This is a genomic window from Ihuprevotella massiliensis (assembly GCA_900095835.1).
Classification (GTDB): domain Bacteria; phylum Bacteroidota; class Bacteroidia; order Bacteroidales; family Bacteroidaceae; genus Alloprevotella; species Alloprevotella massiliensis.
Genome location: LT608321.1, coordinates 403,700 through 461,370, shown reverse-complemented (window position 1 = coordinate 461,370; position 57,671 = coordinate 403,700). Strand labels below are relative to the sequence as shown.

At 43.0% G+C, this 57,671-nt stretch carries 50 protein-coding genes, 3 tRNA genes and 1 other RNA gene (2 of these 54 running past the window's edge); 23 read left to right on the top strand and 31 right to left on the bottom strand.

Annotated elements, in window-relative coordinates; all coding sequences use genetic code 11:
* From BQ2633_RS02115 to BQ2633_RS02045, 14 genes are all read left to right on the top strand, one after another.
* On the top strand, positions 1-781 hold the 3' portion of the coding sequence (locus BQ2633_RS02115) for an outer membrane beta-barrel protein (protein WP_176720077.1). It extends 2,000 nt beyond the left edge of the window; the window shows 781 of its 2,781 coding nt (coding positions 2,001-2,781); its start codon lies off the left edge, out of view; its stop codon occupies positions 779-781.
* A 697-nt stretch (positions 782-1,478) separates the two neighbouring features.
* A complete protein-coding gene (rlmD, locus tag BQ2633_RS02110) occupies positions 1,479-2,900 on the top strand; it encodes a 23S rRNA (uracil(1939)-C(5))-methyltransferase RlmD (protein ID WP_075564809.1) in 1,422 nt (473 codons plus the stop codon).
* A gap of 130 nt (positions 2,901-3,030) precedes the next feature.
* Positions 3,031-3,738, top strand: a complete 708-nt coding sequence (locus BQ2633_RS02105) for a hypothetical protein (RefSeq protein WP_075564808.1) — start codon at positions 3,031-3,033, stop codon at positions 3,736-3,738.
* A gap of 22 nt (positions 3,739-3,760) precedes the next feature.
* Positions 3,761-4,048 (top strand): hypothetical protein, encoded by a 288-nt coding sequence (locus BQ2633_RS02100; RefSeq protein ID WP_075564807.1) that lies wholly within the window; start codon positions 3,761-3,763, stop codon positions 4,046-4,048.
* A gap of 69 nt (positions 4,049-4,117) precedes the next feature.
* Positions 4,118-4,573, top strand: coding sequence for an acyl-CoA thioesterase (locus BQ2633_RS02095; protein WP_075564806.1), 456 nt, complete (start codon positions 4,118-4,120; stop codon positions 4,571-4,573).
* Between the two features lie 49 nt (positions 4,574-4,622).
* On the top strand, positions 4,623-5,666 hold the full coding sequence (gene aroB / locus BQ2633_RS02090) for a 3-dehydroquinate synthase (RefSeq protein WP_075564805.1): 1,044 nt from the start codon (positions 4,623-4,625) through the stop codon (positions 5,664-5,666).
* A 57-nt stretch (positions 5,667-5,723) separates the two neighbouring features.
* Positions 5,724-6,641: a DMT family transporter gene (locus BQ2633_RS02085; protein WP_075564804.1), complete on the top strand. Its 918-nt coding sequence runs from the start codon at positions 5,724-5,726 to the stop codon at positions 6,639-6,641.
* 350 nt (positions 6,642-6,991) lie between these two features.
* Positions 6,992-9,820, top strand: a complete 2,829-nt coding sequence (locus tag BQ2633_RS02075; protein ID WP_346047985.1) for a SusC/RagA family TonB-linked outer membrane protein — start codon at positions 6,992-6,994, stop codon at positions 9,818-9,820.
* 18 nt (positions 9,821-9,838) lie between these two features.
* A complete protein-coding gene (locus BQ2633_RS02070; RefSeq protein ID WP_083233901.1) occupies positions 9,839-11,338 on the top strand; it encodes a RagB/SusD family nutrient uptake outer membrane protein in 1,500 nt (499 codons plus the stop codon).
* Positions 11,339-11,554: 216 nt separating this feature from the next.
* Entirely contained in the window at positions 11,555-12,034 is a 480-nt protein-coding gene (locus BQ2633_RS02065; protein ID WP_075564801.1) for a hypothetical protein, read from the top strand.
* The gene (locus BQ2633_RS02060; RefSeq protein ID WP_075564800.1) at positions 12,031-13,032 is read left to right on the top strand and encodes a DUF4929 family protein; all 1,002 of its coding nucleotides are present in this window, start codon (positions 12,031-12,033) and stop codon (positions 13,030-13,032) included. The genes BQ2633_RS02065 and BQ2633_RS02060 overlap by 4 nt, the downstream gene beginning before the upstream one ends.
* Before the next feature lie 301 nt (positions 13,033-13,333).
* Positions 13,334-16,141: an insulinase family protein gene (locus BQ2633_RS02055; protein ID WP_075564799.1), complete on the top strand. Its 2,808-nt coding sequence runs from the start codon at positions 13,334-13,336 to the stop codon at positions 16,139-16,141.
* 45 nt (positions 16,142-16,186) lie between these two features.
* Positions 16,187-17,053 (top strand): ChaN family lipoprotein, encoded by an 867-nt coding sequence (locus BQ2633_RS02050; protein WP_075564798.1) that lies wholly within the window; start codon positions 16,187-16,189, stop codon positions 17,051-17,053.
* A gap of 86 nt (positions 17,054-17,139) precedes the next feature.
* Positions 17,140-18,054 carry a hypothetical protein gene (locus tag BQ2633_RS02045; RefSeq protein WP_075564797.1) on the top strand — a complete coding sequence of 305 codons (915 nt, stop codon included), beginning with the start codon at positions 17,140-17,142 and terminating at the stop codon, positions 18,052-18,054.
* 237 nt (positions 18,055-18,291) lie between these two features.
* Here BQ2633_RS02045 and purT read toward each other — a convergent pair whose 3' ends face one another.
* The 3 genes from purT to BQ2633_RS02030 form a co-directional block, all read right to left on the bottom strand.
* Complete coding sequence (gene purT, locus BQ2633_RS02040; protein ID WP_075564796.1) at positions 18,292-19,467, bottom strand: formate-dependent phosphoribosylglycinamide formyltransferase; 1,176 nt, start codon at positions 19,465-19,467, stop codon at positions 18,292-18,294.
* A gap of 343 nt (positions 19,468-19,810) precedes the next feature.
* Positions 19,811-20,389: an RNA polymerase sigma factor gene (locus BQ2633_RS02035; protein ID WP_075564795.1), complete on the bottom strand. Its 579-nt coding sequence runs from the start codon at positions 20,387-20,389 to the stop codon at positions 19,811-19,813.
* Positions 20,390-20,555: 166 nt separating this feature from the next.
* Positions 20,556-20,975, bottom strand: coding sequence for a DUF1304 domain-containing protein (locus BQ2633_RS02030; protein ID WP_346047980.1), 420 nt, complete (start codon positions 20,973-20,975; stop codon positions 20,556-20,558).
* 203 nt (positions 20,976-21,178) lie between these two features.
* Here BQ2633_RS02030 and BQ2633_RS02025 point away from each other — a divergent pair, with 203 nt between their 5' ends.
* Complete coding sequence (locus BQ2633_RS02025; protein WP_075564794.1) at positions 21,179-22,132, top strand: ribonucleotide-diphosphate reductase subunit beta; 954 nt, start codon at positions 21,179-21,181, stop codon at positions 22,130-22,132.
* 78 nt (positions 22,133-22,210) lie between these two features.
* Positions 22,211-23,881 carry a ribonucleoside-diphosphate reductase subunit alpha gene (locus BQ2633_RS02020; RefSeq protein WP_075564793.1) on the top strand — a complete coding sequence of 557 codons (1,671 nt, stop codon included), beginning with the start codon at positions 22,211-22,213 and terminating at the stop codon, positions 23,879-23,881.
* A gap of 854 nt (positions 23,882-24,735) precedes the next feature.
* Here BQ2633_RS02020 and ssrA read toward each other — a convergent pair.
* The 7 genes from ssrA to BQ2633_RS01975 form a co-directional block, all read right to left on the bottom strand.
* Positions 24,736-25,134: a transfer-messenger RNA gene (ssrA, locus tag BQ2633_RS02010) on the bottom strand.
* A gap of 143 nt (positions 25,135-25,277) precedes the next feature.
* Positions 25,278-26,192 (bottom strand): ATP-binding protein, encoded by a 915-nt coding sequence (locus BQ2633_RS02005; RefSeq protein WP_141700109.1) that lies wholly within the window; start codon positions 26,190-26,192, stop codon positions 25,278-25,280.
* Positions 26,193-26,522: 330 nt separating this feature from the next.
* Positions 26,523-26,795: a hypothetical protein gene (locus tag BQ2633_RS01995; protein ID WP_075564789.1), complete on the bottom strand. Its 273-nt coding sequence runs from the start codon at positions 26,793-26,795 to the stop codon at positions 26,523-26,525.
* Positions 26,796-26,797: 2 nt separating this feature from the next.
* Positions 26,798-27,208 (bottom strand): hypothetical protein, encoded by a 411-nt coding sequence (locus BQ2633_RS01990; RefSeq protein ID WP_075564788.1) that lies wholly within the window; start codon positions 27,206-27,208, stop codon positions 26,798-26,800.
* Positions 27,209-27,215: 7 nt separating this feature from the next.
* The gene (locus tag BQ2633_RS01985; RefSeq protein WP_075564787.1) at positions 27,216-27,602 is read right to left on the bottom strand and encodes a hypothetical protein; all 387 of its coding nucleotides are present in this window, start codon (positions 27,600-27,602) and stop codon (positions 27,216-27,218) included.
* A gap of 1 nt (position 27,603) precedes the next feature.
* A complete protein-coding gene (locus tag BQ2633_RS01980; protein ID WP_075564786.1) occupies positions 27,604-27,996 on the bottom strand; it encodes a hypothetical protein in 393 nt (130 codons plus the stop codon).
* A gap of 30 nt (positions 27,997-28,026) precedes the next feature.
* Positions 28,027-28,248: a DUF6140 family protein gene (locus BQ2633_RS01975; protein ID WP_075564785.1), complete on the bottom strand. Its 222-nt coding sequence runs from the start codon at positions 28,246-28,248 to the stop codon at positions 28,027-28,029.
* A 329-nt stretch (positions 28,249-28,577) separates the two neighbouring features.
* Between BQ2633_RS01975 and BQ2633_RS01970 the strand changes: the two genes are divergently transcribed.
* Together BQ2633_RS01970 and BQ2633_RS01965 are read left to right on the top strand one after the other, a co-directional pair.
* A complete protein-coding gene (locus tag BQ2633_RS01970) occupies positions 28,578-28,844 on the top strand; it encodes a hypothetical protein (protein ID WP_141700108.1) in 267 nt (88 codons plus the stop codon).
* 116 nt (positions 28,845-28,960) lie between these two features.
* Positions 28,961-30,652 (top strand): hypothetical protein, encoded by a 1,692-nt coding sequence (locus tag BQ2633_RS01965; RefSeq protein ID WP_075564783.1) that lies wholly within the window; start codon positions 28,961-28,963, stop codon positions 30,650-30,652.
* Between the two features lie 85 nt (positions 30,653-30,737).
* Here BQ2633_RS01965 and BQ2633_RS01960 read toward each other — a convergent pair whose 3' ends face one another.
* The 4 genes from BQ2633_RS01960 to BQ2633_RS01945 form a co-directional block, all read right to left on the bottom strand.
* Positions 30,738-31,232, bottom strand: a complete 495-nt coding sequence (locus tag BQ2633_RS01960) for a murein L,D-transpeptidase catalytic domain-containing protein (protein WP_083233899.1) — start codon at positions 31,230-31,232, stop codon at positions 30,738-30,740.
* Between the two features lie 278 nt (positions 31,233-31,510).
* A tRNA-Arg gene (locus BQ2633_RS01955) sits at positions 31,511-31,584 on the bottom strand.
* Positions 31,585-31,624: 40 nt separating this feature from the next.
* Positions 31,625-31,698 (bottom strand) — tRNA-Arg (locus BQ2633_RS01950).
* Positions 31,699-31,719: 21 nt separating this feature from the next.
* A tRNA-Asp gene (locus BQ2633_RS01945) sits at positions 31,720-31,793 on the bottom strand.
* A 390-nt stretch (positions 31,794-32,183) separates the two neighbouring features.
* Between BQ2633_RS01945 and BQ2633_RS01940 the strand changes: the two genes are divergently transcribed.
* The 3 genes from BQ2633_RS01940 (at position 32,184) to BQ2633_RS01930 (ending at position 35,151) form a co-directional block, all read left to right on the top strand.
* Positions 32,184-33,383, top strand: coding sequence for an L-serine ammonia-lyase, iron-sulfur-dependent, subunit alpha (locus BQ2633_RS01940; protein ID WP_075564781.1), 1,200 nt, complete (start codon positions 32,184-32,186; stop codon positions 33,381-33,383).
* Positions 33,384-33,502: 119 nt separating this feature from the next.
* On the top strand, positions 33,503-34,321 hold the full coding sequence (gene panB / locus BQ2633_RS01935; RefSeq protein ID WP_075564780.1) for a 3-methyl-2-oxobutanoate hydroxymethyltransferase: 819 nt from the start codon (positions 33,503-33,505) through the stop codon (positions 34,319-34,321).
* An 11-nt stretch (positions 34,322-34,332) separates the two neighbouring features.
* Positions 34,333-35,151: a glycoside hydrolase family 25 protein gene (locus BQ2633_RS01930; protein ID WP_083233898.1), complete on the top strand. Its 819-nt coding sequence runs from the start codon at positions 34,333-34,335 to the stop codon at positions 35,149-35,151.
* 173 nt (positions 35,152-35,324) lie between these two features.
* Here BQ2633_RS01930 and BQ2633_RS01925 read toward each other — a convergent pair whose 3' ends face one another.
* From BQ2633_RS01925 to BQ2633_RS01915, 3 genes are all read right to left on the bottom strand, one after another.
* Positions 35,325-36,896, bottom strand: a complete 1,572-nt coding sequence (locus BQ2633_RS01925) for a peptide chain release factor 3 (RefSeq protein ID WP_075564778.1) — start codon at positions 36,894-36,896, stop codon at positions 35,325-35,327.
* Between the two features lie 12 nt (positions 36,897-36,908).
* Entirely contained in the window at positions 36,909-41,312 is a 4,404-nt protein-coding gene (locus tag BQ2633_RS01920) for a translocation/assembly module TamB domain-containing protein (RefSeq protein ID WP_176720076.1), read from the bottom strand.
* A 190-nt stretch (positions 41,313-41,502) separates the two neighbouring features.
* Positions 41,503-42,237, bottom strand: a complete 735-nt coding sequence (locus BQ2633_RS01915) for a porin family protein (RefSeq protein WP_075564776.1) — start codon at positions 42,235-42,237, stop codon at positions 41,503-41,505.
* Positions 42,238-42,630: 393 nt separating this feature from the next.
* Here BQ2633_RS01915 and pheT point away from each other — a divergent pair, with 393 nt between their 5' ends.
* Both pheT and BQ2633_RS01905 read left to right on the top strand, forming a co-directional pair.
* Positions 42,631-45,102 carry a phenylalanine--tRNA ligase subunit beta gene (gene pheT, locus BQ2633_RS01910; RefSeq protein WP_075564775.1) on the top strand — a complete coding sequence of 824 codons (2,472 nt, stop codon included), beginning with the start codon at positions 42,631-42,633 and terminating at the stop codon, positions 45,100-45,102.
* A 124-nt stretch (positions 45,103-45,226) separates the two neighbouring features.
* Complete coding sequence (locus tag BQ2633_RS01905; RefSeq protein ID WP_075564774.1) at positions 45,227-45,958, top strand: YebC/PmpR family DNA-binding transcriptional regulator; 732 nt, start codon at positions 45,227-45,229, stop codon at positions 45,956-45,958.
* Between the two features lie 304 nt (positions 45,959-46,262).
* Here the strand turns inward: BQ2633_RS01905 and BQ2633_RS01900 are convergent, their stop codons facing one another.
* The 14 genes from BQ2633_RS01900 to aspS all read right to left on the bottom strand — a co-directional run.
* Positions 46,263-46,781, bottom strand: coding sequence for a CinA family protein (locus tag BQ2633_RS01900; protein WP_075564773.1), 519 nt, complete (start codon positions 46,779-46,781; stop codon positions 46,263-46,265).
* Between the two features lie 34 nt (positions 46,782-46,815).
* A complete protein-coding gene (gene tsaD, locus BQ2633_RS01895; RefSeq protein ID WP_075564772.1) occupies positions 46,816-47,835 on the bottom strand; it encodes a tRNA (adenosine(37)-N6)-threonylcarbamoyltransferase complex transferase subunit TsaD in 1,020 nt (339 codons plus the stop codon).
* Between the two features lie 26 nt (positions 47,836-47,861).
* On the bottom strand, positions 47,862-48,719 hold the full coding sequence (gene map / locus BQ2633_RS01890) for a type I methionyl aminopeptidase (protein WP_075564771.1): 858 nt from the start codon (positions 48,717-48,719) through the stop codon (positions 47,862-47,864).
* Between the two features lie 344 nt (positions 48,720-49,063).
* Complete coding sequence (locus tag BQ2633_RS01885; protein ID WP_075564770.1) at positions 49,064-50,185, bottom strand: Mrp/NBP35 family ATP-binding protein; 1,122 nt, start codon at positions 50,183-50,185, stop codon at positions 49,064-49,066.
* Between the two features lie 29 nt (positions 50,186-50,214).
* Positions 50,215-50,517, bottom strand: a complete 303-nt coding sequence (locus BQ2633_RS01880; protein WP_075564769.1) for a Dabb family protein — start codon at positions 50,515-50,517, stop codon at positions 50,215-50,217.
* A 52-nt stretch (positions 50,518-50,569) separates the two neighbouring features.
* Entirely contained in the window at positions 50,570-51,346 is a 777-nt protein-coding gene (gene trmB / locus BQ2633_RS01875; RefSeq protein WP_075564768.1) for a tRNA (guanosine(46)-N7)-methyltransferase TrmB, read from the bottom strand.
* Positions 51,339-51,536, bottom strand: a complete 198-nt coding sequence (gene xseB / locus BQ2633_RS01870) for an exodeoxyribonuclease VII small subunit (protein WP_075564767.1) — start codon at positions 51,534-51,536, stop codon at positions 51,339-51,341. The genes trmB and xseB overlap by 8 nt, the downstream gene beginning before the upstream one ends.
* Positions 51,537-51,570: 34 nt before the next feature.
* On the bottom strand, positions 51,571-52,875 hold the full coding sequence (gene xseA / locus BQ2633_RS01865) for an exodeoxyribonuclease VII large subunit (protein WP_075564766.1): 1,305 nt from the start codon (positions 52,873-52,875) through the stop codon (positions 51,571-51,573).
* A 459-nt stretch (positions 52,876-53,334) separates the two neighbouring features.
* Positions 53,335-54,015: an HAD family hydrolase gene (locus tag BQ2633_RS01860; RefSeq protein ID WP_075564765.1), complete on the bottom strand. Its 681-nt coding sequence runs from the start codon at positions 54,013-54,015 to the stop codon at positions 53,335-53,337.
* Positions 53,975-54,949, bottom strand: a complete 975-nt coding sequence (locus BQ2633_RS01855; protein WP_075564764.1) for an ATP-grasp domain-containing protein — start codon at positions 54,947-54,949, stop codon at positions 53,975-53,977. Before BQ2633_RS01855 ends, BQ2633_RS01860 begins: the two co-directional genes overlap by 41 nt.
* 88 nt (positions 54,950-55,037) lie before the next feature.
* Positions 55,038-55,646: a sugar transferase gene (locus BQ2633_RS01850; RefSeq protein ID WP_075564763.1), complete on the bottom strand. Its 609-nt coding sequence runs from the start codon at positions 55,644-55,646 to the stop codon at positions 55,038-55,040.
* Positions 55,647-55,761: 115 nt separating this feature from the next.
* Complete coding sequence (gmk, locus tag BQ2633_RS01845; RefSeq protein WP_075567131.1) at positions 55,762-56,325, bottom strand: guanylate kinase; 564 nt, start codon at positions 56,323-56,325, stop codon at positions 55,762-55,764.
* Between the two features lie 56 nt (positions 56,326-56,381).
* Positions 56,382-57,266: a YicC/YloC family endoribonuclease gene (locus tag BQ2633_RS01840; RefSeq protein WP_075564762.1), complete on the bottom strand. Its 885-nt coding sequence runs from the start codon at positions 57,264-57,266 to the stop codon at positions 56,382-56,384.
* 81 nt (positions 57,267-57,347) lie between these two features.
* A protein-coding gene (gene aspS / locus BQ2633_RS01835) for an aspartate--tRNA ligase (protein WP_075564761.1) crosses the window boundary here: on the bottom strand, positions 57,348-57,671 show its 3' end. The gene runs 1,443 nt beyond the window's last position; 324 of the gene's 1,767 nt are visible here — the last part of the coding sequence; its start codon lies off the right edge, out of view; its stop codon occupies positions 57,348-57,350.

Genomic DNA, 57,671 nt, shown 5'->3' with positions numbered 1-57,671 from the left:
GGGGAATCCTCATCTCCAACGCAGCACCACACACCATGTTACTCTGTCTAGAAGTTGGACAAAATGGAAGGAAGGCAAGACATTTGCCATCGGTGCGGACTGGGACGTCACACGCAATGCCGTTGCGCACGGACAAACTTACGATGCTGCCACTGGTGTGCGCACTTTTTCTCCGAGAAATGTAGACGGAAACTGGCATGCTGCGGCTAGAATGTTTTGGGAACGGCCTTTTGACAAGGACAGACAGACGCTCTTTACCAGCGAGACGAAGGCAGACTTCCGCAACAGTGTGGACTTTGTGACGGAACGAAGCACGGTACAAAACTTTGCGGTGCAGCAAAACCTCCGTTTTAATGCCAAAATTAAACGCGTGATTCTAGACGGAAGCATCGGAGCACGCTATTGGCATGCCACATCAGCGCGCAAGAACTTCCAAACCATCAACAGTTTTGATGTGACTTATGGCTTGAATGCGCAGATTTCTCTTCCTGCAGGCTTCGCGTTTAATGCAGACTGCAAGCTCTATCAACGTGAGGGGTATAGCGATGCAAGTATGAACGACCTGCGTTTTGTGGCGAATGCTCGTTTAGAAAAGACCTTCCTTCGCGGTCGTTTAGGCGTTGCTTTGGATGGTTACGACATCTTCGGTGGGCTCAGCAACGTGACGAAGGTGATTAACGCGCAAGGCATCGTAGAAACCTGGTACAACTCGCTGCCATCTTATGCTATGCTCCAAATTTCTTACAAACTTAGCAAGCCACCCAAGAAGAAAAATCAATAATTGCACGATAATGGTCTAAAGATTGAGTTGAGCTCATCGTGATAGTCTGCATCCTCATCCTCTTATTGGTGGGTCTCTCTTTAGCACGAGGAGTATTTGGGCAAAGTATTTCTAGAAAAACAGCGTTTTAATTTCGTTAGTTTGAGGTGACTTTCCCACTTTGGGGATTTATTTCAGGGATAGTGTCTGAAGATGGACTGGGATTTAGCGGTAAATTGTAGATAAGTCCATGATTATTCCTGTTTTCTCCTAAGTTCGTGAGAAAATGTCCGAGAAAAATCCAAAAAACTCCGACGTTTTTGGGAAAATCTCCGACGTTTTTGGGAGAATCTCCGACGTTTTTGAATTCTTCTTTGACGTTTCTGAAGAAAAAGTCCTACGTTTCAGACTTTGATTCCTAGTTTTGAGTATAAAAGGTTGCGGATGATGTAAAAATAGCTCGAACTTTCTGCTGCTGATAGTGGAAAGTTCGAGCTAAATAATTCTAGAACGCTTTTGGGAGTTGTCTTAGTTTTTCGCGTTTGAATAAGTCGTGCAGTGGAAAAATAGTCCTAAGATTCTCTAGGATTATCCGAGGGGGGAGCACCCCTCTAGGAATGGTTTGCTTTGAAAACAATTGTTTTCCCCTCGTGAAGCCTTTTCGCTTTGGTCAGACCAAGAAAAAAGTGTACCTTTGCAGCTAAATCAAAAATCATATATGGCTCGCAAAAAGAAACCGCTCCCCCTCCTCGAAAAAGTTCTCATCACCGATGTTGCAGCAGAAGGAAAAGCCCTCGTGAAAGTCGATGGGCTTGCTATCTTTGTTCCCTATGTCGTACCCGGTGATGTGGTAGATCTTCAGCTTCGTCGCAAGAAACACAGCTACGCTGAGGCTGAGGCGGTGAAAATCCACGAATATAGTCAGCAACGCACGGAAGCCTTTTGCCCTCACTATGGCGTTTGCGGCGGTTGCAAGTGGCAAATCTTGCCCTATGAAGAGCAACTGCGCTATAAGCAAAAGCAAGTGATGGACAATCTCACGCGTATTGGCAAGGTGGAACTCCCTGAGTGCATGCCTATCCTAGGTTCAAAGCATACGAAAGAATATAGAAATAAACTTGAGTTTGGCTTTTCCAATAAGAAGTGGCTCACACTTGAGCAGGTAAAAAGCGGAGAGAAGTTTGATCAGATGAATGCAGTGGGCTTTCATATCCCTGGTGCCTTCGATAAAATCCTAGATATTGATGAATGTCACTTGATGACCAATATCAATAATCAGATTCGCAACCAGCTCCGTGCTTTTGCCATTGAGCAAAACTTGGAGTTTTACGATCTTCGCAACAACCGCGGTTTGCTTCGCAACATTATGTTGCGCACTGCCTCAACCGGTGAGATTATGTTGCTCGTACAGTTTTGTATCACCACCGACAAAGAGCGCGAAGATGCACTGATGGTGATGGAATTCTTGCACAAGTCTTTCCCCGAAATCTCCTCCTTGCTTTATGTCAATAACACAAAGTGTAACGATACAATAGGAGATTTGGATGTCATCACCTATAGTGGTACTGATTTTATCTACGAAGAGATGGAAGGTTTGCGCTTCAAGGTGGGTCCTAAGAGCTTTTATCAAACCAATTCTGAGCAAGCCTACGAACTTTATAAGGTGACGCGTGAATTTGCCGAGCTCACCGGTAATGAACTTGTCTACGACCTTTACACAGGCACGGGCACAATCGCCAATTTTGTTGCGAAGAAAGCACGCTTTGTAGTCGGCATTGAATATGTGCCTGAGGCTATTGAAGATGCAAAAGTCAATGCTGCGCTCAATGGACAAGATGATAAGACACTGTTTTATGCTGGAGATATGAAAGACATCCTCACCGATGATTTCATTGCTGAGCATGGTCGTCCCGATGTCATCATCACTGACCCCCCTCGCGCTGGTATGCACGCCGATGTGGTCAATGTGATTTTGAATGCTGCTCCCCAGCGCATTGTTTATGTTTCCTGCAATCCTGCCACGCAAGCGCGAGATCTCCAATTGCTTGATGCTAAATATCGTGTGGTCAAGGTACAGCCTGTCGATATGTTCCCCCAAACGCACCACGTAGAGAATGTGGTGCAGCTCGAACTTCGCTAATCATCTATCTCTTCACTCAGGTGGGGTGATGGCGCCCTTCCTTATAAAGAAAATAGCACCATGAGAAGGTGTCCTCAAAAGACGCTTTTCCCGCGGTGTTTTTCATCATTCTGAAGAAATCCTTGTTATTATGCCTGCCCTCTCTCATACTGTTCAGTTGCGACAACGCATTTCTGCATTCATCGAACAGCGGAACGCAGAAGGACTTTGTGCTACGTTGTCGGCACTGCGCAACGCTGATTTTCGCACAGCAAGCCAATATCTTGGACAGATGGAGGTATGGCGTGTGCTTTCTGAAGAAGAGTTTTGGCGTTTCTTTCGAGTTTTGGCAGTAGACAATGCCAAAGCTTATGTGGGCACGCTGATAAAGGTGGTGGTGGCTTTGAACAAACGTCAGAAACTAGCCTTTGATAGTGAAGATTTCCGCACTTTCACACAAGAAGAAGCCTCTGCCATCGACCGACGTAAGATGTTAGAGGCGTTTCTTCCCTTGATGCAGACACCAGAGTGCATAGAACATCTGATGTCTTCGTTGCTTCGAGTGGAGGATTCCGAACATAGTCGTGTGATGATCTTATTCAAGGCAGGCACCACAGCAAGTTATTTCTTGCTCTTCACTCATCTCAAGCAAATGGATGCGGACAATGCGTATTTACGTCGCCTTGCGGTAGAACTGATACGCAAAGGAGACAAGTCGTCCTTCAATTTAGCAGCAATACTTCAGCGATATTTTGACTTAGGAACTCTGCCTGGTACGTTCTCTCTGCAGATGCCTCCTTACGAATTATCACGTTTAGATCAAAGTTACGACAACTTTCTCAAAATTCTTTTGCGATAATCCTTCCCTTATCGTCCATCGTATGAACTTTACCACGTCTTATCAAGAAGAATTTGTGCAAGCGCTACTCGATTATGTCGGTGCTGCACTACGCAATTCGGCAGTTGATCCTGATTATTGCCAAGAGGCGGTACAAATTGTCGATGCGCGCAACCATCTCTTTAGAAGTGTGAGCAATCATCGTACGGACGAAGAACAAGGCATTTATGCTTTGCGCGACTTGTGCGTGCTCGATGATGAGCGCATGTGTCTAGTGCCCGATGCCGGACGCTGCCGTTCTGTTGCACGCGATTTCGGGATGAATCGCTAAACATTGCGTCTTTTCCTATCAATTGGCGCAGAGAGCTAATGGTTCCTACTATATTTCTCTTCAAAATTCATGACTGAAACTTTCCACCATCGCACACCGATTCAGATTCGCTTCAACGATCTTGACGCGTATCAGCATGTCAACAACAACGTGTACTTCTCGTTTTATGATCTCGGTAAGGAGAATTATTTCTCGGAAGTGCTATGTCCTGACTTTCGCACCCAACCGGTGGTGCCGCTTATCGCAAGCATTCATGCCGATTTCATAGAGCCCATCTTTTATGAGGATGAAATTGTGATGGAAACTCGCATTAGCCATCTAGGCAATAAGAGTTTTACGCTCCGCCAACGCGCCATCAACCAAAAAACAGGGAGAGTGGTGTGCCAAGCTGAGACGGTGATGGTTTGTTATCACCTAGCAGAGAAGCATTCCACAGAGATTCCAGCTCATTATCGTGCAGCCATAGAGGCTTACGAAGCCAAGGGAAGCGTGGAACAAAGCGAGGGTTTACCCATCCAGAAGTAGAGTAGAACTTCCTTTTGTGGTCACCTCATCTATATCTTCCTAGAAAACTATGCAAACAATCGTATATGCTCAATCGTTGGTTCAAGATTTGCGCCATACACTCGCGCAAATAGCTAAACCTGATGCTGTGGTTTGGCTGTTTGATGCCAATACCCACCAGCTTTGTGCCCCGCTATTGCAAGAGTTTTTGCAGAATGATGTAAAAATCATTGTTCGTGCGGGAGATATGTACAAGGATTTGTCTGCACTCTCGGAAGTATGGAGCGGTCTGCAAGGAGCTGCTGCCACGCGTCACAGTTTGCTGGTCAATGTCGGTGGTGGCATGCTCACTGATCTTGGGGGCTTTGCTGCGGCAACCTACAAACGTGGCATCCGTTTTATCAATGTGCCAACGACACTTCTCGCCATGGTCGACGCTGCTGTCGGCGGAAAAACTGGAGTAAACTTTGGAGGGTTGAAAAATGAAATCGGAGCTTTCCAGGAGGCTGATATAGTTTTTATCTCTACAGACCTTTTGCGCACACTCGATATGCCGAATCTTGTGTCGGGCTATGCCGAAATGTTGAAACATAGTTTGCTGAGTAATCGTGAAATGTGGGCGCGTCATTTGCAATTTCCTCTAGAAAATCCTGATTTTGTGGCTTTGCAAGACATGGTACGTGAGAGCATCGCGTTCAAACAGTCTGTGGTAGCACAAGATCCGCACGAGAAAAGCTTGAGAAAGTCCTTGAATTTGGGGCATACCATTGGACATGCCTTAGAGAGTGTGCTGCTTCATAAAGAAACTCCCGTTCTGCACGGATATGCTGTAGCGTGGGGCTTGCTGGGTGAACTCTATCTTAGTGTTGTGCAAAAGGATTTTCCTATCGAGGTTTTGCGTTTGACCACGCAATTTGTCGTAGAAAATTACGGACGTCCCAAGGTTTCTTGCAAGGATTACGAAGCCTTGTTGGAACGTATGCGACATGATAAGAAAAATGTCGGTAAGCAGGTCAACTTTACCTTACTTTCCGACATAGGACAACTCTGTTTAGATGAAACAGCTAGCGATGAGCTCATCAAAGAAGCGCTCGATTTTATCCGAGAAGGCTAGTGTAGCGATGCTTTCTCAGATATCTAGATCAATGCATTTATAGATTCTATCACCATCATGACAACTTCCGCCAAGAAACTTTCCAGCCAAGGTTTATTCCTTGGGTTAGCCGCTGCAGTTTGTTACGGTTTTATTCCGTTGTTCACTAAAGAACTGCAATATCCTGCCGAGGGATTGCCACTTTCCTCCGCTACGATATTGTTTTATCGCTTTGGATTGGCCTCGCTTGTCATAGCAGGCATCATGTTATTCCAACGAATTTCTTTTAGCATCACGTTTCCTGAGTTTTTGCGATTGGCTTTTTTGGCATTCCTAAGCGATGGTGCTGCACTTTTTTTGATTGCTGGCTATAGTTATATGCCTAGTGGGGTAGCTACCACCTTGCATTTCATGTATCCCGTCTTTACGGCTCTGACGATGATGCTGTTTTTTCATGAGCGACGTCGGATTTCTACGATTGTAGCTATCGCGATGGCAGTGGGAGGTTTATTTGTTCTTTCATGGTCTGGGCAGGGAGAAGTGGCGCTCATGGGAGTGTTATTGGAAATCATCTCAGCTTTTTGCTTTGCGCTCTATTTGATTCGAGTGAATCGTTCGAAAATCTCCAATATGCCGCCAACTAAACTCACCTTTTATGTGATGTTGCTGGGTGCACTTATCTTTGCGGCGACAATAATCTATGAACGTAGTGAAATTGAAATGGCTACGCACTTCGCTGTATTCCCATCGACTCGTGGATGGCTCAATCTGATTGCGTTGTCTTTAGTTTGTACCGTTATTACCAATTTGGCTTTGGTGCATGCTATTAAGATGATTGGCCCCACAATCACTGCAGTTCTAGGAGTTTTGGAGCCCGTCACTGCCATTCTACTCGGCATTATCTTTATGGGTGAATCGCTGACCCCACCCATTGTGTTGGGCATTATGCTCATCATTCCTGCAGTGCTCATCATTGTATTGCGAAAACACAAGTAGTTAATTCGAGGCATCGTAACCTCTTCTTAGTAGAGAAAGCAGAAGTCTCAGAAAATCTCTAGCACTACTCATTATATCTAGTGATATTGTCAACCTTTTTCTGCTAAATCTCCCCTTATTTATCGTAAAATCTTCTATGTTTTGGGCAGAAATGGCTAGTTTTAGCCGTTTCTGTCCTTTCATTTTTAACGATTTCTCTTACAATTTAGTCGTAGAATCGCTAGATATAGTGATTTCCAGAGTAATGAGAAGTCCGTATCTTTGCACCATCTAAAACCATGTCCCTTGTGATTGCTCATCATTTTCACGAGGGACTGTGTTTTGCTCCCATTTCACTGAAATACTTCTTTATGCGTCATCTCGCTATTCCCTGTTTCTTTTGCATAATCTTGCCCCTTCATGCGCAAACTTCGGAGCCTTCCGAACGAAAGCTCAATGAAGCGGTGATTACTGCACGACCAAACATCAATGCGCTTGACATTCGTGCCAAATCAGGTGTGGTTCAAACTGTCAATATGAAGCTGTTGTTGAACAAGCCTATGATAGATATGTCCATGGCACTTCAGGGAAGCGTGCCCGGTTTGGTCGTTATCAATCGGGGAGAGTTGGGCGAAAAACCACAAATTCGTATTCGTGGCAATTCTTCACTCCGACGAGGTGATGCCGCTAATGAACCTTTGTATGTGTTAGATGGTAAAGTGATTTCTTCTGATGCCTTTCTGACGCTGAATCCCAATGACATCAGCGAAATAAAGGTGTTGAAAGATGCTGTGGGAACAGCACTTTACGGCATCAAAGCAGCCAATGGGGTAGTGGAAATTACGTCAAAGCGCGGCAATGCTTTAGGACGATTGACAGCATCCTACAGCATGAATCTGGGAGTAACTTTGCAAGGTCGTCGTGGAGTAGAGATGATGCGCACCAAAGAGAAGCTAGAGTTTGAGCGTAGATTGCAAAATCCTCTCGCACCAGGCTATCTTTATAGCGCAGACTATATAAGAAGAGCATATCCCACTGCACAAGATTTAGAGCAGCGCATTGCAGCAGGCCAACAAGTATTGGACAGTTTGTCAAATATCGACACAGATTGGTTTGAAGAACTTGTTCGTCCAAATCTCTATCAATCGCACAACCTCAGTTTACGTGGTGGAAATGAAGTCACGTCTTACTACATTTCTACCAATTTCAGTAGTCAAGGAGGGCGCCTTCCTGGGAATAGCACGAATCGTATCACGGCAAGGATGTCGATTGAACAACAAATTGGTCACATTGGTTATGCATCGATTGGCGCTGATATGGGATATAGTCAAATAGAAACTCCCAATGGCACTGATGCTTCGCCTTCTGACTTGGTCTATTTGCTCAATCCTTATGAGAGCAGAACAGGAAAACTATGGTCGTATGGCAATAAAGGCAGTAACTTTACGCTTAATGACCTTTTGCACCAATACAGTAAGACGGGCGGTGACAAGCGTGGAGGGTTAAATGCTTCTATCAATTTGAAGCCTTGGAAATATCTAAGTCTTGACGCCGTGGTAGGTTTGGATTTCGTGTTGAACGAAGAAACGAATTTTACTCCCTCTACAGCTTGGAGTGAACGTGAGAGTGGTGCGCGCCCCAATGAACGTGGACGCATCAGCCGATCCAAAGATACGCAGCAAAATCTCAGCGCTAATATTCGCTTGACCTACAACCGTAGCTGGAATGAGGTACATGATCTCACGCTTGGCGCGAATGTCGATGCCTATCAGTCCGATTTAGACAATACGAGTTTAACCGGATATGGAGTAGGAACCAAGATGTCGGCAGCACTCATCAATCAGTCTTTGACGGGCAATCGTAAGCCTTCTGTGAGTAGTGGGACAGAGCGCAACCGACAATTCGGTGTTGGCTTCGTGGGTGGCTATTCTTTTCAGAGCACCTACGACTTGTTTGCAAGCTACAAGCGTGATGCGTCTTCCCTACTTCCTTCAGACCATCGTTGGAACACCGCATGGGCTGCAGGTTTAGGTTGGACCCCCACACAATATGATTGGCTAAAGTCGCAAGACATCCTTAGTAATCTCAACCTGCGAGTGTCTTTTGGACAAACTGCAAATCTATCGGGAGTGTCGTCTGCTGCGACTATTGGCACCTTCTCTTACCACAACACGGAGTTCTATTCCGATACACGTCTCTTACAACTCCAAGCTCTTTATAATTCCCAACTGAAAGCCGAGCATACCGATACTTATGATGCGTCTCTTTCGTTTGAATTGTGGCGCAAACTTTCGTTCAATTTCAATCTCTATCGTCGACAAACGAGCAATGCCCTCCTCGATGTCCCCATTCCCCTGAGCAATGGGTTTACAACAATGACGCGCAACATTGGGGTATTGCGCAACGAGGGTTATGAAATTTCCGCCAACTATCGCATTCTCTCACATGGAGATGTACGCTTGTCGGCTCGCGCCTCTTTGTCTTACAATAGAAATCGCGTAGTAAGTCTCTATTTCACAGATCGTCTCTACTTAAACGATAGTGATCCTTTGCCTGTTTTTGAAGTTGGAAAGCCTTACGATGTGCTTTATGGACTTACTTCAACCGGAATTGACCCAGACTCGGGATTACCTAATTTTATTTCGGCGCAAGGAAATCCAATGAAATTGCACGACAATCCCAAACGCAGCGATTTTGTAGCTTTGGGCTTTACGACACCTCCTTACACCGGCACGTTTGGACTGACATTTGAGTGGAAATCCTTCACGCTTGATGCAGATTTTTATTACGTATCAGGTGGCGTGCGCCGTTATAATTACAAATATGCGCGTATGAGCGATGAGGCGTATCGCAATGCCGTGGCAGGAATGACCGACAAAACATGGTGGACTAAGGGAGATGCCAACAAAGTTTATCACACTCGCTTCGTCTCTTCTGCTTCACAGACCTTGCTTCAATACGCAAACTCCACCAATGTTGGCAAAAGCGACTATTTGAGATTGTCGATGCTCTCTTTGCGCTATCGCATTCCGCGCAACTTGTTACAACGTATCGGTTATGTGGTGCAGTATGCTTATTGTGGAGTTCAGGCTTCCAACCTCTTTACCTTGACGAGTTATGCCGAATCCGACCCAGAAAGTGGACGGCTATCGGGAACATTGCAGCCCGTCATTGCGTTCAATCTCAATCTTACGTTCTAACTTATAATACTAGTCTCGATGAAATTCTACTTTGGCTCTCAATCGTTTGGTGTGCGTTGTACAAAGTCCCAACGCCCCTCTCTCATCGTTGGCACAGTATTATTGGGACTGTTTTTGAGTTTTCAAGGCTGTTCTCTCGATGTTCCTTATGAAAATCGATATGCAGACCCCAATGCTGTTGTGAATGCTCAGACTGCGCGTGAGCTTTTGGCAACAGCCTATGCAAATCTGCCTTTGGAGCATTTTACTTGGTCCGTGCTGAGTGATGATTTTCGTCCCACTTATAAACTGCGTAGCAGTCCTTCGCTTCAGAAACTCGCCAGTTTTGACGCTGATGAACTGACAAACCTGGCGAATGATTTGTGGGCACACTATTATTCTAGCATTGCCGTGGCGAATGCTGTGGCAGAGCGAATAGACTCTTTACCTAATTCGACTGAGCTTCAGAGCATAGCTTTAGAAAGTCAACGCATAAAGGCTTATGCTTACTTCCAGTTGCTTCGAGCTTTTGCGCCTATTCCCTCTGTAGCTTCTGATAGTGCGGGCATCATCTTCAAAGATCATCTGCAGATGTCGGCTTCTCCTCGCTTATCGGTAGGCGAGAGCATCGATAGTATTCGCAATATACTCGAACGCAGTACCCCTTTCGCAAGTTTTAGCGCCCCAAACAAAACAGAAGTTTCTTCGACTAACAACGAACAGCATTGGTTCACGTCGATTGCAGCTGCCTATCTTCGTGCGGAATTAGAGTTATATGCAGGGGATTTTACCGAAGCTGAGCGATGGGCTCGCTTAGTGATAGAACAAAAAGGCGGTACTCTCTCTCTCAGCCCTGAGGTGTATCAACAATTGTGGCAAGGTAACCTGTGCAGTGCTCGTATTTTTGCTCCCTACATCAACAGATATTTCTATACGGAAATCGTGTATGACCGACAAACAGGGGATTGTTTCACGGTAAATCCAGCCGTGCTTTCTCGTTTCGGTCAGACTGATTTGCGACGTGATGTCACAGCATTTGACAAGAAATTGCCAGAGTCTCCTCTCGGACAGATGAAGAATTGTTTTGGCAAGTACAATGCCGTCAATTGGTCTCGCACGAATGGTGGCGCCTCTGGCGAAACGCACTATGTGAGTTTGTACCGCACTGCTGGTGCTTACTTCATACTAGCAGAAGCCTTAGCACATCAAGGCAAAGCTGCCGAAGCGATAGCCGTGATGAATGACTATCTAAGTCAGCGCAAAGCCACTTTATTGGCCACAAACTTGGAAGGAGATTCGTTGCTTTCCGCTATTTTACAAGAAAAACAACAAGAGTTTCTTGGCGAAGGAGAGCGCTTTTTCGATATAAAGCGCTATCGCCATACGCTACTGAGCCATTGGAATGAGGGGCTATCGAACAAACAACGCATTTCAGCCAACGACTATCGTTGGAATCTCCCAATTCCCAAGGGCGAATATCTCTACAATGACCGTGCTACACAGAATTTTGGTTGGCCGCGTCTGAGATTAGGAGAATAGCGTTTGCCGCTTTCTGGTGGTTCTCAGAGATTGGTACGAATGTGGGAGAAGTCCGAAAAAATCTCCGACATTTTTCCAATTTTCTCTGACATTTTTCTGAGAATCTCCGAGTTTTTTTCAAAAAACTCTGATATCGTTAGAGCTAACACCCGTAGTTTCTTTACATTGCTCTGAAGTTACAGTTCATTTCTTTGCAACAACTTAAACAATCACAATATGAAAAAAGTTTACGCAGCGTTGTTGCTACTGCTTTCTACTGTGCCCGCTTTGGCACAAACGGCAGACAGCAACAAAAACACAAAAGAAGGTGCCATCAAACTTCTTGATGGCACCAAGGAAATTAAATCTTTCTCTGCTAAACACCTGAAGATTACATTTTCAGATGGGAAGGTTCACTTCACGCAAAATGGTCAAACAGAAAGTTTTTCACTCGCCACTTTTGGCGCTCTCCAACTTTCAGTTGTGCCCACTGGAATTAGCCCTATTCAACAACAAGCTTTGTGGCAACTTCAGGGTCAAGAGGTGCTCGTTAATGCTCCTGTTGGCACTGTTTCAGCGCTTTACTCTCTCAATGGGCAGTTGGTTTCTACTCATGTGCAGCGTAGTGCCCAATTTGAGACTGTGGGCACCGTACCAACTAATGGCTTGTACGTGCTCCGCGTAAAAGATAAATCTACTAAAATCTTTGTAAGATGAAGCGTACCTTTATTGCAGCGATGATGTTGCTTTGTGGTATTGGGGCATCGTCAGCACAGACGCTTGGTGTGTATCAGCCCAACTCAAGTAAGATGTGGGATTTTTCAACGCTCAAAGACCAAAGTTTACCACTTAATAATGGTAAGTTGATGGTGGGTGATGCTCAATATGCTGTTTCAGATGTGGATAGTGTTGTCGTGCGTGTTCTAGAAGCACCACAACTCACAGCAGCACAACAGCAGCTTGTCAAAGGTTATCAAGAAAAACTCGGCATAGATCTCACCAAGGTGCTTGGTGTGAAGAAACTTCATGCTCGTTTATTCTTTCCAGGTTATGAGAGCATGCAAGCTTTCACCCAACCTTATGAACGTAACCTAGAGGATTATACCATCATCACCCTCAGTGAACAATCAACTCCTGAGAAACCTGTGCTGAAAATGACATATAATCCCCTAGGAATGACCAATTATCAGCGCTATCTGTTGTATCAACTCACCGTTGGAAACGACGAGTTTTGGTATGGCGAAGACGCAGGTGAAGACTACAAGAAGGTGATGGAAATCCTTAATTGGCATAAAAATAGCTTTGGCGACTTCAATGTTGCGCTAGATGGTTTGACTTTTAGTAATGTGAATGCTGGAGTTAATGCTTCTGTGAACTTTATTGCCGATCAGAAAGATGCCTATGGTGACCCTACACGTCGCATTCCTTTTCAGTATTATTTCTCTACTTGGGATAAAGCTCAGCAAATCGTAAAAGAACAAACGCTTGAGCGTTGGGAGGAATTGGCAGAAATCACAAATGACGGTAAAGATGGAACGCCAGATCCTTTGCATTATCTCAATACTTCCTCGTCTGAAAAGAATGAATATGATGAGGCTGAGAACTTTGTTGCTCCAAAGGCTAGTGTAGATTTCAAAACTGGAAAGCTACATTTTGAGTTTTCCTTTGACGCTGGTGGCATGGGCTACACGCGTTGCTACATTGACTACGATTAAAATTCAAACTATACCTTGGCTAAGGCTGTGTAGCAACTCTTGTTGTGGCACAACCTTAGCACCAAGTTGGTTTTTGGGGAGCTGCCTATTCCCTTTGGTTGAGCCTTTCTATGAAATTTCCTCTGGAATTATCATAGGAATAAGAGCGTGGCTCATACGTTTGAGTAGATCAGGGCTGAGTTATTCTAAAGTTCTGTGATCTACATTATAATGATTTTCTATGTTTCTTTCTCGATACTCTGTGTTTCGACTTCTTGTTTCCTCCCATCTATCTAAGTGCCTACTTTGTTGTTCCTTATGGATGGTAGGAAATCAGATGGGGTGGGCGAGTGTACCTTTCAAATCGCGCACATTGGTGTCTTTGCCAAAGCAACTTGTTACGGGAACTCTTCCCAATGGTTTGCGCTATATGCTGATGCCAAATGCACAACCTTCGGGACGTGCAGAAATACGTCTTGTGCTTAATGTCGGATCAGCTGCAGAGAAGAATCACCAACATGGGCATGCGCATTTCATCGAACATCTTGCTTTTGGAGGAACTCAGTCTTATCCGCAGCGAGAAATGGTGAGTTTTTGGGAGCAACATGGTATGAAGTTTGGTCAAGACATCAATGCCATGACAGGATATGACCGAACGGTCTATCAAACTGCTGTGCCTTCGCTCCCCAATGACATGGAGCTATTGGAGCAATCTTTACCGATGGTGGCAGAGTGGTTGGACAAAATAAGCATTTTGCCCCAAAAGGTGGAACAAGAAAAGGGAATCATTCAAGAAGAAATTAGAGCGTACAACACGAATGATGATTTCTTTTCGCTAAAACATGGAAAAGGAGCGTATGCAAGGTTGCCTATTGGGACACCAAGCGAGGTAGCTGCAATTACGTCTGAGGGGTTGCGTCAGTTTTATACACAATGGTATAATCCTAATCGTGCAACACTTATTGTTGTAGGTGCGATAGATGCAGATAAACTTCAGGAGAAGGTGAAGAGTGTCTTTGGAAAGATTCCTGCAAAGTTTTCATCTGAGGACATCTCTCCTTTCAAATATGATAAGGGAGCTCAAGTGATGGTGTTACACGATGAGCTCATTTCTAGCACTTCTGCCGAGCTCATTGTGCCTCATCGTGTTAATCCCCAGCGCACTATGGGAGATGCACTTGAAATACAGCTAGGAAAACTACTGATGCTGCTGGCTGAACGCAGACTCCGTGCTTTGGGAATGCGCAGTTCTTTGAGTGATGCGTGGTATCTCGGCAATATCAATCACTTCACAACGAGCGTAGGAGCTCCAGATGTACAAAGTTTGCGCGATAGTGTTCGACAAGTCGCGATGGCATTCCAGCAGATGGTTACAGATGGTTGGTGTGGCCCAGAATTACGTAGCGCCAAACGACACTTTATCGCCTCAATGCAGCAGAAGAATCCCACGCGTGCTCGTAGTTCTGCGGTGTGGTGCGATGATTTCATCGATTATGCTGTTGTTGGCGATCGCTATTTTTCGGATTCACTCCAGTGGCAACAGTTGATTACTGGCATCAATGAAACGACAAGTGCCGACCTGCAGCGGATGCTCAAACGATGGATGCAAGCCGCTGACCAAAGTCTGTTGGTTGCCGTTAGGACAAATCGAATGAAACAATCTGAGGAGTCAGAAGCTGAGCGCAGTAAGCTTTGGGAATGGTTTTGGAAAAAAGGTACGCGAGGCCGTCGTCCTCACTATGAATATCGAGAAGTGGAGGAGGCAGCTTCGCAGGAAGTGAAGATTCCTAAGGAAATCTCTACATTTCCAGCCTACGATGAGCGTATGGTAGTGGAACAAAAGTTCTATTCCAACCTCAAAATAACTGATGCGCGTTTGAAGAATGGACTGCGCATTGTGCTTAAGCCAACACCTTCTGCCGATAGCTTGATGCACATCAGCGTCATTGCTCCTCAAGGTACTGCTAGTATCCCTATTGAAAAGTACAATCTTTTAGAAGGTACTGCAGGATATATGGATATGGGAGGTACGAGAAGCCTATCGGCTGAAGCCTTGCCAGATTTTCAAATGTCGCACGGTATCACGTTGATTACCTCAATGGAGCACCATTGGCACGGATTTTTGGGACAAACTGCCACAAAGAATAGTCGGTTGTTTTACAATTTCTTGCGCGAAAAGTGGCTTTATCCAGAGTTGCGTTACAATGATTTTGAAGATGTGCGCCAAGAACTTCTAGAGCAGCATGGGAAAGAGACTACTTTATCGCGCATGCTTCACCGTTCGCCAGAGCATTTGATCAACCAAGAAGTGGATAAATGGGCTGGTCATGTGCTGCCTTTTACCGCAGAGGAGCCAGACAGCTTGGATTTGAAGCGAATGAAGTTGGACGATATGGCTGAATTTTATCATAATCTTTATGCGCCAACGGAGCAAACTACTATCATCGTGACGGGAACTTTTGATGCTCAAGAAGAACTCAAGCGCATTGCTGCTGTTTTCAGCCAACTCCCTGCGGCACATCCTCTACCTTCCACTCAAAGACCTTGGGCAACTCCTAGCCAATCTGCTGAAACTTGGCTGCAATTTTCAGATAATGCTGAAGAAAAAACAGAATTGCTGCGCATCGAACGACTTTGGAGTGGACAATATGAGCCTGGCTTGCGCCCTTCGCTCGTACTGAAACTAATGCGCGATGCTCTCAGACAGCGCGTCATTGAGATTGTTAGAGAAAAAGAAGGCTTAGTCTACTCACCTTATGTGTCGCTTTTCTATGATGCTAGCCCATGGGCGCACTTTCTGATGGATGTTAGTTTAACCGCTGCACCCAATCAACGGAAGAAAATTCAGGAGGTTATGACTGAAATAGAGAAGAATCTCAAACAAGTGCCTTTGAGTGAAGCAGAATTGGCGCAATTAAAACGTCCTTTCCTTATAGCCAAAAATGATGAACTGGCACCAGACGATGCTGCAGCCTGGAGAATGGCAATAGAACGCTTGATTAAAAACGAAGAAAGTCTAGAGGATTTCAATCGATATGAGGAAGTCTTGGATAGCATACGTCCAGAAGATGTGCAACGTGGCTTCCAGACCCTCATCCAACAGCAACATTGGCTTTTCCTTGCGGAATAATCAGTTCAAATTTCAAGTTTAATTACCTTTTTATCTCTATAATATATGCGTAAACTGCTTTTACTGCTTACCTTTCTCTTTACTTGTGGAGTATATGCCCAGCAACCTCAGGCCTACACTTTGTTTGATTATAATGGCAAACCCACTACGTATGATGTGATGATGGATAGTCTGTCGCGCGCTGATGTTGTTTTCTTTGGCGAAATGCACAATTGCCCCATTACACACTGGATGGAGCAAAATGTGCTTCAGACTTTTGTGGATCGTTTTGGGAAGAATGTAATGGTGGGAGCCGAGATGTTTGAGTCGGACAACCAGCTTATTCTTGACGAATACCTGCAACGTCGTATTTCTGGGGATCGTTTTGAAGCAGAATGTCGTTTGTGGCCTAATCATTCTACTGATTATGCGCCTTTGCTCTCTATTGCCTACGATAATAAACTACCTTTTATTGCAACTAATGTCCCTCGTCGCTATGCGAATGCCGTAAAGGAGCACGGACTTGCTTGGTTGGATAGTCTTTCTAGTGCTTCGCGAGCTTATCTACCTCCGTTACCTATTTATGTGGAACGCGATTCTACTGCAGAAAAGGCATTTGAAGTAATGGGGGCAATGGCAGGTCACTCCAATAGAGGGCATTATGTTGAAGCGCAAGCTTTGAAGGATGCAACAATGGCATGGAATATCGCGCAAAACTGGCAACATAATATCCACTTTGTTCATTTCAATGGGAGCTATCACACAGATTTTCGCAAAGGCATCATCGAACAATTATTGCGTTTTTGTCCTCAGCTACGCATTGCGCTCGTTACAGCAGTGCGACAGGAGAGTGTGGAGGCTTTAGACGAGGTGCAATTGGGCCGTTCTGACTTCTATATTTGTGTGCCAGAAACGATGAATACCTCATATTAAACACTGAAAATAGACTCTGACCGCTGATAGCTATCGGTAGAAGTTGATAATCACAAGGAAACAATCTAATTTACATCATTCAATCTATGAAGAAAATATTACTCTCTCTGGTTGCTGCTTGTATGGCAATGGCTATGCAAGCGCAAACCTACACCGTGAAAGTGCTGAAAACTGACGGTACGGTGGTTGCATTCCCAATGGAAGACATTAAAGAAATCACAGTGGATGAAAATGAAACACCCACTCCACAGCCCGCTACTCCCAAGTTTGTGGAAGTAGCGGGAGTGAAATGGGCGACGGGTAATCTACAATACGATAAAGGTACTTGGAAAATCGCAGCTCATCAATGGGATTATTTTAATCCTGTGTCTGGAGTTAGAGGAGAAGGCAGTCGCAGTAAAACCCCTCAATCTGCCGATCAAGTGGACCACTTCAACATGGGAGTGGTAGGCGCAAATGCTTTGGCAATAGACGATACTCACGGTGGTACAGCCAATACTTACTTTGAAGGTAAGCTCTATACGGATGCTAAAATGCAAAATGAGACGACCGATTTTGAGAAAGCTGCTTTTGGCGACCTTGCTTTTTGGGCAACAAAGGGAGAATATCGTTTGCCTTCTCGCAAAGAGTCGCTTGCACTCATCAATGATGCGTCTTGGCAGTATGGATATGTTGAAACTGATGGTTTGAAAATCTATGGATTTCTTGCAACCAACCCAACTAATGGTGTTCCTGAACGAAACATACGTATAGCGAAGGCTTTGACGTCTGAGGAGATTGCAAAGGGTGTTTTCTTCCCTTGTGCAGGATCGCGCTATGAGCAAGGAGTGCTGAAGAATGTTGGTTATGGTGCTTACTATTGGGTAGGTAAAGTATGGGAAGACAACGACAGTTGGGGAGCATTCATTTCAGCCGATCGTGATGGTCTCTATGGAGACTATCAAGGAGATGATGGTACAAAAGGTAACAGTATTCGCCCTGTTTTTGTAGGGGCTAAGTAGTGCTTTATAGTTTAAACAAGCAGAACACTTGAAGCATTCGTTGTTACAGCAAATGATAGTCGAGAATTGAAGCGGCACAAGCTCTCTTTAGTTCTAAACATAAAAAGTCTGCATCAGAAATTTCTTTCTGATGCAGACTTTTTTAGATGAGAAGATGAAACTCCTCAAAGAGGAATAAAGCGAGAAGATATCTCTTACCCATGCAATCCATGTAGGTTTTCCAACCTAGCAGGGTTTTTACTTTGTGGGTGAAACTACCTCGACATAGCTAGCGAGTCGCTTTGCTTTATCACGGATGTTGTCAAGGTCTTCAGATAGTTCTCCGCTAACAACGACAACACCCATACGGCGATTAGGACGGGTAGTAGGTTTGCCAAAGAGGCGAATATCTGCGTCCTCTTCACAAGTAAGTTCGATACCTTTATAACTAGGAGGCTCGTTAGAAGTTTCTGTAGCAAGGATAACTGCGCTGGCGCCCTTACGTAAAGTTTTGATGCATGGTACGGGCAACCCTAGGGCAGCGCGGCAATGTAGTTCAAATTCGTTGAAGTTTTGAGTACCTGCAAGAGTCACCATGCCAGTGTCGTGTGGGCGAGGAGAGAGTTCGCTAAAGTAAACACCATTTTCGCGGCTAATGAAGAATTCTACACCCCACACCCCAGCACCAGTAAGTGCTTCGGTTATCGCTTTTGCCATGCGTTGGGCTTCTTCCAAATGCTGTGGATCCATAGCCAAAGGTTGGAAGCTCTCACGGTAGTCACCGCCTTTCTGCACATGGCCTATGGGAGGGCAGAAGAGTGTATTGCCATTGTCTTGGGTGACGGTGAGAAGGGTTATCTCATAGTCGAAGTTGACAAACTCTTCAACAATGAGTTCTTGGACGTCACCGCGACTTCCTGCCATACCATACTCAAAGGCTGCGGGCACTTCCTCTGCACTTTTTACCAATGATTGTCCCTTACCACTTGATGACATCAAAGGTTTGACAATGCAAGGGTAACCAATCTTGTCTGCGGCAGTTTGGAGTTCTTCCTGCGTAGTAGCATAAAAGTATTTGGCAGTCTTAAGACCCAACTCGATTGCTGCCAAATCGCGAATCGCTTTGCGGTTCATTGTGAAGTTTACGGCACGTGCTGAAGGCACGACGTGTACTCCTTGTTTTTCGTAGTCGTAAAGACGTTCTGTGCGAATAGCCTCAATCTCACAGATGATAACATCAGGCTGATGCTTTGCCACGACGGCATCAAGGGCGTCACCATCGAGCATCGAGAAAACTTCGTATTCATCTGCCACTTGCATAGCAGGAGCACCTGCATAGTTGTCGCAGGCAATGATGTGTTGTCCCAAGCGTTGGGCGGCGATGGTGAACTCTTTACCGAGTTCTCCAGAACCAAGGAGTAGAATTTTCTTCATATTGTGGGGGGATTGTTGAGGCTATGTTTAGCAACAGTTGTGTTGTGTGGCAACCAATTGTGTGAGAATAAGAGATGAATCAGAGTGGATGGTTGCCAACTTTGTGCATTCGCGAGCGAATTGCTTGATTTTTTCAATCGAGGTGGCATTCGGTTGTGAACGTTCTTGTGTAAAATCAGTCATAGGCACGTAATAAGAGTGTATAAAATTATACCCTTATAACGTGCCTATGCCGTTTTTAGTATCTCATATAGACTGAAATTTTGAGAAAATTATCTTTCTCACATCGTGGCTTTGCAAAACACCAAAGTTTTGTCACGAAAATAACTGTAGACTTCAGTGGTTAGTCTAAAGTCACTTGCTGAGCTTGCGCTATTTTTCGCAGATTTAGTAGGGCATAACGCATACGTCCAAGCGAAGTGTTAATACTAACCCCGGTCTTGCTAGCGATTTCTTTAAAGGAATAATCTTGGAAATAGCGCATTCGCACCACCTCTTGTTGTTCCTTTGGCAATAAATCCACTAAAGATGCCAACCGACCGAGCAACATCTCATATTCAAACGTATCTTCTTGCGCTGCTGCAGGTGCATTCTCCCACGGATCAGTATTACTTTCAGTTGGGGAAAGACTGATGTCGCTATCGTTGCGGAAATAATCTATGATTAAGTTGTGAGCAATGCGTGTAACCCAGGCATAGAATTTCCCCGAATCCGTATATTTACCTTGTCGCAAGTTGAGAATCACTTTGATAAACGTTTCTTGGAAAAGATCGTTCGCCAAATCCTCTTGGTGCACACGAGCGAGAATATATTGAAAAAGTTTATCCTTATATCGTTCTAGCAAGCAGTCGAAAGCCTCATTGCACCCCATCATGTAATAACCTACCAGCATTTGGTCGGTCATCATCTTGTAATTGTCCATGACTAATGATGTTTATGTATTGATAGATGCGTAGAGGTGTTTCGATAGGCTATTTCAATATTTTGGAAGTTTGACGGCAAAGGTAAGCATTTTCGGTGGAATTGTCAAGAGATTCTCATTCTTTTTGGTCGTGATAGGCGCTGATGCAGGAAGTAAAAGATTAGGATTATCCGAAAAGAATGAGACTGAGTAATGCCAAAATGGGGAATCCTCCTTGCTTTATCAGAATTATCCATTGGGAGCTAATCGCACCATAAACAGCAACTAAGACAGCGAAACTCAAGAAGAGCATAGATACCTCGCAAGTGTTGTGTGAAACAAAAGCCCCGTATAGAAGCCCAACACCAATAAGTGCATTGTAAACACCTTGATTTTTCATTAGCGTGTTCAATGATTTACCAGAGAGTTCATCCACAGACATTCTAAATGTCTTGGCTGTTCGCTGAGAATTGGTGAGGAGAGTTTCAAGTATAAAGATGTAGAGAAAGAGTAGTGCAGAAAGTACAACGAGAATAAGCGAAATAGTATGCATAATAGCTGTTGTAAAATGATAGAGGATGATTGTTTCCAAAGAGATACATTGCATGATGGTTTGAATATAAATTATATATGCAATTCTTGCCTTGGAGTAAGTGCAAATATAGTCAATTAATCTGAGATTTGCCCCCTTTGATAGACGCTGATTGCAGAAGTTGAAAATTGGAATAATAGAAGATTTTTTCTTTCTCGAATGATGCGCTTAATCGTTATTTTTATCGTATCTTTGCGCAGAAAATAAACGAAAAAACAATGGGTATATTTGATAAACGGGTGAATTTCAAACCCTTTGAATACCCCGAGACGATGGACTTTGTCGATAAGATGAACAAAACGTTTTGGGTGCATAGTGAAGTGGAGTTTACCTCCGATATTCAGAACTTTCATTCTAACCTATCTTCCATCGAGAAAGAGGTCGTAAAGCGCAGCTTGCTAAGTATCGCGCAGGTGGAAGTCTCTGTGAAAACCTTTTGGGGTGACCTTTATAAGCATCTTCCAAAGCCAGAATTCAATGGTCTTGGCGCAACTTTCTCAGAGTGTGAACATCGCCATGCAATGGCTTATTCGCAGTTGCTCGAGGTACTTGGATATAATGATGAATTTGAAGCTCTCATCGAGATTCCTGTCTTCAAACATAAGCTAGGGCTTATCGAAGACCATTTCAATTCTAAGAAGACTTTTGTGGAGAAATTACTCTTCTTCGTCATCGTTATTGAGAACTCTTCGCTTTTCTCACAGTTTGCGAATATTCTTTCTTTCACGCACTTCCGCGGTTATATGCGAAGCACTTCTAACATCATTGCGTGGACTTCTATTGACGAGCAAACGCATGCTGATGCAGGAGTTTATCTTCTCACACAAATATTTAAGGAACATCCTGAATTGCGTCCTTCACAAGAAGTGGTAGAACAAACTGTGAAAGATTACCTCGAATATGAGGTGGAACTCCTCAATTGGATTTATGAAGAAGGAGAATTGGAATTCTTTACCAAGCAAAATCTCCTCGACTTTATGAAGTATCGTGTAGACACCTCGTTGGCACAACTTGGCTATAACAAAATCTACAATATCAGTGATGAGGCCTACAAGCCTATGTTGTGGTTTGATGAGAATGTCTTTGCTAATGAACTCGATGATTTCTTTGCAAAGCGTCCTACTGCTTACACAAAGCACGATAAAGCTTTCGATGCTGATAGCCTTTTCTAAAGGTTCTTACTTCATGTGACTATACTAATCAGGAGGTCTTATATACTCTCCTAATCTAAATATTTTTCTCACTCTCTCATGACTAAAGCCCTCCCTTGGTGGTATAATGACGAATCGGAAGCCGTGTTGAACCGTGGCTATTTGCTCCATGGCGAAACGATTCACGATGCTATTGACCGAATCACGGGTGCCGCTGCGCGCCGTTTATATCGTCCCGAACTTCAGGAACGATTTGCAGAACTCATCTATAAAGGTTGGATGAGTTGTAGTTCTCCCGTATGGTCTAATCTTGGCACATCCCGTGGTTTGCCCATCTCTTGTTTTGGTTGCAACATCCCAGACAGCATCGAAGGTATTACTATCAAGTTGGGTGAGGTGATGATGCAAACCAAACATGGTGGCGGTACCTCTGCCTATTTTGGCAATTTGCGTGGTCGTGGTGCAGCGATTACCAATAATGGTAAGTCGTCTGGTGCTGTGTCTTTCATGCGTCTCTTTGATACTGTTATGGACACAGTGTCTCAAGGTGCAACTCGTCGTGGCTCTTTTGCAGCCTATCTAGACATCGACCACCCCGACATTAAGGAGTTCCTACAAATCAAGGATATCGGAAGCCCGATCCAAAATCTTTTTTACGCTGTTTGTGTGCCTGACTATTGGATGCAGGAAATGATTGACGGCGATATGGAGAAACGAGAAATCTGGGCAAAAGTGCTAGAGAGTCGTCAGCAGAAAGGGTTGCCATATATCCAATTCTCTGACAATGTCAATGCAACTCGTCCTGACATCTACAAGCATTTAGGGTTGGAAATCACTCACTCTAACCTTTGCAATGAGATTCAACTACCTGATGCGGAAGACGAAAGCTTTGTATGTTGTCTTTCTTCTATGAATCTCGAACTTTGGGAAGAGTGGAAGGACACAGATGCAGTGCAACTCGCTATTTGGTTCCTGGATGCAGTGATGTCAGAGTTTATTGAAAAGACAAAAGACTCCCCATTCTTGCGCCAGGCAAACAAGTTTGCTGAGCGTCACCGCGCTCTCGGACTTGGTGTACTTGGGTGGCACTCCCTTTTGCAGAAGAACCGCATTTCTTTTGAATCAATGGAGGCCAAAGCTTTGACTAATCAGGTTTTCCGCCACATTCGTGAGGAGGCTAAAGCTGCTTCTCTCACTTTGGCACAAACTTATGGTCCAGCTCCTATCTTCAATGAAAGTCCAGGTTTTGAAGGAACTAAGTATCGAAATACAACAGTTCTGGCGATTGCTCCTACTACTTCTAGTTCGTCAATCCTCGGTCAGGTGTCTCCTGGTATTGAACCATATTCGTCCAACTACTACAAGGCTGGTCTCTCCAAGGGTAACTTCATTCGCAAGAATCGTTATCTAGAAGCACTCCTTGAAGAGAAGGGCAAGAACAACGATGAGGTGTGGCGCAATATTATGCTCAATCAGGGTTCTGTGCAACATCTTGATTTTCTTACCCAAGAGGAAAAAGATGTATTCAAGACCTTTAAGGAAATTTCTCAGCGTGAACTGATCATTCAAGCTTCTATTCGTCAAAAGTTTATTGACCAAGGTCAATCTTTGAATATCAACATTCCATCCGCCCTTGCTGTGCGCGATGTGAATGCGCTTATCATTGAGGCATGGAAGTTGGGAATTAAAGGATTGTACTACCAACGTAGCCAAAGCATCAGTAAGGAGTTGCTTAGCAATATTGTAGATTGCAAGAGCTGTGAGGCATAATGGTGAAAAGATAAGCATAAAGCTAGCAGATGTTGGCAGACGCTCCATAGTTAGTTTTTTCTGATTTTCCATATTTTCATTTTTTGTAGAGGGTGCACTAAACGATTGTTTAGCGCACCCTTTTGTTTATGCTTTTATCTGTGTTGTCAAAACCTAAAAACACACAGAATCAAGATTAAAAGATGTTGTGATAGAGATTTCGTTATGGACTTTTATACTGGTTGTACTTTCATACAGTGTCTAGTATTGCCTATTGCTGGTTCATTCTATTCCTACTTCACTCTTTTCTCCTGAGGGCAGCCGAACTTGTGGTTTCTTTGTTGTCTGGTTAGCGTTAGTAGTTTCCTTCAGCTTTCTCGTGCGCGCGTCACACGTGCGCATTCCCTGGTAATTCCTATTTTTTGCTTTCACAACCTTCACAACATGACTGAGAAATAATCCTCATATAGGGGAAAAGTTTACGGTGCGTTTCTCAAAAAAACTCGGACTTTTTGAGAAATATCTCCGACGTTTTTGGGAAAAACTCCCACGTTTTTTCGGAAATCTCCCACATTTCTTCGAGATTCTCCGACGATTCTACACGTAGATTCGACTTTTGTTGCCTGCTCTTGTTTTTTGTAAGTCTCTTTCTTATGATTTTGTGTGTAGCGTTGCGGTATCCATCCTCCCATCATAGAAGAGAGGAATTAAGAAAACTCACGCTGTTTGTGTGAAGGTTGTGAAAGCAAAAATGTAGAAATCCCTGTTACGCGCGCGAGGGGAATTTTAGTAGAAAACTTGTGCACCAAATTTTGAGGAAAAGGGTTGGAAAACAAAAAAGAAGCAACAGAATATTCTGTTGCTTCTTGATAAGTATGTGGAGCTGGAGGGGATTGAACCCTCGTCCAAACGGAGAGCCAACTAGCTTTCTACACGCTTAGTTTCCCTTTGATTGTCGGGCAGCACTGCGATGGAAACAACCTAATATGCTGCCGTATCCTCTAAAATTTCAGCGAACCACCGAGGCTTGGCTTGCCAATCTCCTTCTTACTGCACCACCATGTCAAGACGCAAAGGAGCGGATGCTCTTGGGTGATGTCTCGTCCCAACTCCTAGAGAAGGGATAAAGCTAATCTACTATACTTCGATTAAGCAGCGAGAGCAAAGTTGTTTTCGCCAGATAAATTGTTGAAAGCCGAGATTATAGTGCCCACTTCCGTCCGCACTGCGTGCTTACTAACCACCTCGAACCGCTGTCAAATCCAGTCAGCCCCGTAGTAGTAACTGCAAAGATAATACTTTCTTTTGGATTGGACAAATAGAATTTGTGATTCTAAGCTTTGATTCTTTTTCTCCGAAGGAAATTCCATTGATGCGTATCTTTATGTTGCAATGGACACAGCCAACAACTCTGTATTTAATTTTGTTCCTTCTTTTCTATGGCTGATTTTATTTGCTCCTTGATTGAACTATTGAATCTATTTATTTTGCTTGCTTCTTCTTTTAAACGATTCATTTCTTGCTTCTTTAGCTTGAAACGTTCTACAAAGTCTGAAATCTCAAACATCGCATTTTCTTCTTCTTTTGTAGCTTTTGAAAGCAACGTTTCAAGAATTGCACTTTTGATTTCACGTCCCGAAAACCCCTCAGCTTCTTTACTTATTAGTTGCAAGTCTTCAAAAGAGTAGTTGGAACTAAAAGGAAGTTGCTTAGGTAACATTTTAGAAATAATTCTTGTTCGTGCTTCTTCATTTGGAAGTTCAAACTTAATATGCTTTAGAATGCGCGACTCAAAAGCTTTGTCAAAGTTCGTAACAAGGTTCGTAGCAAAGAGAACGACACCTGAAAACTCTTCCAGTAGAATCAACATTTGACTCCTTAGTGAATTGAGAGCTTGGTCTGCACCTTGTGTTACATTTTCAATGCGCTTTCCTAGGAACGAGTCAGCTTCATCAAAAAACATAACACAATTGTATTCTTTGGCTACATCAAAAGCTTGTTGGAGATTCTTAGGAGCTTCTCCGACATACTTAGATTCGATTTCTGAATAGTTGAGAGATAGTAATGGTCGTTGAAGGAAATGTGAGATTGCGTGAGCACACATTGTTTTTCCTGTTCCAGGAGGACCATAGAAGTTCAACACACTTTTAGGTACTGGATCCACAGTTTCAAACCCCCAATCTTTATAAATCAAATTTTGATGCTTGATGATATTTAGAGCTTCATCAATTTCTTGTTTCACTTCTTTGGGCAATATCATTTGCTCAAAAGAATACTTTGGTGAAGTTGGCGCGAACAAAGACACGTTGTTAGGCTTGTTTTCTTCTTCCATAGTCTTCGTTGGTCGATTTTTTCTCTCTGAAAGTGTTGCTTTAATATGAAGCTGAACATTATTGGGAAGTTCGAGACTAATACGTTCTAGGTGGTTATTCAACCACTTTTTAAGCTCCTAAATAAAGCCTTGACTTTTGTGAATAGAGAAACAAGCATTATTTGTAATCTTATACTTTTGTTCTACATTTTGCTTAGATTGCAATAGAAGAAGTTCAATGTTATAATTGAGATGAGAGAATTCTTCTTGGGCTTGTATGCAAGAGAGGTGCTTAAATAACTGCTGTTTGGTTTCTCGCAAGAATGATTCACTATTGAAATTTATCATAGGCTATGTATATAATAACATTCCAGCCTTAAGGCTTGAATCAACACCTTCTTTTGACATAAATGATTCTTTGCCAACGTATTCATTGGTTTGTTGGTCAAAAATCCCCACGTCAATAGCATTTTTTCCAGCCTCAAGAATCTCTGCTCTTAGTTTGCGTTTAGAGTACTTCTCTTTGAGTTTAGCTATAATATCTTTCTTTGTGATTATAGTATATAGAACAATACAAGCACTCGAAAGCCCCGCAAAGAGGAGAAAAGGCAATAGTGGAAGCATACTTATGATAATACAATAATATCCGATTGAGTTGTTTGCAACATCTCGTTCAGTTTCATTCCAAAACTCTTCGCATGGATTATTTGTGCGTCAGTAATGCAATCCTTTGTTTTGTTATATACAGCTACAATGATTGTTGTATATCCATCCTTCTGAAGTTTGGAGGAAGGTGTAATATGAAGTTTTGACACCTTGGAGGATTGGGGATGGATAAGACAGGGGATGTCTACTTCTTTATTTAGATCTTTATTTTTGAAGAAATCAACAACATCTGACAACTTGAGTTCTCCATCAAGGGTTTCTTCATCAATGGAAGATACATCTAATGTTGTTTTTTTTCCTTTCTTGCTTGCATAATACAATCCTCCTCCTATGAGTAGGACTAGAGCACTGGCAATAATAAATTCTTTCATAATGGTTCTAATTTAGAACGATAATATCATTGTTTGAATATTGATTGAAGATAGATTGCGTTTCGCTATCTAATTCGTCAGCACCTAAAATCTGCAGATCAGTGATTTCATCTGTCTCTGTATCATAAACAGCTTGAGCTACAACGTTCTCATTTGACCATATATTTTCGTCTAGTTTGTGAACAGGAGCTGTTTTCAACAAGTCTCGTAGGGTTTTCCCTTTGAAAACAGTTGGAATGTGTTTACCCTTTTTCAACAATCGGCCCTTGAACCAAGATACGATGTGTTCTATGAACTTAAGGACACCGTGGATGAGTTTGGTAGCTAGTCTCTTTACGAAAGAGATAAAACTACGCAAAGCAGTTTTGATGAAGTTGAGAATGTTTTCTAACATATTATTCAATGATTATAACGTTACTAGCACCAAATAGTGTTTCTACCTCTCTCTTTAGTGCTTCAGAAGTAATGCAGATTCCTAGATTCTGTTCCTTGGGTAGGAGCACTCGATTGTTTGCATAAACAACAAATAGATAGTTGTGTTGTTTATCGGATTGCTTGATGACACAAGCTTGATTAGAATTGGGCACAACATTCTCTTTAATTATAGAGACTAAAGTCGCCTTATCTAGCAGAGATACTGAGTAGTTCTTGCTTACTTCTGGTACATCAGTAAGGTCTTTCCAAGTTTGTGAAACTTGTTTCTTTGCCCAATGAAGAACTTCTTGAAAAGCTTTTACAGCAAATTCCTTGAGTTTCTCCATTGCTTGAGGTGGAATTTTCATGTTCATATTGTAAAGTTTTGAATGAATGTCTTAGTATTATCCCATCTTCACATCCAAGAAGCTGGCATTCAGTGCGCCTGCTGCGCGAAGATCCACTCCGTACATACGAAGAAAAGCGTCGACAACAAGTTGTCCGTTGTTGAAATAAACAGGATTTCCTGCGTTGCATGGAACGGTGACTGACATTCCAGGCTCAATGAGTAACTGACCGCTGGGATCGTGTTTGCGCATTTTGGTGGTGATGGTGTAGAGTGCCATGATATAAAGATTATAATGTTTTCGCTTGTAGAAGAAAGGAAAGGCTTGAACACAAAAATGGCGCAAGTCAGTCTTTACTTCTAGGTACAGGTATCGGCAAACACCTCATCACAGAAGAAACAAACTGCTCACGCCTAAGTATAACAATAATGCGAAAGAATAGATTTCTTTTTCTTGTCTGCAAAAAACAGATAACAAACTCAATGAAAGTACAGTCTGACAGAACAGAGCTGTTCGTCTCAATGAAAAAAGAAATCGATTAACATTGTGCACTCCTTATGAGTGCACAATGTATCGACCGCATTTGTCATAGACAAAAGGGGAACGTCATGTTTGCTGTCTTTGTGATGCTTGAAATTTTGCCGATTTCGTACCTTAAGACAACGCAGAAAGCGCATATAGCAAACAACCAAGTAAGGTGGCGAATGGCCAATCCTTCATTGTTGCTGTTGCAAAGATATATCTTTCTTCCGACATGGCGTTCTTTTATTTCAACTTTTCTGGAAGTATATGTCGATTTGCTTTGCAAAAGTAATTATTTATCTTGGTTATTTGCAGTTGCGCAGGGCTTGGAGTTTTTAGAAAATGATGATTAGGTGCGCGAGTGAGAGGTGATGCACCTAGTTTTGTAAAAAGGGAGCGATATGCCACAGAGAATTTGTTTATTTATAGAAAAGAGCCTACCTTTGCAGTTAAATAAAGCAACAATAATATGGCAAATAATAAGGTAGAACCACAAAAGGAGAACGAATTAAACGTACTCTCAGACAGCGTTCCTTGCGAGGCTAGACAAGCAACGATTCTAGCTGTGCTTCGTCAGCGGTATTTTTCAACTTCCAATTCAGTCCTTGCCATTCGACTAGGAGTGGATAAGGGAATTCTCAAGCGTTATGTAGATAGGAAAAAGAGGAGCTACGAAGAATCGACCAACTCCATTTGGGACAGTCTCAAAAGTTATTATGGCTTTAAACCGCAATATCTGCTCAATGCGCGCGTTGTGTTAGACTTGTCTTTAAAAATGTCGGATGATGCCGATGCGCGCAACGCCAAAAAGGAAAAGATAGCCGAAAAATGGATTGCTTGTTTCTTAAAATCCCAATCACCATTTGATGATAAGGAACAAGCACCGAAGTGGTGGCTGGAATTAAACCAGTTGTTTGCCAACAATCCTCAAGCATTCTTAGAAACTCTTGCAGCTTTCTATTTGCGTCAAAAAGGATTGTTCAGCGTAAACCGCCATCAGAGCCATCGCAAAGCAGCCTACAGAAGTTTTATGCTGCAAAACGATGAAACGCTCGAGGACGAAACCTGGTATTCGCTCAATAAGTCGCAGCCAAATGTTGCGCTCTTGAAGTCTGCCTATGAAGATTTAGCCAATTATTTAAGAAACGATTTCAAACTATTGGAGTATTTTGAAGCCTATGCCGATATGTATGACGTTTTGCTTCAGCGATTATCGTTCTCTGCTGCGGTGAGTGTGGCTTTTGGCTCCTTCTTGTTGCGAAGCGCAATTGATCCTTTTGCATTTCTCTCCTTGAATCAAGTGGGAAAAGTAATGGGACTGGGCAAATTGTCTTGGTGGTATGCAGAGAACACCCTACCTTCCGATGAAAAAGTGCACGTGTGGGCTATCTTAGAACCAACCATAACAACCTCTGGCGAGCGCATCCCATTGATGTATGTCTGGTTAGAATTTGAAGTCCTTCGCCAAGAAAGTAAGTTCAGTTTCAAAATGTGCAAGTTGCATCAACCCGTCTTTGATGATTGGCGAAAGCAAATGCGCTGCAATACGATTACGGACAATGCTATGCCAGCTTATAGTAACTATTGTTATGAACTGAGCGATGACAAGCAAACCTTATACTTAGATTTTGAGGAAAATGCCGCAAAAAGTTGCAAGACTAAGTCTGTGTTGCCTTCTACGCTTTGTCGCATTGAGAAAAATGATGAATGGGTCAGACTCGTGAGACAAAACGAAAACTACCTCATCAAAGAAAGTCACGAATGGGTGCCTAAAGACCAAGAGCAAGATGTGCTTATCAGAAGATTGTTGGACTTCAAACTCCAACTGTTCTTTGGTGCCAACGGGTGGAAGCCCTATTCCCCCGAAGAACTTCTGGTTACGGATGTCATTGTGGGGCGAAAGGCAATTGAAATCAAGGTTGAGGGCAAGGACTTAAGCGTATCAAAGGTTGAAGTGCCGCTCTCAACGGATGAAAGACTCCGACAAGTTCTCCCTTCTGATGAAATCATCCCTGTTTCTATCAAACAGACTGATGCGAAGAAAGGAGAGGAAAGATATGTTACTGCTTTTTATTGGCCAAAATTGGATTTTGCCATAACGGTTAATTATTTACATACCAAGGAAGTGGGGAGTGTCGATAGTTCTGGTAGGGGAGTGTAGTGTCCTGTGGGGAACAAAGAGAAAAGAGCATCTAGACAATTGCTAGATGCTCTTTTGTTGTAATTCCTTTTTTGTTTTTGTGCGATTACATTACTGCATAGAGAAATTTCAATTTCCTTTGCTGATATAACTTTACGACTTTGTCCATACTCTCGTTGTCTATAGCAAAGCAACCATTGCTTGCATTAGATAAGGGGAGGTTGAAAAATGGAATCCATTTCCACGATGTTACCATTTTACTATTGTGGATACAGATACCTCTTCTTAGGGCATTACTATTGGTGGGGCTTAGTCCTTTTAGTCTGAGGTATTTTATAGCTCCTTTTACGTAAAAACCTACAATTTGAAATTTACCTACAGAAGAGCAGTTACTTCCTACTTTATTACTGATTTCAGGGTTGCTTCTGGTGCTTTTTCCGCCTTGTCCATGTGCACACTTGCAGGAAAATAGCTCGGTGTTATAAGGAGTGTAAACCACAAATCTCTTAGTGGAGGAAGGTTTGCTGAAATCAACCTTGATATAATTTTGAGCACAGAGATTGCAGGCAAATAAAAGCATCAAAAAAGTAAATATTCGCATGATTTTTTGTGCTTAATTAATGTAAGACAGAAGGTCGGTTTATCTTTGCTTGGGCTAAAAAAGTAGTGTCCAAAGAAGTTTGATTTTAAATATCGAAAAGTTGGCTGGTTCTTTATGTCGTGTTGCTAGCTGAACCTGTATAAAAAAGGGCTTGGTATTTGTGGAGACGTTAGAGATCTTATCTAGAAGAGATGATATTAAAAGAGTGGGAGAGTGTAAGGTAACAGAGAGAGTATATATAAACAAAAAGCATCTTCTCCAAAGGGAAGATGCTATTGTGACTCCGACAGGATTCAAACCTGTAACCTTCTGATCCGTAGTCAGATGCTCTATTCAGTTGAGCTACGGAGCCGTTAGTCTGATAATTTTAATCTTCCTCAGACAAGAAAGAGTGATTCCGACAGGATTCAAACCTGTAACCTTCTGATCCGTAGTCAGATGCTCTATTCAGTTGAGCTACGGAACCCTTTGAACATCTTGTGATGTGCGGTGCGTACGGGACTCGAACCCGTGACCCCATGCGTGACAGGCATGTATTCTAACCAACTGAACTAACGCACCATTTGGGGTTTTTATTTTTGAGGTTTATCGTTCAACGTTGTTTTGTTGTCCGTTGTTCCTCGTTTGCGATTGCAAAGGAAATACATTTTTCCGAATCTACCAAATATTCTCCCGATTTTTTTTGAGAAAAGTGCATTTTTCTCAGTTTGTTGGGGCTTTTGAGGTATATAAGCGGAAATAAATGAGTATATTCACCTGTCATACGACAAAAAAGCCGTACCTTTGTAGTTGCATTCGTCTTTGCAAAAAGTGTCGAAACACAGCTATTGTGATTTAGAAAGTGAGTGCAAGACGAAGAACTACCTTTCACCAATCCAAACTTAATGATGCTTTGCTAAGGTGTGAATAAGGTGACACAGCCGAAAACGGCGAACAAGCACAAAAACAATAATGAAAAGTCTCAGAGAACTCTTTCGCATAGGCTATGGGCCGAGCAGTTCCCACACAATGGGGCCACGATCAGCTGCAGAACAATTTCTTCAACGTCATCCTGAAGCCAACAGTTTTCGAGTGACCCTATATGGTAGTCTTGCGGCTACGGGAAAAGGTCACTTGACCGATGAAGCCGTTCGTGAAGTCTTAGGTGCTGAGCGCACAGAGATTGTATGGCATCCTGAAATAGTACTCCCTTTTCATCCTAATGGCATGAAATTTGAATGGCTAGATGCTGATGGAATGGGACAAGATGCTTGGACGGTGTTCTCAGTGGGCGGTGGTGCTTTAGCAGAAGAAGGCGATGATGCCAAAGAAACTCCAGATGTCTATGAATTTAATCGTTTGAATGACATCATGAAGTGGTGTGAAGAACGTGGCATGGACTATTGGAGTTATGTAGAAGCTAGAGAAGGACGAGAAATCTGGGACTTCCTCCGCGAGATATGGCAAGCCATGAAGGATGCTGTGGAAAGAGGCATAGAGCACGAAGGTGTGTTGCCTGGTGAGCTAAATCTGCAACGTAAAGCGCCACGCTATTATATTAAAGCACTTGGTTATGGCAAAAACTTGCAATCGCGTGGACTTGTTTTTGCTTATGCACTGGCAGTAAGTGAAGAAAATGCCGGTGGCGGACAAATTGTTACCGCTCCTACTTGTGGTTCTTGTGGCGTGGTTCCTGCTGTTTTGTATCATATCGCAAAGAGTCGCCAAGTCAGTGAAACGCGCATTCTCCATGCACTTGCGGTTGCTGGGCTTGTCGGAAATATTGCAAAAACTTTAGCTTCTATCTCTGGGGCAGAAGCTGGTTGTCAAGCCGAAGTAGGCGTGGCTTGTGCTATGGCAGCGGCAGCAGCAAACTATATATTTGGTGGTAGTCTACAGTCTATTGAGTATGCTGCAGAAATGGGACTAGAACATCATCTTGGAATGACTTGTGATCCCATCTGCGGTCTTGTGCAAATTCCTTGTATTGAGCGCAATGCTCATGCAGCAGCACGTGCGCTTGATGCTAACATATATGCCACTTTTGCTGAAGGCATTCACCACATCTCTTATGATAAGGCTGTGATTGTGATGGGAAAAACAGGGCGTGACCTTCCTTCTCTCTATCGTGAAACGTCTGAAGGTGGATTAGCAGAAGAGTATCACAAATAAACCTGATACACACTCTGTAATCAAGTTTTATATTCTCATTATTTATAAGTATGGGTTTATGCTAGTGCTTATGAATAAGCATAATATGCATAGATATTTCAAGAGACAACAACTATTATATGGCTGGATATTTAGTAGACGATTTACGTAAGGTGACAACACATCGCCTTTTGGAAATGAAACAACAAGGTAAGAAGATTGCTATGCTTACTTCTTACGATTACACCACTGCGACTATTGTGGACGGAGCAGGTGTTGACTGCATCCTTGTGGGGGATAGTGCTAGTAACGTAATGGCAGGTAATGTTACCACTTTGCCCATCACGCTTGATCAAATGATTTACCATGCTCGTTCCGTTGTGCGTGGAGTTCAGCGAGCTCTCGTTGTATGTGATATGCCTTTTGGTACATATCAGGTAAATGCTACGGACGGTGTGCGTAATGCTATCCGTATCATGCAGGAGACTGGTGCTGATGCACTTAAGCTAGAAGGTGGAGTTGAAATCATAGATACAGTTCGTAAAATCTTAGAAGCTGGTATTCCTGTGATGGGGCATTTAGGGTTAACCCCACAGAGCATCAACAAATTTGGCACGTATGCTGTGCGCGCCAAAGAGGAAGCAGAAGCAGCAAAATTGTTGAGTGACGCTAAAGCTCTGCAAGAGGCTGGGTGCTTTGCTATTGTTGTAGAAAAAGTACCTGCTTCACTAAATGCCAAAGTGTGCAAGCTACTCGATATCCCTGTAATCGGAATTGGTGCTGGAGCATCAGATGGTCAAGTCTTGGTTATTGACGATATGTTGGGTAAGAATAAGTCGTTCTCCCCTAAGTTTTTACGTCGATATGCAGATCTTCACACAATTATGACTGATGCTATCGGTAAATTCGTTGAAGATGTGAAGAGCTGCGACTTCCCCAATCAACAAGAACAGTATTAAATTTTTTGCCTATGTGGCTTTCTCCTTTATATTCACTCAAAACGCTATGTCTTGTAGGCTGCTTCTCCTTTATCGGGCTGTCAGCTCATGCTGAGCGTAAGCATCGCGGTGCGCCCTCTAAGGAACCTAGTGAGCGCATAATGCCAGATATGATGCCTGTGCAATCCAAAAAGAATGTGCAGTCTTCTGTACAGATGATGCAGGTATCACGGGGAATTAGTCGTGTGAACACGAAGTTTCGTGAGGGTATTGATGTGAGTCGCTATCAAGGTGTGATAGATTGGGGACGAGTAGGTACAGAAGCTAATGTGAGTTTTGTTTACATCAAAGCCACAGAGGGAAGTAGCCTTGTAGACCCCACCTATGCTTATAATATAGCCAACGCCCGTCAGGCAGGTCTAAGTGTAGGAAGCTATCACTTCTATCGCCCGAGGGTGAGTGTTGATGAACAAGTGGCAAACATGACTTCTGTGGTGCAGAAAGCTGACCAGGATCTTGTACCACTTATTGATATCGAAACGACAGGTGGTGTTTCTGATGATAAGTTTGTATCGGATCTTCAAGAGTTTGTAGATCGCATAGCGACATACTATGGCAAGAAGCCCATTCTTTACACTTATCAGAACTTTTACAACCGTCATCTTGTCGGTATGTTCAGAGGATATCATTGGGTAATGGCAAAGTATAAAGATGAAGTTCCAATGCTCACAGACAATGTTGACTACATGATGTGGCAATATACGCAAACTGGTCGTTTACCAGGCATTCGGGGAAATGTCGATCGCATCCGTATTATGGGAAATCATAGCCTTGCTGTGTTGGAAATGTAACCCCGAATCTCTTATTCTCTCGTCATAAATCCCCAAAGTTATTTGCTAGAATGACTTTGGGGATTTGCTATATGTAAGGGGAGTGTTAGACCCATTTGCTATTGAAAAGACAGCGTCCATCTTCATTTATCGGAAGATAGACGCTGCTTACGTTGTAAAGATAGGATAGCGAACTAGAATTCACTGGTAAAATGGAATCGGATGTTTTTGAAATCCTGTTGTGCCATTTGCAACACATAGCCAGAGTCAGCAAGAAAGACATCACGGCCATCTCTGTCTTTAGCCATATATTGGTATTTGCGCTTCTTAAATTGTTCAAGTTCAGCTGGATCATCGCTTTCTATCCAGCAAGCTTTGAAGAGGTGAACGGGTTCCCAACGACATTTAGCACCATATTCGTTTTCAAGACGATATTCGATAACTTCAAACTGAAGTTGGCCTACGGTACCAATAATTTTACGTCCATTAAACTCATTGACAAACAACTGAGCCACACCTTCGTCCATTAATTGGTCGATCCCTTTTTGAAGCTGTTTTGTCTTCATCGGATCGGCGTTCTCAATGTACTTAAACATTTCTGGGGAGAAAGAAGGGAGTCCTTTGAAGTGAATCAGTTCACCTTCGGTCAGTGTATCACCAATTTTAAAGATACCATTGTCGGGAAGCCCCACAATGTCACCAGGATATGCTTCGTCAATGGTTTCTTTGCGTTGTGCCATAAACTGAGTAGGGCTGGAGAAACGAACAGTTTTCCCATTGCGAACATGGGTGTAAGGTGCGTTTCTTACAAACTTACCAGAGCAAATTTTGCAGAAAGCGATACATGAGCGGTGGTTTGGGTCAATGTTGGCTGTTATCTTGAAGATAAAACCTGTAAATTTCTTTTCTTCAGGATCTACAAGACGCTCTTCAGCTTGCGTTGGCCGTGGAGAAGGAGCAATCTTTACAAAGCAATCAAGTAGCTCTTTGACACCAAAATTGTTGAGGGCAGAGCCGAAGAACACAGGAGCGATGTCCGCAGAAAGATATTGTTCAACATCAAATTCAGGGTATACACCATCAATGAGTTCTAGGTCTTCTCTCAGTTTTGTTGCATCCGTGTCACCAACGTTCGCTTCCAATTCTCCTGGAGCATTGATGTCTACAGCGATCTTTTCGGTCACTTTCTGTTTATCAGATTGGAAAAGGTCGAGTTGCTGTTCGTATATATTGTAAACCCCTTTGAATCGCTGTCCTTGGTTTATAGGCCATGACAAAGGGCGAACGCCAATTTGCAATTCTTCTTCTAATTCGTCGAGGATATCAAAAGCATCTCGTCCTTCGCGGTCCATCTTATTTACAAATACAATGACTGGAGTCTTGCGCATGCGGCATACAGTCATGAGCTTTCTTGTCTGTGCTTCCACACCTTTGGCGCTATCCACTACAATAATAGCAGAGTCTACCGCAGTAAGAGTGCGAAATGTATCTTCGGCAAAGTCTTGGTGACCAGGTGTGTCTAGAATATTTACCTTATATCCCTCGTAATCAAATTCCATTACGGATGTTGTAACAGAGATACCACGTTGTTTCTCGATTTCCATCCAGTCGGAAGTGGCTGTCTTCTTAATCTTGTTATTCTTTACTGCTCCGGCTACTTGGATTTGTCCGCCAAACAGCAATAGCTTTTCGGTGAGCGTCGTCTTACCAGCATCCGGGTGAGAGATGATAGCAAATGTGCGTCTGCGTTGAATTTCAGGATTCATATTTTGTCGAACTTATTTTTTTGCTTTAGGTGTTATCTTGTCTTTTCTCTTGTTGGAGAATAAATCAAAGAAGGAGTTAAAGTCGCGTTTGATTTGTAGTCCTAACCCTTGAGTTGTAAGAGTTGATTTTGAAAAGTATCGATTGTTTGTCTCGCTATACGCCTTTAGGTTGAAAGTGCCTGTGGGAGTTAGGAGATAATGTACATCAAAGTCACCAACAAAGTTCGTGGTTGCGGCTTCTCGTTCGTGATATCCTACTTTTCCTGTAAACAGTAAACGATTGTCCAGCAGTCTACCAGAGAGTAGTCCATCTACTTCCATGTCGCTCCATCCCAATTGACCCGTACTAACATTTGCACCGAATGTCCAGTTCGTATTACCAACTGCATTGGCTATGATGTTGTTCAGTTGTGAAGATAGAGTACTAGAAAGTAGTGACTTCATCATGATTTCGGACTGGTTACTACTTGTGCCGCCTGCAGCATTGGCATAATTGTAGGTGAAGAATCGTCCAACTCCAAGAAGGTACAATACTTGTGTTGTCCGTTCCTCGTCGGAAGCAATGAGGTTACGTACCATCATTTTTTCGTCTTCACCAATATTGGGTAGATCGAAGTCCAATGATAGGTTCATATTGCTGACCTTCCCTGTAAACTTAATGAGACAATTTACAGGAGTGGTATTGTTAGTGAAGGTAGTGCCGAGGTTCAAGTCTGCTAGAGATGCAGAGTTTACCATATAAGAGGCAAGCACATTCACATCAGCGTTGAGTGGATTACCAGAAAAGTTCACCGTCCCCCCTGGAGTGAGGATGAATGTCTTCTTAATGAGATTCTGTATGCTCAAATCATACGATCCACTTGCTATTTTATATGCTCCAAACATTTGGAATTCTCCCTTATTATAAAAGGAAGCTTGGATAGGTCCGCTGCCATGCACTGTGATAATGTCGCCACTTTTTGCATCTGTTATCATGCGAAGGGTAGAGTTGGGGGTAACATCTACCTGAAAGTTTAGACGTATGTCTGTTTTACTGGTAGGCTCTACAAACCTGCTCGTACGTGTCTTCTGTAAACTATCATCCACTTCTACATTTTCTTCGTCTTGCTTAGAGCGGAAGGTTAGCAGTTGATGGTCGGCGTCGTCTGGTCGGTCGAGAACATAAGTAAGCACACTATTGTTCTCAGTGCGTACTTGGATATTGGCGTTGAGTTGTTGGGGAGCACCCCAAACGCGCATAGCTCCTGTGCCGAAAGCTGTAGCATAGAATGGCAAGTCTATTGTCTGCGGTTGATCATACATCAAGATATTTTCTCCTTGCATCGCAAAGTCGAAATGCATATCTTTAAGATTATGGTGTCGCAAATAACCTGTAACGGTGCCATTTCCTTGCAGACTATCTGAAATAACAGCACTATTTACAGTGAAAACTCCGGGAGCAATAGAGATGTCTGCGTCTTTTACAAAGTATTTGACGCCTGTAATAGGAAGGGTTGCAGAAGCTGTGGCATGCTGGTGCCCTTCGAAATCAATCGTTTTGAAAGTACCAAAGACACGGGTAGTCCCCGTGGTACGTCCTTGTATGTTGTGAAAGATGTCGTCTACGTAGTGGTTCAAAAAAGCTATGGAAGTATTGTTTGCTTTAATATGGAGGTCTAGGTCTTTTCGACCAAGACTTACATATCCAGCCACTTGTGTAGAACTAATGTTGGGCTCTTCTATGTTTGCCTTGAGGAAAATTGTCTGGTCTCCTCCACGAAAACCACCTTCGACTGCAGCATATCCCAATAGCGCATTATTGAATGTGAACTGAGGGATTTCGAGATTGGCTAGAATCTGCAGTTCGTTCTGTTCAGTGGGACGAATCGTAGCTTGTCCTGTGGCACGACCTCCAAAGGTAATATCACTAAGTCCGACCATAGAAAGGGCATAACCAACATCAAATTGACGTAGGTTTACAGTAAGTCCTTCGCTATGTTGTGCGTATTCTCCAGAGATTGCTAATCTTTGTTGATCATGTGATAACGAAAGGTTGTTGATATTCAACCGTCCTTCCTTGAGAGCTATGTTTCCTGGTTCTATTTTCCAGACAGTATCATTGACAGCCAAGCTTGTGGGTAAGATATTTACACGTAGGCTACTCTCTTTTAGCTTATTGAAATTGAGGGCATCAATATGGGTTTCGCTTGAGAACGTTCCATAAAAATGACGATTTCTCAGTTCCGACCATTGTAAGTTGGTCATTAGTTTACCACTGTCTGTATGCGCTTGAAGTTCCAACTGTAGGTCAGCTTTCTTGGTTGGGCGAAGTGCTTTAATAAGCATATGAAAGTCTGAGTACACACTACGGGCTGCCACCGTGACGTTTCGCACTTCTGTGGTTCCGAAATGTAGATGTGGTGCATCAGCTGTAAAATGAAGCATACTACCATCAGCAGCCAAGCGTCCCTCAGCATGCATATCTTGGTCAGCAGCAATGTCTAGCTTGAGCATATGCTGCAGAAAATCTGTACGTTTGAGATGCAGGTTAAAGGCTAAGGCTGTTTTACTAGGCAATACTACATTAGCTTTTTCATCACTGTTGCTGAGAGTCGGTGAAGCCTCGGCATGGCTGGGAGCTTGGGAAGAGTTCTTTTGTGGTTTAAGCAGTGTCTTCCACCATTTTTCCGCAACTGTCTGCAGTTCCTTCACATCAGCAATGCCCAATGCAGTAGCATCTGCAAAATCACTTTGTAATGTTAAATGACTTCCACGAGGATGTGGAGATACTTTAAGTGCCAGACGATTAAGGGAATAAGGGGTATCCACATTTTGCATTGAGAAGTGTCGAAGTTCAAATTCGCCATTAGGATGTTTTACGTCTAATTGTGGAGCTTTTATGTCAAAATCAAACGCAAAATGTCCATTTCCCCATTGTTTGCTTAATCCTAATTCTGCAGGAGATAGGCGTTTGATGTGGCCATTGGCAATTAATTGAGAGGGACGCCAATTTTTGTCCAGTGCAGCTTTTGCATCAACGTTTAAGTAGAGTGATGGGTCCTGAGATTGTAGAGCAATTTCTGCGATACCGTTAAAGAAAGACGCTGTGGCTTTTAGTTTTTGATAGCGGTGCTGTTGCCATTCCACTTCTGGTATATCTAGTTCTATGCGTCCATTGGGTTGATTGCTACCATTTAAAAGTACGTGTCCATGTGCTTCCAAGCTAAGGAAAGTAGGTAAGTTGGGTATCTGTGCAAGTATTGATGGACGTAAATCGCGTGTCAATACGTGAGCTGTCACATTTCGCTTCCAATATGTTGCACTAAAGTTGATTTTTCCAAGAGCTGAACTAATGGAGCCATCAAAGAAACTACTATGATTGAGTGCATAGCGTAGTTTGCCTTGTAGTTGAATCTCTTCAAGTGGAGTAAGCCACTGGGGTAATTCTTTAAGAGAAAGTGATTGCATTACGTCTCTTGCGAAACGTTGTTGCAGCGCTAAACTGCGTAAGTTGGCACTTAAAGCGCTAAACTTACCATTAGGTAGCAAAATAGTGACATCGGTGGCTATCTTGATTCGGTCTGTGGCGTTGCTCAAATGCAAATCAGTGAGTTTCACCTCGCCTTTTCGCAAAGCAAAGCGAGTGCTTATGAAGAAAGTCTCATTTAGTGGATGCAGTTTGGGTACAATCGGTGCAATATCATTGGTTGCAAGACGAGCATCCTCAATGGCACCTTCTACAACCAATGAATTGAAAATCTTATCAAGTGAGGAGCCATCGTAATGGGCCACAAGACGCTCTTGGCTAATGCGAGATTGCGGTGTCTGGAGAGAAAAGTTGTTGATTTCTGCAACGTATCGATTAGCTGCTAGACGGAGCTGCAGGCGTGAGAGCTTCCAACCGCAGCTTTCTTCGGCAGAAAATTGACGGATACGTAGGTTAATGCTATCATTTGTCAGACATTTGAGCGACAAGATAGCATCGATGTTCTTAAGATTGAGATGATGTGGGGTGAATTGTCCAGCAGGTGCTTGTGGATGATACCATTCATCGTAAGACAAATCGCATCGCCGCATAATAAGCGAGTTGATGCGTAGGTTAAGCTTGGAGGGTGAGTCTTTGTCTTGGCTACTAAAAGCCTCAATAATATATTGAAAATTGGTGGGAGCTCCCTTGTTGGATTTGTAAAGTGCGATGTGGGCATCAAGCAATGCTATGTTGCGGAGCGATACTTTACCGTTTATAAGAGGGAGCACCTCTATTTTTCCAAAAACTAACTTACTCTTTAATAGCTCTTTTCCAGATCTATCTTTTAGTAATACATTATGAAGTTGAATACTGTTGAGTAGCCCAATTTCAACAGACCCAATTTCAACTTCAGATTGGAGTTGCTTTTCCAATTGTAGTTCTATCAAGTTCGCCAAACGCTGTTGCATCCCCAGATTATTGAGCGCAAAGACCAAAAGGCCGTAGGACACCACTAGGATGCCTAACGACCATTGGAAAAAGAGGCGAATATTGGGTTTTCGCATGTAGGATTACTGTTATCCGAGGATAGAAAATGTCAAATACAGAGGAGGATGAAGCCGCTAATAAATAGAGAGTTTATTCTGGTTATCTCTAATATCACTTATGCCGTGGGAAGTCCATGAGGTAAGTGAATTTAAGCATTAATGTATTATTGGCTGACTTGGAGAAGGGATCTTTTTTAGCATTGTGGAAAAGGTCTGAAAGTCCATAGTAATACCGTGCATCTACGATGAAATGTCCTACTTTGGTGGTGAATTCTCCACCCAAGCCTGCTACAATGCCATAGTCTAAACGATTTTCTATGGACTTACCATATTGTGCAACAACACCATTGGCACGATCTGCCATGGATACTCCATCTATTTCGTGGGTAGTCCACTGCGATGATTGTATCTCTTTGTCGCTTAAAGCGTAGCTCAATTGAGGACCAGCTAAGAGGAAACCTTTGAATCCTCGCTGTTCCTCACCTAATCCCAAATTTGCCATGATTGGCACTTGGATATAGTCAATGTTGTGTTGGTAGGTATCCGGTAAGCGTACGGCCTTTGAGGAGAGAATCTCTTCGTTCCAACCAGCACGCCAATAGTTTGCTTCTAACTGAATGGCGCAGATAAGTCCGTAATACCTTTCACTTGTATATCGCGCTGTAAGTCCAGCCACTGGCCCGACTTGATAAAATTGGCGGATATTGGGAGTAAAAAGTACCTTATTGAGACTTACCCCTCCATTCACACCTAGCGCCCATTGACTACGTTGCTCACCAACTTGTGCATGAAGGAAGGTTGCGGCAATAAATAGACCGCAGCATAGGAAAAATATCTTTTTTAGCATTCGAGTATGCCCTGAGTATCATTGTTATTGTCTGCGAAGTTACAGAAAAATCCCCATTTACTCCTCCTTATTTCTATGAAAATCGTGTTTTCGTGAGTTTCATCTTTCCTTTCTCAAAAGAAATGAGTAAATTTGCGGAGATTTTTTGCAGTAATCTCTTTGTAATCTTGTCAAACTCTTGGAGAGTTTCAGAAAAATCTCGGGCTTTTTTATCAAATCTCCAGAGATATTCTTGATTATATTGGACGATTTATTCATTTCTCTGCAGGTCAGTCGCTGCTCTCTATTTTACGCTTATTGTGAATTAGCATGCTATCCAGTAAAAAAGAAGAGGATCATCAAGAAAGGCTAGAGAATGTGCTGCACACTCCACCAAGCAAACGATATTACAATATGAATATATCTTACAAATGGCTGAAAGAATATGTTGATTTCGACATGACAGCCGAAGAAGTTGCCGTAGCTCTTACCTCTATTGGCTTAGAAGTGGGAGCTGTGGAGGAAGTACAAACAATCCGTGGCGGACTCAAAGGTCTAGTTGTGGGACATGTGCTAACTTGCGAAGCACATCCTAACTCGGACCACATGCATATTACGACCGTAGATTTAGGAAATGGTGAAGCACCCACGCAGATCGTATGTGGTGCTCACAATGTTGCAGCTGGTCAAAAGGTCATCGTTGCCACGCTTGGCACAAAGTTGTATGATGGTGATAGCGAGTTTGTTATCAAGAAGTCCAAACTTCGTGGTGTAGAAAGCTTAGGCATGATTTGTGCCGAAGACGAAATTGGAGTTGGCACTGGACATGATGGTATTATGGTGCTCCCCGAAGATACCGTAGTTGGTACACCTGCTGCAGAATATTTTGGTCTTGAAAGTGATTACCTCATTGAAGTTGACATTACTCCCAACCGAGCTGATGCTTGTTCTCATTGGGGAGTAGCGCGTGATCTCTATGCTTATCTCGTGCGCAATGGCAAAGCTACTCAGTTGCATCGCCCAAGTGTGGATGAATTCAAGGTAGACAATCACGACTTGCCTATCAAAGTCACTGTAGAATCTGCAGAAGCTTGTCCAAGATATACTGCTGTTTCTGTCAAGGGGTGTAAGATTCAAGAGAGTCCTAAATGGCTGCAAGATAAACTAACCACAATCGGTTTGCGTCCTATCAATAATATCGTAGACATCACGAACTATGTGATGATGGCTTACGGTCAACCTTTGCATTGCTTTGATGCAGATATGATTGACGGAGGTGAGATTGTTGTTAAAACCTTAGAGAACGGTACAAAGTTTGTCACTCTTGATGGTGAGGACCACGAACTTTCTGATCGCGACCTCGCTATCTGCAATGCTAATGCTCCTATGTGTATTGCTGGCGTATTGGGAGGTAAGGGTAGTGGCACGTATGATACTACTCAGAATGTTGTGTTTGAGAGTGCCTACTTCCATCCTACATGGGTAAGAAAGAGCGCACGTCGTCATGGGCTTAACACAGATGCTTCCTTCCGATTTGAACGTGGCATTGATCCTGATGGACAAATCTATGCCCTCAAGACAGCAGCGCTTCTTGCTAAAGAATTGGCAGGAGGTGAAATCTCCATGGAGATTGTTGATGTTGAGCAACCTTCATTGGTGAAGCAATTTAATGTCCAAGTTGATTATGCCTATATTGATGGCGTTATCGGTAAGCACATTGAGCCAGCATTGGTGAAGTCAATAGTGTCTTCGCTTGAAATGGAAGTTGTATCCGAAACTGAAGAGGGACTGACTTTGCAAATTCCAGCTTATCGTGTAGATGTACAACGTCCTTGTGATGTGGTAGAAGATATTCTACGTATTTATGGTTATAATAATGTAGAGATTCCTACTACCCTCAAATCTTCACTCACAGTGAAAGGGGCTAATGATATCAGCCAAAAGTTGCAGAATCTCATTAGTGAGCAATTGGTCGGTGAAGGTTTCCATGAAATCCTCAACAACTCTCTCACTCGTGAAGCCTATTATCAGGATTTGAAAACCTATGCACCAGAACATTTGGTGCATCTCATGAATCCTTTGTCAAGCGACCTCAATGTTATGCGCCAAACACTCCTCTTCGGTGGTTTGGAAAGTATAGCGCACAATGTAAATCGTAAGGAAGCAAACCTTCGATTTTTTGAGTTGGGTAATTGCTATCACTACGATGCAGAAAAGCGTAATGCTGAAAAAGTGCTTGCGCCTTATAGTGAAACGCTTCACCTTGGCTTGTGGCTCACGGGTCGCCGTGTAGAAAATTCTTGGGCTCATGCTAATGAAGAAGCTAGTGTCTATGAACTGAAAGGATATGCTCTTAATGTTTTGCGTCGCCTTGGCATTGCTCTTGGACAATTCTTGGTAGAAGAAGGTAAGAATGATATATTCTCAAAGAGTATAGCAGTCGTAGATCGCAACGGAAAGGTATATCTTGAGCTTGGTCTCGTGAGAAAAGCACTTTTAGCTGCTTGTGATATTGAGACTGAGGTGTATTACGCTGACTTCAACTGGACGCTTCTTATGAAGAAGTTGCCCAAGAAGGAGGTTTCTTATACAGAAATAGCAAAGTTCCCTGCTGTACGTCGTGACCTTGCCTTGCTGTTGGATACGAAGATTACCTTTGGTGAAATCGAACGCATTGCTTTTGCTTGTGAGAAAAAGCTATTAAAGCGAGTTGAGCTTTTTGATGTTTACGAAGGGAAAAATCTTGAGGCTGGCAAGAAGAGCTACGCTGTTTCCTTCGTGCTGCAAGATGAAAGCAAAACCATGAACGACAAGCAAACTGAAAGTATCATGGCAAAGATTATAAAGCAACTTGAACAACAGCTTGGTGCTGTACTGCGAGGATAATCTTGCAACTATAGAAAATCCACTCATTTCTTCCTGTTATGCCCTCAGTTCTTGTTTTCTGGTGGCATTACATGGAGAAGTGGTTATCATAAGACCAAACAATCACATAAACAAATAGATTCCTATGGGAAGAGCATTTGAATATCGTAAAGCCGCAAAGATGAAGCGTTGGGGACACATGGCTCGAACCTTCACAAAGATTGGTAAACAAATCGCCGTTGCTGTAAAGGGTGGCGGTCCAGATCCTGACACGAATCCCACGCTCCGTGCCATCATTGCTACCGCGAAGCGCGAGAATATGCCAAAGGATAACATTGATCGTGCCATCAAAAATGCGATGGGTAAGGACCAAAGTGACTACAAGACAATGACCTATGAAGGATATGGTCCTCATGGTATTGCTGTGTTCGTAGACACTCTTACAGATAATCCAACTCGTACAGTTGGTGACGTTCGTTCTGTTTTCAATAAGTTTAGCGGAAACCTTGGCACAATGGGCTCATTGGCTTTCCTCTTCGATCATAAGTGTGTCTTTGCTTTCAAACACAAAGAAGGTCTTGATATGGAAGAACTCATCTTGGATCTCATTGATTATGGCGTAGAAGATGAGTTTGATGAAGATGAAGAAGAAGGTAGCGTGACTATTTATGGTGACCCAAAAGCTTTTAGTGAAATCCAAAAGCACCTAGAAGCCGAAGGTTTTGAGATTGTAAGTGCTGAGTTCACTTACATTCCCAATGACCTGAAGGAGGTTACTGCTGAGCAGCGCGAAACTCTCGACAAGATGGTAGAACGTCTTGAAGACTTTGATGACGTGCAGAATGTTTACACCAACATGAAGCCCGAAGAAGAGTAATCTTGTATAAATCTATTGAGCAAGTTTCTCAATCATATTATTGCTACCTCGTAATTTACTACTAGGTAGCAATAATTGTTTTCGCTCTCCTGTAGCTTTGTGGCATTTTCTTTTTCATTATTAGTGCCACCCTTTATCAATATAATCTCTCTTTTACAAGTATTTCCTTTTTCTACAGTTTCTCCTATCTCTTTGGCTTTTTGGAGGCGGACAATAGCAGCAAAAAAAAGCGTCGCATCTTATACTTAATATAAGATGCGACGCTTACTGTTTTTGTCACAATGACAAATATATTCATGGGCAATTAGGCTTCTTCACCTTCTCCGAGCTCTTCTCTCAAAAGAGTGAGAAGCAAGTGCATAGCAGTTGATGTAGCAGAAGCCAAATTCTTGTCACGACCGTTGTCTTCTTCTAGCATGACAGTTTTTACGTTAGTAGAAGAAGCCACGGCAATCCAGATAGTACCTACTAAAACTGAATTTTTGCCAGAGTCGTGACCACCAGGACCCGCAAATCCTGTTACAGAAACAGAATAGTCCGTTCCAAAGGTTTTGCGTGCGCCTTGTGCCATTTGCACTGCGACTTCTTCACACACAGGTGTCTTCTCTTCGATAATCTGTGCGTCAACACCGAGGAGGTTTATTTTAACTTCGTTGGCGTAAGCTATAACACCACCTTTGAAATATTGCGAAGAACCTGGAACTGCAGTGATGACACTTGCAATACGACCAGAGGTGCAGCTTTCAGCTACAGAGAGAGTTTGGTGATTACGCCAGAGGATTTCATTTACTTCCTTGCTGACAACTTTCAAATCTAAGTCCATAAGATGTGAGATGGGGTATGGATGAATGAATAAGTTAGAATACTGTACGAGAAAATGCGGGTTTGTCAAGTGAACAAAACTCACCATCTAGGTAGCGATAATGTCCACTCATGGCAATCATTGCCGCATTGTCGGTGGTATAAGAGAATTTGGGGATATAAATCTTCCAGATTCCCTTTTCCTCCATGTCTTGAAAGGCTTTGCGTAGTGCGCTATTTGCACTGACGCCACCGGCAAGAGCCACATGCTTGATACCTGTGTCCTTGGCGGCTTGTTTTAGCTTCTTCATCAAGATGTCAATGATGGTGGCTTCAAGTGACGCAGCTAAGTCGTTTTTGTTTTCTTCAATGAAGTTGGGGTTCTCTGCAATCTTATCGCGTAAGAAATAGAGGAAAGAGGTTTTGAGTCCTGAGAAACTATAGTCGTAGCCAGGGAGATTCGGTTTTGCAAAAGTGAAAGCCTTAGGATTTCCTTGGCGTGCCATTCTGTCAATAATAGGACCACCAGGATAGCCAAGTCCCATTACTTTAGAACATTTATCGATAGCTTCGCCGGCAGCGTCGTCAATAGTTTGTCCAAGCACCTCAAAATCATTGTGTGCGTTCACCTTAACAATTTGTGAATTTCCACCACTTACGAGTAAACAAAGGAAGGGGTAGGGAGGGACTTCCTTTTGTTCATCTGGTGTCTGAATGAAATGCGCCAAAATATGACCATGGAGATGGTTGACGTCAATGAGCGGAATTCCAAGACTTGCTGCAAGACCTTTGGCAAAGCTTACTCCTACGAGCAAACTACCCATAAGTCCAGGACCAAGGGTTACTGCGATAGCAGAAAGTTCTGATTTATCTACTTCAGCTTGCTTGAGCGCAGCATCAACCACGGGAACAATGTTTTGTTGGTGAGCGCGACTAGCTAATTCTGGTACAACACCACCATACATTTCATGCACAGCTTGAGAAGCAGTAACGTTGCTGAGCAACATCCCATCGCGCATCACTGCAGCAGAAGTGTCGTCGCAACTAGATTCTATAGCGAGAAGTGTGATAGGCATAAGAATGAAAGTAAAAAAAGTGGGTATTAGTGGGTGAGAATCTCCAATCCTGTTTCTGTAACGAGGAATGTGTGTTCCCATTGTGCTGAAGGCAATTCGTCTTCTGTCACAACTGTCCAGCCGTCTTCTTCATCGATGAAGACATCGGGTACCCCCATGTTAATCATCGGTTCGATGGTGAAGACCATACCTGGAACAAGAAGCATGCCACGATGGTGCGTATCATAGTGATCTACCACTGGATCTTCATGAAACTCTAGACCGACACCATGACCAGCTAGGTCGCGTACGATGCTGTAGCCTTTAGGTTTAGCATACTTTTCTATTGCACGACCAATATCGCCTACAAAGCCCCAAGGACGAGCAGCTTCTGCACCGATTTCAAGGCAGCGTTTGGTGTCTTCCACCAACTTTTTAACCTTTGGCTCAACATTACCTATCATAAACATGCGAGACGCATCAGCATAGTAGCCATCTTTGATGGTGGTAACATCGACATTGATGATGTCGCCATCCCACAAAAGTTCTTCGTCAGAGGGAATGCCATGACAAACCACCTCGTTGATACTAGTGCAACAGCTTTTGGGAAATCCTTCATATCCAAGACAAGCTGCAATAGCCCCATTGTCTGCAATATATTCAGCTACAAGTCTATCAATTTCAGCGGTAGACATGTCCTCTTTGATGGACTTTGCTACCAAGTCTAGTGCACCAGTATTGATGACTCCAGCACGGCGGATACCTTCTATTTGTTCAGGCGTCTTAATAAGTTGGCGAGAGGGTACAATAAAGCCCTTCTCTTGATATTCTAATACCTTTAGATCTAGCTCTGTAGGTGTGATTCCTTCAGGAACAATCCAAGTTTTTTGATTTGCTCTAGCCATTGTTTATGAACTATGAGGGAGAGGAATGCAGTGTACTTTACAAGAATAAAAGTTGTTCTTGGTGGACAGAAACTGTGTTCTCCGCTTAGTTTACCGCGAATTTACGAAAAAAATGTGGTTGTAGCGTTGTTTTTGGTGAGAACTTCTGCGCAGATGTTTTTTTTCTGCGCAAGAGCAAAAAAATCCCGACAGGTATTTCTCTAGGGAAATAGGCTGTCGGGAATTAATACTACATTTGAATGTAGTTTTAGCCGCACGCACTCTGAGAGATATGCGCGATGCGTAATTTTTTACTCGGTTGTTACTAATGTAAGGCAGTAGGAGGACGGTTAAACAGAGCCTGTTTATTTTAGATCCTCCGCACGTTTAACTTCAATTTCAACCACTTGAGTAGGTGCTAGTTCTCGGTTGCGGCGCTCGGTTTCCTCTACTACGCGTTGTGCAAGGTGAGCAAATGCTTGACCTGTGATAGTATTTGGATTGAGTGCTACTGGCTCTCCGTTGTCCCCTCCATCACAAATACTTTGTACAATGGGAATTTGAGCTAAAACTGGTGCATCAAGCTCTTCTGCCAATCGTGTTGCACCTTCTTTTCCAAAAATGTAGTATTTATTTTCTGGGAGCTCAGCAGGGGTGAACCATGCCATATTTTCTACCAGTCCTAAGATAGGCACGTTCACTTTCTCATTGCGATACATGTCGATGCCCTTTCTCGCATCTGCCAAAGCCACTTGTTGCGGAGTGGAAACAATGACAGCACCTGTAATTGCTAATGTTTGAAGAAGAGTCAAATGAATGTCACTGGTACCAGGAGGAGTGTCGAGTATGAGATAGTCGAGTTCTCCCCAGTCTGCATCAGCAATAAGCTGCTTCAACGTGTTGGAAGCCATCGAACCACGCCAAAGAGTGGCAGTCTCAGGATTGACAAAGAATCCAACGGATAAGAGTTTTACCCCGTATTTCAACGCAGGAATCAAAAGTTGTCTACCTTCAACGATGTGTGCATAGATAGCTTCGTTTTCTAAACTAAACATCTTGGGCATAGAAGGTCCGAAGACATCTGCGTCGAGAAGTCCTACCTTATAACCTTGTGCAGCAAGAGCTACTGCTAGATTAGCGGAGACAGTGCTTTTGCCTACGCCGCCTTTACCAGAACTTACTGCGATAATATTCTTTACTTGGGGTAAAAGTTTACCAGCCTCTGGACGTTCTGCTAAGCGATATTGGGGAGTAATAGTGACTTCTACGTCAGGACTTATTTCACGATGAATAGTGGACTCTATAGATTTGAAAAGACTCTTCATGAATGGGTCTGGATTCTTATCAAATACGATAGAAAAACTCACTTTCATCCCATCGATACGAGGGTCATCATAGAGCATTTCCGCCTCAATAATGTTTTTACCGTTGCCTGGATAGCGAACAGTTGCGAGAATGTCGGTGATGAGTTTTGGATATAGCGTCATGATTAGTTAGTTATGTCTGTATTTTAGGTTTAGAGAGTATAATCTACGACTACTCGACTCTCTGTGACTTTGCTTGCATAATCCACAATCTTGAGGTGTTCTGGGTGGTTTGCATAGCACTTCAACGCTTCTGCATCTGCAACAACCACAGTGAGTACGCCGTGATATGAGGCTGGGGTGGACATTTCGTCAATGCCGTACTCTAGACTTTGGATTTCAGGGACTACGCCAACGAGAGCTTCGAGGTTTTGTTTCATCCATTGAGCGTGTTCTTGCGAACTTTTACCTTCTGCGCCATCTTTGTAGCGCCACATAACAATATGTTTGAGCATATAATTCAGAGTTGAGATGAATATTTGTTGTGACTTTTCGTTGAAATAGGAATTACTTACTAGTTGTCAATCCAGAACGTTTACTGCGGTTGTAGGAACGATAGTCGTCTAGTTCAATTTCAACTTCAGGTTCTATGAGATTTCCATCTTGAGGCAAGCGGAACTTTAGATACTTGATGTTGAGCCCGCGGTCAATCCATTGTTGCTCATAATAAGTGCGAATGCCTAGAATCTCTTTCACCTCCGCGTCTTCCTCAGCAGAAAGTGTGTGGTACAAATCATCTGTTTGGAAAAGCACTGGTAAATGATTGGCTTCTACCATGCAAGAAGTATAGGTATAGAGAAAATTAGAGTCCGTCTTTAGGTGTACTATACCGTTGTCTTGTAACAATCGGCGGTAACGCTCCAAGAAATGGGTGGACGTTAGTCGTTTGGTGGCTTTTCTCATTTGAGGATCAGAGAAAGTGAGCCATATTTCAGCGACTTCGTTTGGGGTAAAGAATTTGTCTATAAATTCAATGTGAGTACGCAGGAATCCCACGTTCGTCAATCCTTCATTCTTGGCTTCAGTGGCTCCTGTGTACATGCGGGCACCCTTGATATCCACACCAATAAAGTTTTTGTTAGGGAACATGCGCCCTAAGCCTACACAGTATTCTCCACGTCCACAACCGAGTTCGAGAACGATTGGATTGTCATTCTTAAAAAACTCTGCATGCCATTTACCACGCAATGGATGATAAGGAGTATCAGGTGTTTGAAATGGGGCTTCAATGACATGATCGTAGCTTGCCATCTCGGCAAATTTTGCCAATTTATTCTTACTCATGTTCGAGAATCTTCTTTACGTCTGTATTTACTTTTTCGAGTTGTTGTTTGCAGCAGGCAAGAAGTTCTTGCGCACGTGCCAAGCGTGGGGTGAGTTGGTCAATGGGTAAGTCACCGCTTTCGATAGCTGTGACTATACTCTCCAATTCGGAGAGTGCTTCCTCATAGGAAAGTGCAGACTTTTTAGCCATATCTAGAATGAAAGGTAGGGAGCTTAATGTTTCGTTATGAGATTTCGTTTATAGTACTCCAGACTTCTCCATCAGCAACAACTGTGCGAAGTCCCGTTCCTGGTGGAAGAGCACTAGCAGCGCTCAATAGTTTTCCGTCAGACGTGTAAGTAATAGAGTATCCCATTGCCAAAGTGCGTTGTGGATCAGCCCAACGAAGTGTTTGTGCAAAGAGTGATAACTGATGCTCTTTACGCTCAATTAGTAGGTGGGTGTTGGTTTGCAAGCGAGAAGCTACGGTTTGCAAATGCTGAGATTGCGAGTAAAGTTGTTCGTGAATCCCTGCTGAAATCCGTTGTGCCAAGCGATGATGCACTTGTTGTTGTCGATTTACAAAGTTGATAGCAGCAGTGGAATATCGTTGCCCTAAGCGTTCAAAGCGTAACTGAAGCATCTGCAGATAGTCCATTGTAGCTCGGTTCAGGCGTTCGCGTAAGTTCTCTATCACTGCATGCACATTTTGCATTCGTTCGATCAAGAAAGCAGCTACAGCCGTTGGGGTCTTGCATCGTGTATGTGCTACAAAGTCTACCACCGTGTCGTCGCGTTCGTGCCCGATTCCTGTGAGTATAGGGAGAGGAAACTGCGCAACATTAGCTGCGAGGTCGTAGTTCTCGTATCCGTCTAAATCACTTGTAGCTCCACCTCCACGAATGAGAACGACTACATCCCATTTTTCTTGGTCGGCAGCAATGAGGTCGAGGGCATTTATCACTGATTCAGCAACGAGTGCACCTTGCATGGTAGCAGGAAACAAACGAGTTTGAAAGTTAAAGCCAGATTGTTCCAACTGGTTCATAAAGTCTCCATAGCCTGCTGCACCAGCTGCACTGATCACTGCAATACGCTGAATGACAGCTGGTAGTTCCAATTCTTTGTTAAGGGTCAGCACACCATCTTCCTCCAATTGTTGGAGAATGATTTGTCGTTTCTTTTGCTGTTCTCCTAGCGTATAAGTGGAGTCAATGTCATGAATGGTGAGTGAAAATCCATACACCTCATGAAATTGCACGGACACTTCAGCTAAAATCTTCAGCCCAGCACCCAAAGCACGACCTGTTTCACGGGCAAAGTTAAACTTTATTTGCTGCCATACATTTCTCCAAATGTTTGCACGGGCTTTAGCCGTGAAGCTTCCTGCTTTTTCTTCGTCTTTTTCTACTAGCTCAAGATAGCAATGACCATTAGAAGCCTCTCGACACTCTGAAATTTCTGCTACCACCCAATAGGTGTCAGAAAATTGCAAGCTCAACACTTGCTGAACAAGATGGTTTAGTTCGGAGAGTTTTAACGGAGACATAGGAGATAGGACTTGACTTTCTCAAAGCAGGTGTGAAGTACTGATATAGGCGGCTATATAAGCGTAATCACACTTGTGCAAATTTACAATTTTACTGCGAAACTGGCAAGTGTTCTCTCCGAAAGCCTAGGCAATTCCGAGGGGTATTTAAGGTTTTGTCTATAGATTCCACCACTCGGCTATGATGCGATGAAAATTCTGTACGCTTGTGCCGGTTATTATTTCAGGTTTGTCCAGTATATGTCGTAGCCTTCTCAGAAATTCTCGGAGAATTTGCAAAAAACTCCGTTATAAAAGAGAAAATCTTCGACATTTTCTGTTGTTGCTCACTTTATTGTTTTAGGGTTACCAAAACAGAAGAGGCAAGAATTGATTTTATAGGGATAGAACCTGTGTCAATGAAATGAAGTTTTGTGGAATTACCTATTACAGCATGATACAAGATTGTTGGACCATGAGTTAGGCGCTAGGTAGTTGTGTAGCGAACACTAAGAGTTCAGAAAGACTATCAATCCGTATCTGGGGCAAATAAGCGTCATTTACAACTACATTTTGAGCGTGAATGTTGAGGCCATCATCATTTAAGCAGATTGTTTTCCACTTTAACTGGTTGGGTGCAATGAAGTCTTTTTGAACATTATCCCCGACATACCAATACTCTTGAGCTTCTATATTCTCCATAAAATAGAGATAATTGGCAGGATTGGGCTTAGCGAAACCAAATCGTTCTGAAATGATGATGTGGTCGTCGCTAATAAAGTCATAGAGCCCAAGTGCACCTATCTTGTTTAGTTGAGTTCTTGTCCGTCCATCGGTGATAATCCCTAAGGTAACATTGGGATTCAGAGAAAGAGATTCAAGAGCAGAATAGACTTCTTGGGATAGTGCTATGGATGGTATATGGTTACGATATAACTCTATTAGCTCTTCTTTGGATATCTGTGGTAAATAATTGGATATTAACCACTCAAAAGCGTCTTTTCCTTGTTGATAGGTTTGCAAGAAAGTCTCAAAATATTGAGAGAGCCCATAATGCGTCAGTATATATTGGAATGCAGAGCGTAGATAATTTATTTCCTTATAAAGGGTATCATCTAAGTCAAAGACTATCACAATTGGGTACAATGATTTCGCGGTCATATCTGAGCATAAGTGTATTGTTTTCCCAAGTATCGTAATAGGACACAGGAAGCCCTAGAAGATATTCGTCTATGATGTGCAGAGGATAGTTTGCTTTGGAGTAATAGGATAGGGGGTATCCTCCACCAAAACGTGGGTTTATTTCAATACCATAGATTTTTCCATCACTTGGTCTCATAAATAATTGCAAACAGATAACCCCTCTTACACCTGGTAGAAAGGATATTCTCTGTTTGAGATAATCGACGATGAGGTTCTTTCTCGTGATTCCTTTATTGATTTCTCCTGCTCTAATAGAAAGGCGTTCCCTTGGGACAATACATTTAAGATGGTGGTCTGCTCCGTAATACAAATCTACAGTATATTCATTAAACTCTTTAGGATTCACATAATCCATAAAGATTAATTTGGGGTCTTCCAAAAGTTCTTGCGTCAATTGGCTTGCACTTTCGATATAGTGTGTGTTGCAGCTTAACGAGCCATCGTATGGCTTTGCAAAAAGGGGAAATCTTGGAGTGTATTTGTCAATCTCTGCAGGAATGTCTATATTTAGATGCTTGAACAATTGGTGAGTGCTACGTTTATCTCTACATTTTTCAATGAAATCTAAGTCCGAGACAATGATTTGTACACCATGTTCTTGAAAGAGAGTATGGTTTCTGGCAAGAACAGCAAGCTCAGTGTCTATAGTTGGAATGACCACATTTATGTTATGATCAATGCACAGTTGTAGAAGCGTGGAAATGTAATTTTCATCTGTGCAACGTGGCACTGCGAAGCAAAAATCTGATACATAACCAGCAGGACTTTGCACAGGGGATAGGTCTGTGGTAAAAACTTTAGCGTCTAATTGACGAAGTTTGACGGCTTCTTTGAAGATTTCTGTTAGTACAACACGCTTTCCAACAGAGGTTATAAGTATGTTTTGTTTCATTTCTTGATATCAACAAGGTTTATTAATGTCGCGCCAACCTACTAGACGAATACGAAAAGTCCTTAGTATGGCTACAGTGTCTTTATTACTAGTTGTCACCATTGAAAGGTTCTGCAGTTGCGTGACCTTCTTGAGAAATTCCTGAGCGATGAATAACCGCCTTAAATGTTAGCCACAGAACCTTTACGTCTGTTTTCAAAGAAATATTATCTACGTACCAAACGTCGTAGGCCAACTTTTGCTTCCAGCTAATTGCATTGCGTCCATGACATTGTGCCCACCCTGTAATTCCAGGACGAACTTCGTGTCTACGCGCTTGCTCTGTACTATATAATGAGAGATACTCTGGTAGAAGAGGACGAGGGCCTATAAGCGACATCTCGCCTTTTAAGACGTTGATGAGCTGTGGTAGTTCATCTAATGACGTCGTTCGCACCAATTTTCCTACCTTAGTGATACGATCTGCATCAGGCAATAGATTGCCATTTCTGTCTTTGGCATCATTCATTGTCTTAAACTTAATGATGCGAAAAATCTTACCATGCAGCCCAGGACGCCTTTGCAGAAAAAAAACATCTCTTCGGTTGTTAGAAAAGTATAGCCCTAAAGCTGTAAGTAGTAGAAGGGGACTTGCTAAGCAAAGGAGAATGGCAGAGGCAATGATGTCGATGAGACGCTTAAAGAGGAGGCGATACATATCTCGGACTATAGAAGATGGGTGTACTTTAGGGGTATATCGTAAATATACTTCCTAGAATACACCCTAATAATTAAAATTTCTGAGATAGAATTCAATACAACGTGTGGAAGGGTTATTGGTTGATGAACTCGCTAACTACTCGGTAAATTTCTGACTTTGCAGTTTCAAGGTCGTCGTTCACAATGATAGTGTCAAACTGAGAGGCGAAGCTCATTTCATACTCAGCTTTATCTAATCGCATTTGAATGGCTTCTGGTGTTTCTGTGCCACGATTTTCCAGACGGGATTTCAGGGCTGCTACTGAAGGAGGTTGGATGAAGATAGCGAGACAACGAGCTCCGTAGTGTTTTTTGATGTTGATGCCACCTTTAACATCGATGTCGCAGATGACATTTTCTCCAGCAGCTAGTTGACTTTCTACTTGAGAAGTTAATGTTCCATAGTAGCGGTCTTTGTAGACTTCTTCGTATTCTAAAAAGTCGTTTGCCTCGATATGAGCTCGAAACTCCTCGGGAGAGAGGAAAAAGTATTCGACCCCATGTTGTTCTTGACCACGTGGAGGGCGACTAGTTGCACTAATGGAGAAATGAAGATTGAGTCCTTGTTCTATAAGATGTTGCACTAGCGTGCTTTTGCCTGAGCCAGAGGGTGCTGAAAATACGATAACTTTAGTCATGAGTATTTGTGTAATAGAGTAGTGAGTGGATGAGAAAGAATACTTGCAGTTAGGCATTAAAGAACGTTGAGTACTTGTTCTTTGATCTGTTCTAGTTCGTCCTTCATTTTCACTACTATATTTTGCATCTCTGCTTGGTTGCTTTTTGAGCCAGTCGTGTTAATTTCTCGTCCCATCTCTTGAGCAATGAAGCCTAATTTTTTGCCTTGTCCATGCGGTCCTGAGAGAGTTTCAAGGAAATAGTTGAGGTGATTGGTCAATCGTTGTTTTTCTTCATTGATGTCTAACTTCTCAATGTAATAAATAAGCTCTTGTTCCAAGCGGCTCTTATCGATGTCTAGACTGGGAAGCTCGGCAATGCGCTCCTCAAGTCTAGTGCGAATCTTTTCGACGCGACTTTTTTCGAAAGGCTCAATGCTCTTCATCAACGCTTCAATGCAGTCAATGTTATGAGCAAATTTGAGAGCAAGTGCTTCCCCTTCTTGACGACGGAAATCCTTCAGTTGGCAAATGGCTTGTTTGAGTGCCGCAGAAACTACTTCCCATTCTTCGTCAGCAACAGTTTCAAGAGGTGCAGACTGTGTGAGTTCTGGGAGACGTATCAGAATAGCCCACAAGTCTGAAGGGTTAGGCATGGCCAAACCACTAGTCTCATCGCTGATGGTTTGCATTTGTTGGAGGTAGGAAGCTACAGCAGAAGGGTTGATAGTTAAACCTGCTTGCTCTGTACCTTTTTCACACCAAATGGTTAATTCCACCTTTCCTCGCTCCAATTCTGCTGCCGCAAATTTGCGAATATCCATTTCCTTTTCTCGATAGATGGAAGGAATACGCGTGCTCAAGTCCAGATTTTTGCTGTTGAGCGATTTGACTTCTATGTGGATTTTTTTTCCGTTGTAAGTGGCTTCAGCTTTGCCGTAGCCTGTCATGGAGTAAATCATGGCAGAATATATAAGAATAAGCACCTCGACGCACGCGCCGAGGTGCTATAATAATACGTATTATGGACTATTGTGCAGAACTTACGCTTGGAGAGGACGAAGGTCAAGCATAAGTTCGTCTAATTGCTTTTGATCCACTACAGAAGGTGCATCAAGCATGACATCACGACCAGAGTTATTCTTGGGGAATGCGATGCAGTCGCGAATACTATCTAAGCCAGCAAACAGACTTACGAAGCGGTCGAGACCATACGCCAAACCACCATGAGGAGGTGCACCATATTTGAATGCGTTCATCAAGAAACCAAATTGCTCTTGAGCTTTTTCTGGTGTAAAACCAAGCACCTTGAAAATCTTAGCTTGGAGAACTGCGTCGTGGATACGGATAGAACCACCCCCAACTTC

Coding starts and splice junctions, on each gene's coding strand:
- xseB (WP_075564767.1), bottom strand. CDS start 51,536: ATGGCTAAAAAGTCTGCACTTTCCTATGAGGAAGCACTCTCCGAATTG.
- BQ2633_RS01975 (WP_075564785.1), bottom strand. CDS start 28,248: ATGGCACTCTACACCATCACCACCAAAATGCGCAAACACGATCCCAGC.
- BQ2633_RS02085 (WP_075564804.1), top strand. CDS start 5,724: ATGACAACTTCCGCCAAGAAACTTTCCAGCCAAGGTTTATTCCTTGGG.
- BQ2633_RS02070 (WP_083233901.1), top strand. CDS start 9,839: ATGAAATTCTACTTTGGCTCTCAATCGTTTGGTGTGCGTTGTACAAAG.
- BQ2633_RS01860 (WP_075564765.1), bottom strand. CDS start 54,015: ATGACCGCGAAATCATTGTACCCAATTGTGATAGTCTTTGACTTAGAT.
- BQ2633_RS02105 (WP_075564808.1), top strand. CDS start 3,031: ATGCCTGCCCTCTCTCATACTGTTCAGTTGCGACAACGCATTTCTGCA.
- gmk (WP_075567131.1), bottom strand. CDS start 56,325: ATGACTAAAGTTATCGTATTTTCAGCACCCTCTGGCTCAGGCAAAAGC.
- BQ2633_RS02075 (WP_346047985.1), top strand. CDS start 6,992: ATGCGTCATCTCGCTATTCCCTGTTTCTTTTGCATAATCTTGCCCCTT.
- BQ2633_RS02055 (WP_075564799.1), top strand. CDS start 13,334: ATGGTAGGAAATCAGATGGGGTGGGCGAGTGTACCTTTCAAATCGCGC.
- map (WP_075564771.1), bottom strand. CDS start 48,719: ATGGCTAGAGCAAATCAAAAAACTTGGATTGTTCCTGAAGGAATCACA.
- BQ2633_RS01985 (WP_075564787.1), bottom strand. CDS start 27,602: ATGTTAGAAAACATTCTCAACTTCATCAAAACTGCTTTGCGTAGTTTT.
- BQ2633_RS01970 (WP_141700108.1), top strand. CDS start 28,578: ATGTTTGCTGTCTTTGTGATGCTTGAAATTTTGCCGATTTCGTACCTT.
- rlmD (WP_075564809.1), top strand. CDS start 1,479: ATGGCTCGCAAAAAGAAACCGCTCCCCCTCCTCGAAAAAGTTCTCATC.
- BQ2633_RS01930 (WP_083233898.1), top strand. CDS start 34,333: ATGTGGCTTTCTCCTTTATATTCACTCAAAACGCTATGTCTTGTAGGC.
- BQ2633_RS01840 (WP_075564762.1), bottom strand. CDS start 57,266: ATGATTTACTCCATGACAGGCTACGGCAAAGCTGAAGCCACTTACAAC.
- aroB (WP_075564805.1), top strand. CDS start 4,623: ATGCAAACAATCGTATATGCTCAATCGTTGGTTCAAGATTTGCGCCAT.
- BQ2633_RS01885 (WP_075564770.1), bottom strand. CDS start 50,185: ATGACGCTATATCCAAAACTCATCACCGACATTCTCGCAACTGTTCGC.
- BQ2633_RS02005 (WP_141700109.1), bottom strand. CDS start 26,192: ATGGAAGAAGAAAACAAGCCTAACAACGTGTCTTTGTTCGCGCCAACT.
- BQ2633_RS01900 (WP_075564773.1), bottom strand. CDS start 46,781: ATGGACTTAGATTTGAAAGTTGTCAGCAAGGAAGTAAATGAAATCCTC.
- BQ2633_RS01960 (WP_083233899.1), bottom strand. CDS start 31,232: ATGCGAATATTTACTTTTTTGATGCTTTTATTTGCCTGCAATCTCTGT.
- purT (WP_075564796.1), bottom strand. CDS start 19,467: ATGAAGAAAATTCTACTCCTTGGTTCTGGAGAACTCGGTAAAGAGTTC.
- BQ2633_RS02035 (WP_075564795.1), bottom strand. CDS start 20,389: ATGGACAATTACAAGATGATGACCGACCAAATGCTGGTAGGTTATTAC.
- trmB (WP_075564768.1), bottom strand. CDS start 51,346: ATGAGTAAGAATAAATTGGCAAAATTTGCCGAGATGGCAAGCTACGAT.
- BQ2633_RS01965 (WP_075564783.1), top strand. CDS start 28,961: ATGGCAAATAATAAGGTAGAACCACAAAAGGAGAACGAATTAAACGTA.
- BQ2633_RS02030 (WP_346047980.1), bottom strand. CDS start 20,975: ATGCAATGTATCTCTTTGGAAACAATCATCCTCTATCATTTTACAACA.
- BQ2633_RS02065 (WP_075564801.1), top strand. CDS start 11,555: ATGAAAAAAGTTTACGCAGCGTTGTTGCTACTGCTTTCTACTGTGCCC.
- BQ2633_RS02100 (WP_075564807.1), top strand. CDS start 3,761: ATGAACTTTACCACGTCTTATCAAGAAGAATTTGTGCAAGCGCTACTC.
- pheT (WP_075564775.1), top strand. CDS start 42,631: ATGAATATATCTTACAAATGGCTGAAAGAATATGTTGATTTCGACATG.
- BQ2633_RS02060 (WP_075564800.1), top strand. CDS start 12,031: ATGAAGCGTACCTTTATTGCAGCGATGATGTTGCTTTGTGGTATTGGG.
- BQ2633_RS02020 (WP_075564793.1), top strand. CDS start 22,211: ATGACTAAAGCCCTCCCTTGGTGGTATAATGACGAATCGGAAGCCGTG.
- panB (WP_075564780.1), top strand. CDS start 33,503: ATGGCTGGATATTTAGTAGACGATTTACGTAAGGTGACAACACATCGC.
- BQ2633_RS01980 (WP_075564786.1), bottom strand. CDS start 27,996: ATGAACATGAAAATTCCACCTCAAGCAATGGAGAAACTCAAGGAATTT.
- tsaD (WP_075564772.1), bottom strand. CDS start 47,835: ATGCCTATCACACTTCTCGCTATAGAATCTAGTTGCGACGACACTTCT.
- BQ2633_RS01920 (WP_176720076.1), bottom strand. CDS start 41,312: ATGCAACAGCGTTTGGCGAACTTGATAGAACTACAATTGGAAAAGCAA.
- BQ2633_RS01880 (WP_075564769.1), bottom strand. CDS start 50,517: ATGCTCAAACATATTGTTATGTGGCGCTACAAAGATGGCGCAGAAGGT.
- BQ2633_RS01915 (WP_075564776.1), bottom strand. CDS start 42,237: ATGCTAAAAAAGATATTTTTCCTATGCTGCGGTCTATTTATTGCCGCA.
- BQ2633_RS01995 (WP_075564789.1), bottom strand. CDS start 26,795: ATGCTTCCACTATTGCCTTTTCTCCTCTTTGCGGGGCTTTCGAGTGCT.
- BQ2633_RS01905 (WP_075564774.1), top strand. CDS start 45,227: ATGGGAAGAGCATTTGAATATCGTAAAGCCGCAAAGATGAAGCGTTGG.
- xseA (WP_075564766.1), bottom strand. CDS start 52,875: ATGTCTCCGTTAAAACTCTCCGAACTAAACCATCTTGTTCAGCAAGTG.
- BQ2633_RS02095 (WP_075564806.1), top strand. CDS start 4,118: ATGACTGAAACTTTCCACCATCGCACACCGATTCAGATTCGCTTCAAC.
- BQ2633_RS02045 (WP_075564797.1), top strand. CDS start 17,140: ATGAAGAAAATATTACTCTCTCTGGTTGCTGCTTGTATGGCAATGGCT.
- BQ2633_RS02025 (WP_075564794.1), top strand. CDS start 21,179: ATGGGTATATTTGATAAACGGGTGAATTTCAAACCCTTTGAATACCCC.
- BQ2633_RS01925 (WP_075564778.1), bottom strand. CDS start 36,896: ATGAATCCTGAAATTCAACGCAGACGCACATTTGCTATCATCTCTCAC.
- BQ2633_RS01855 (WP_075564764.1), bottom strand. CDS start 54,949: ATGAAACAAAACATACTTATAACCTCTGTTGGAAAGCGTGTTGTACTA.
- BQ2633_RS01940 (WP_075564781.1), top strand. CDS start 32,184: ATGAAAAGTCTCAGAGAACTCTTTCGCATAGGCTATGGGCCGAGCAGT.
- BQ2633_RS01990 (WP_075564788.1), bottom strand. CDS start 27,208: ATGAAAGAATTTATTATTGCCAGTGCTCTAGTCCTACTCATAGGAGGA.
- BQ2633_RS01850 (WP_075564763.1), bottom strand. CDS start 55,646: ATGTATCGCCTCCTCTTTAAGCGTCTCATCGACATCATTGCCTCTGCC.
- BQ2633_RS02050 (WP_075564798.1), top strand. CDS start 16,187: ATGCGTAAACTGCTTTTACTGCTTACCTTTCTCTTTACTTGTGGAGTA.